At 70.2% G+C, this 56719-nt stretch carries 53 protein-coding genes and 3 pseudogenes; 32 read left to right on the top strand and 24 right to left on the bottom strand.

The window, feature by feature from the left end:
- Positions 1-13: 13 nt before the first annotated feature.
- The 3 genes from Pph01_RS36860 to Pph01_RS36850 all read left to right on the top strand — a co-directional run bounded on the left by Pph01_RS36860 (position 14) and on the right by Pph01_RS36850 (position 1769).
- A complete protein-coding gene (locus Pph01_RS36860; protein ID WP_204077864.1) occupies positions 14-538 on the top strand; it encodes a P-loop nucleotide/nucleoside kinase family protein in 525 nt (174 codons plus the stop codon).
- 110 nt (positions 539-648) lie between these two features.
- Positions 649-789, top strand: coding sequence for a hypothetical protein (locus Pph01_RS36855; protein WP_204077863.1), 141 nt, complete (start codon positions 649-651; stop codon positions 787-789).
- 44 nt (positions 790-833) lie between these two features.
- On the top strand, positions 834-1769 hold the full coding sequence (locus Pph01_RS36850) for a hypothetical protein (RefSeq protein ID WP_204077862.1): 936 nt from the start codon (positions 834-836) through the stop codon (positions 1767-1769).
- Between the two features lie 157 nt (positions 1770-1926).
- On the opposite strand, the gene Pph01_RS36845 is transcribed toward Pph01_RS36850, so the two are convergent.
- Positions 1927-2475 carry a dihydrofolate reductase family protein gene (locus Pph01_RS36845; protein WP_204077861.1) on the bottom strand — a complete coding sequence of 183 codons (549 nt, stop codon included), beginning with the start codon at positions 2473-2475 and terminating at the stop codon, positions 1927-1929.
- Positions 2476-2714: 239 nt separating this feature from the next.
- Between Pph01_RS36845 and Pph01_RS36840 the strand changes: the two genes are divergently transcribed.
- Together Pph01_RS36840 and Pph01_RS36835 are read left to right on the top strand one after the other, a co-directional pair.
- A complete protein-coding gene (locus Pph01_RS36840) occupies positions 2715-3353 on the top strand; it encodes a TetR/AcrR family transcriptional regulator (RefSeq protein ID WP_204077912.1) in 639 nt (212 codons plus the stop codon).
- A gap of 86 nt (positions 3354-3439) precedes the next feature.
- Positions 3440-4951, top strand: coding sequence for an MFS transporter (locus Pph01_RS36835; protein WP_204077860.1), 1512 nt, complete (start codon positions 3440-3442; stop codon positions 4949-4951).
- A gap of 156 nt (positions 4952-5107) precedes the next feature.
- On the opposite strand, the gene valS is transcribed toward Pph01_RS36835, so the two are convergent.
- Positions 5108-7621: a valine--tRNA ligase gene (valS, locus tag Pph01_RS36830; RefSeq protein ID WP_204077859.1), complete on the bottom strand. Its 2514-nt coding sequence runs from the start codon at positions 7619-7621 to the stop codon at positions 5108-5110.
- Between the two features lie 309 nt (positions 7622-7930).
- Between valS and Pph01_RS36825 the strand changes: the two genes are divergently transcribed.
- The 3 genes from Pph01_RS36825 to Pph01_RS36815 all read left to right on the top strand — a co-directional run bounded on the left by Pph01_RS36825 (position 7931) and on the right by Pph01_RS36815 (position 11576).
- Positions 7931-9208 carry an NBR1-Ig-like domain-containing protein gene (locus tag Pph01_RS36825; RefSeq protein WP_204077858.1) on the top strand — a complete coding sequence of 426 codons (1278 nt, stop codon included), beginning with the start codon at positions 7931-7933 and terminating at the stop codon, positions 9206-9208.
- Between the two features lie 127 nt (positions 9209-9335).
- Positions 9336-9755 carry a hypothetical protein gene (locus Pph01_RS36820; protein WP_204077857.1) on the top strand — a complete coding sequence of 140 codons (420 nt, stop codon included), beginning with the start codon at positions 9336-9338 and terminating at the stop codon, positions 9753-9755.
- Positions 9756-9875: 120 nt separating this feature from the next.
- Positions 9876-11576, top strand: a complete 1701-nt coding sequence (locus Pph01_RS36815) for an NlpC/P60 family protein (RefSeq protein ID WP_204077856.1) — start codon at positions 9876-9878, stop codon at positions 11574-11576.
- 53 nt (positions 11577-11629) lie between these two features.
- On the opposite strand, the gene Pph01_RS36810 is transcribed toward Pph01_RS36815, so the two are convergent.
- Together Pph01_RS36810 and Pph01_RS36805 are read right to left on the bottom strand one after the other, a co-directional pair.
- On the bottom strand, positions 11630-12496 hold the full coding sequence (locus tag Pph01_RS36810; protein ID WP_204077855.1) for an ABC transporter permease: 867 nt from the start codon (positions 12494-12496) through the stop codon (positions 11630-11632).
- Complete coding sequence (locus tag Pph01_RS36805; RefSeq protein WP_204077854.1) at positions 12493-13479, bottom strand: ATP-binding cassette domain-containing protein; 987 nt, start codon at positions 13477-13479, stop codon at positions 12493-12495. The genes Pph01_RS36810 and Pph01_RS36805 overlap by 4 nt, the downstream gene beginning before the upstream one ends.
- A 67-nt stretch (positions 13480-13546) precedes the next feature.
- Here Pph01_RS36805 and Pph01_RS36800 point away from each other — a divergent pair, with 67 nt between their 5' ends.
- Positions 13547-14203 (top strand): TetR/AcrR family transcriptional regulator, encoded by a 657-nt coding sequence (locus tag Pph01_RS36800; protein ID WP_204077853.1) that lies wholly within the window; start codon positions 13547-13549, stop codon positions 14201-14203.
- A gap of 61 nt (positions 14204-14264) precedes the next feature.
- On the opposite strand, the gene Pph01_RS36795 is transcribed toward Pph01_RS36800, so the two are convergent.
- Positions 14265-15698: a sensor histidine kinase gene (locus tag Pph01_RS36795; protein ID WP_239117293.1), complete on the bottom strand. Its 1434-nt coding sequence runs from the start codon at positions 15696-15698 to the stop codon at positions 14265-14267.
- 223 nt (positions 15699-15921) lie between these two features.
- On the opposite strand from Pph01_RS36795, the gene Pph01_RS36790 reads away from it, so the two are divergent.
- Complete coding sequence (locus Pph01_RS36790) at positions 15922-16458, top strand: NUDIX hydrolase family protein (RefSeq protein WP_204077852.1); 537 nt, start codon at positions 15922-15924, stop codon at positions 16456-16458.
- A gap of 23 nt (positions 16459-16481) precedes the next feature.
- Here the strand turns inward: Pph01_RS36790 and Pph01_RS36785 are convergent, their stop codons facing one another.
- Entirely contained in the window at positions 16482-17033 is a 552-nt protein-coding gene (locus Pph01_RS36785; protein WP_204077851.1) for a carboxymuconolactone decarboxylase family protein, read from the bottom strand.
- Between the two features lie 126 nt (positions 17034-17159).
- On the opposite strand from Pph01_RS36785, the gene Pph01_RS36780 reads away from it, so the two are divergent.
- Positions 17160-18869 (top strand): sensor histidine kinase, encoded by a 1710-nt coding sequence (locus Pph01_RS36780; RefSeq protein WP_204077850.1) that lies wholly within the window; start codon positions 17160-17162, stop codon positions 18867-18869.
- Positions 18870-18934: 65 nt separating this feature from the next.
- Here the strand turns inward: Pph01_RS36780 and Pph01_RS36775 are convergent, their stop codons facing one another.
- On the bottom strand, positions 18935-19420 hold the full coding sequence (locus tag Pph01_RS36775) for a MarR family winged helix-turn-helix transcriptional regulator (protein ID WP_204077849.1): 486 nt from the start codon (positions 19418-19420) through the stop codon (positions 18935-18937).
- 72 nt (positions 19421-19492) lie between these two features.
- On the opposite strand from Pph01_RS36775, the gene Pph01_RS36770 reads away from it, so the two are divergent.
- Complete coding sequence (locus Pph01_RS36770; protein ID WP_204077848.1) at positions 19493-20938, top strand: MFS transporter; 1446 nt, start codon at positions 19493-19495, stop codon at positions 20936-20938.
- 76 nt (positions 20939-21014) lie between these two features.
- A complete protein-coding gene (locus Pph01_RS36765) occupies positions 21015-21365 on the top strand; it encodes a DUF1801 domain-containing protein (RefSeq protein WP_204077847.1) in 351 nt (116 codons plus the stop codon).
- Between the two features lie 63 nt (positions 21366-21428).
- On the opposite strand, the gene Pph01_RS36760 is transcribed toward Pph01_RS36765, so the two are convergent.
- Positions 21429-22772, bottom strand: a complete 1344-nt coding sequence (locus Pph01_RS36760; RefSeq protein WP_204077846.1) for a serine/threonine-protein kinase — start codon at positions 22770-22772, stop codon at positions 21429-21431.
- A gap of 52 nt (positions 22773-22824) precedes the next feature.
- Positions 22825-23049 (bottom strand): annotated as a pseudogene (locus tag Pph01_RS36755) (WhiB family transcriptional regulator); the annotation flags it as partial.
- A gap of 323 nt (positions 23050-23372) precedes the next feature.
- Here Pph01_RS36755 and Pph01_RS36750 point away from each other — a divergent pair.
- Positions 23373-25415: a catalase gene (locus tag Pph01_RS36750; RefSeq protein ID WP_239117292.1), complete on the top strand. Its 2043-nt coding sequence runs from the start codon at positions 23373-23375 to the stop codon at positions 25413-25415.
- 20 nt (positions 25416-25435) lie between these two features.
- Here Pph01_RS36750 and Pph01_RS36745 read toward each other — a convergent pair whose 3' ends face one another.
- Positions 25436-26323, bottom strand: coding sequence for a DMT family transporter (locus Pph01_RS36745; RefSeq protein WP_204077844.1), 888 nt, complete (start codon positions 26321-26323; stop codon positions 25436-25438).
- A 258-nt stretch (positions 26324-26581) separates the two neighbouring features.
- On the opposite strand from Pph01_RS36745, the gene Pph01_RS36740 reads away from it, so the two are divergent.
- The 4 genes from Pph01_RS36740 to Pph01_RS36725 all read left to right on the top strand — a co-directional run bounded on the left by Pph01_RS36740 (position 26582) and on the right by Pph01_RS36725 (position 30056).
- On the top strand, positions 26582-27829 hold the full coding sequence (locus Pph01_RS36740; protein ID WP_204077843.1) for an extracellular catalytic domain type 1 short-chain-length polyhydroxyalkanoate depolymerase: 1248 nt from the start codon (positions 26582-26584) through the stop codon (positions 27827-27829).
- Positions 27830-28142: 313 nt separating this feature from the next.
- Positions 28143-28580 carry a DUF4190 domain-containing protein gene (locus Pph01_RS36735; protein ID WP_204077842.1) on the top strand — a complete coding sequence of 146 codons (438 nt, stop codon included), beginning with the start codon at positions 28143-28145 and terminating at the stop codon, positions 28578-28580.
- Entirely contained in the window at positions 28577-28861 is a 285-nt protein-coding gene (locus tag Pph01_RS36730; protein ID WP_204077841.1) for a hypothetical protein, read from the top strand. The genes Pph01_RS36735 and Pph01_RS36730 overlap by 4 nt, the downstream gene beginning before the upstream one ends.
- Before the next feature lie 259 nt (positions 28862-29120).
- Positions 29121-30056 carry a sulfite exporter TauE/SafE family protein gene (locus Pph01_RS36725; protein WP_204077840.1) on the top strand — a complete coding sequence of 312 codons (936 nt, stop codon included), beginning with the start codon at positions 29121-29123 and terminating at the stop codon, positions 30054-30056.
- A gap of 34 nt (positions 30057-30090) precedes the next feature.
- On the opposite strand, the gene Pph01_RS36720 is transcribed toward Pph01_RS36725, so the two are convergent.
- Positions 30091-31332, bottom strand: coding sequence for an MFS transporter (locus Pph01_RS36720; protein ID WP_204077839.1), 1242 nt, complete (start codon positions 31330-31332; stop codon positions 30091-30093).
- Positions 31333-31451: 119 nt separating this feature from the next.
- Here Pph01_RS36720 and Pph01_RS36715 point away from each other — a divergent pair, with 119 nt between their 5' ends.
- The gene (locus Pph01_RS36715; RefSeq protein ID WP_204077838.1) at positions 31452-32552 is read left to right on the top strand and encodes an ROK family transcriptional regulator; all 1101 of its coding nucleotides are present in this window, start codon (positions 31452-31454) and stop codon (positions 32550-32552) included.
- Between the two features lie 29 nt (positions 32553-32581).
- Here the strand turns inward: Pph01_RS36715 and Pph01_RS36710 are convergent, their stop codons facing one another.
- Positions 32582-33955 (bottom strand): phytase, encoded by a 1374-nt coding sequence (locus tag Pph01_RS36710; RefSeq protein ID WP_204077837.1) that lies wholly within the window; start codon positions 33953-33955, stop codon positions 32582-32584.
- A 128-nt stretch (positions 33956-34083) separates the two neighbouring features.
- On the bottom strand, positions 34084-34665 hold the full coding sequence (locus Pph01_RS36705) for a TetR/AcrR family transcriptional regulator (protein ID WP_204077836.1): 582 nt from the start codon (positions 34663-34665) through the stop codon (positions 34084-34086).
- An 83-nt stretch (positions 34666-34748) separates the two neighbouring features.
- Here Pph01_RS36705 and Pph01_RS36700 point away from each other — a divergent pair, with 83 nt between their 5' ends.
- Together Pph01_RS36700 and Pph01_RS36695 are read left to right on the top strand one after the other, a co-directional pair.
- Complete coding sequence (locus tag Pph01_RS36700; protein ID WP_204077835.1) at positions 34749-35942, top strand: FAD-dependent monooxygenase; 1194 nt, start codon at positions 34749-34751, stop codon at positions 35940-35942.
- A 65-nt stretch (positions 35943-36007) separates the two neighbouring features.
- Entirely contained in the window at positions 36008-37054 is a 1047-nt protein-coding gene (locus Pph01_RS36695; protein WP_204077834.1) for a suppressor of fused domain protein, read from the top strand.
- 66 nt (positions 37055-37120) lie between these two features.
- Here the strand turns inward: Pph01_RS36695 and Pph01_RS36690 are convergent, their stop codons facing one another.
- A complete protein-coding gene (locus Pph01_RS36690) occupies positions 37121-37771 on the bottom strand; it encodes a DsbA family oxidoreductase (protein WP_204077833.1) in 651 nt (216 codons plus the stop codon).
- 14 nt (positions 37772-37785) lie between these two features.
- On the bottom strand, positions 37786-37941 hold the full coding sequence (locus tag Pph01_RS36685; RefSeq protein WP_204077832.1) for a hypothetical protein: 156 nt from the start codon (positions 37939-37941) through the stop codon (positions 37786-37788).
- A 75-nt stretch (positions 37942-38016) separates the two neighbouring features.
- On the opposite strand from Pph01_RS36685, the gene Pph01_RS36680 reads away from it, so the two are divergent.
- Together Pph01_RS36680 and Pph01_RS36675 are read left to right on the top strand one after the other, a co-directional pair.
- Complete coding sequence (locus Pph01_RS36680) at positions 38017-38412, top strand: winged helix-turn-helix transcriptional regulator (protein ID WP_204077831.1); 396 nt, start codon at positions 38017-38019, stop codon at positions 38410-38412.
- Between the two features lie 27 nt (positions 38413-38439).
- Positions 38440-39468, top strand: coding sequence for an endonuclease/exonuclease/phosphatase family protein (locus Pph01_RS36675; RefSeq protein ID WP_204077830.1), 1029 nt, complete (start codon positions 38440-38442; stop codon positions 39466-39468).
- Between the two features lie 26 nt (positions 39469-39494).
- Here Pph01_RS36675 and Pph01_RS36670 read toward each other — a convergent pair whose 3' ends face one another.
- The 4 genes from Pph01_RS36670 to Pph01_RS36655 form a co-directional block, all read right to left on the bottom strand.
- A complete protein-coding gene (locus Pph01_RS36670; protein ID WP_204077829.1) occupies positions 39495-39920 on the bottom strand; it encodes a nucleoside deaminase in 426 nt (141 codons plus the stop codon).
- Positions 39921-40025: 105 nt separating this feature from the next.
- Positions 40026-40613, bottom strand: coding sequence for a peroxiredoxin-like family protein (locus Pph01_RS36665; protein ID WP_204077828.1), 588 nt, complete (start codon positions 40611-40613; stop codon positions 40026-40028).
- A complete protein-coding gene (locus Pph01_RS36660) occupies positions 40610-41515 on the bottom strand; it encodes an SDR family oxidoreductase (protein ID WP_204077827.1) in 906 nt (301 codons plus the stop codon). Before Pph01_RS36660 ends, Pph01_RS36665 begins: the two co-directional genes overlap by 4 nt.
- Before the next feature lie 28 nt (positions 41516-41543).
- On the bottom strand, positions 41544-42536 hold the full coding sequence (locus tag Pph01_RS36655; RefSeq protein WP_239117291.1) for a haloalkane dehalogenase: 993 nt from the start codon (positions 42534-42536) through the stop codon (positions 41544-41546).
- Between the two features lie 194 nt (positions 42537-42730).
- Between Pph01_RS36655 and sigJ the strand changes: the two genes are divergently transcribed.
- Positions 42731-43612: an RNA polymerase sigma factor SigJ gene (sigJ, locus tag Pph01_RS36650; protein WP_204077826.1), complete on the top strand. Its 882-nt coding sequence runs from the start codon at positions 42731-42733 to the stop codon at positions 43610-43612.
- 60 nt (positions 43613-43672) lie between these two features.
- Here the strand turns inward: sigJ and Pph01_RS36645 are convergent, their stop codons facing one another.
- On the bottom strand, positions 43673-44056 hold the full coding sequence (locus tag Pph01_RS36645) for a DUF427 domain-containing protein (RefSeq protein WP_204077825.1): 384 nt from the start codon (positions 44054-44056) through the stop codon (positions 43673-43675).
- Positions 44057-44392: 336 nt separating this feature from the next.
- Here Pph01_RS36645 and Pph01_RS36640 point away from each other — a divergent pair, with 336 nt between their 5' ends.
- Positions 44393-45907, top strand: a complete 1515-nt coding sequence (locus Pph01_RS36640; protein ID WP_204077824.1) for a glycosyltransferase family 39 protein — start codon at positions 44393-44395, stop codon at positions 45905-45907.
- A gap of 4 nt (positions 45908-45911) precedes the next feature.
- Here Pph01_RS36640 and Pph01_RS36635 read toward each other — a convergent pair whose 3' ends face one another.
- Positions 45912-46904 (bottom strand): GlxA family transcriptional regulator, encoded by a 993-nt coding sequence (locus tag Pph01_RS36635; RefSeq protein WP_204077823.1) that lies wholly within the window; start codon positions 46902-46904, stop codon positions 45912-45914.
- 162 nt (positions 46905-47066) lie between these two features.
- Here Pph01_RS36635 and Pph01_RS36630 point away from each other — a divergent pair, with 162 nt between their 5' ends.
- Positions 47067-47714, top strand: coding sequence for an HD domain-containing protein (locus tag Pph01_RS36630; RefSeq protein WP_239117290.1), 648 nt, complete (start codon positions 47067-47069; stop codon positions 47712-47714).
- Positions 47715-47732: 18 nt separating this feature from the next.
- Here the strand turns inward: Pph01_RS36630 and Pph01_RS36625 are convergent, their stop codons facing one another.
- Positions 47733-47984, bottom strand: coding sequence for an SHOCT domain-containing protein (locus tag Pph01_RS36625; protein WP_204077822.1), 252 nt, complete (start codon positions 47982-47984; stop codon positions 47733-47735).
- A 387-nt stretch (positions 47985-48371) separates the two neighbouring features.
- On the opposite strand from Pph01_RS36625, the gene Pph01_RS36620 reads away from it, so the two are divergent.
- Positions 48372-49967, top strand: coding sequence for a phytoene desaturase family protein (locus tag Pph01_RS36620; RefSeq protein WP_204077821.1), 1596 nt, complete (start codon positions 48372-48374; stop codon positions 49965-49967).
- A 92-nt stretch (positions 49968-50059) separates the two neighbouring features.
- A complete protein-coding gene (locus Pph01_RS36615) occupies positions 50060-51505 on the top strand; it encodes an FAD/NAD(P)-binding protein (RefSeq protein WP_204077820.1) in 1446 nt (481 codons plus the stop codon).
- Positions 51506-51776: 271 nt separating this feature from the next.
- Here Pph01_RS36615 and Pph01_RS36610 read toward each other — a convergent pair.
- Together Pph01_RS36610 and Pph01_RS36605 are read right to left on the bottom strand one after the other, a co-directional pair.
- Positions 51777-51977: pseudogene (locus Pph01_RS36610) on the bottom strand (transposase); the annotation flags it as partial.
- 46 nt (positions 51978-52023) lie between these two features.
- Positions 52024-53082, bottom strand: a complete 1059-nt coding sequence (locus tag Pph01_RS36605; RefSeq protein WP_204077819.1) for an AraC family transcriptional regulator — start codon at positions 53080-53082, stop codon at positions 52024-52026.
- 123 nt (positions 53083-53205) lie between these two features.
- On the opposite strand from Pph01_RS36605, the gene Pph01_RS36600 reads away from it, so the two are divergent.
- The 4 genes and pseudogenes from Pph01_RS36600 to Pph01_RS36585 all read left to right on the top strand — a co-directional run.
- The gene (locus Pph01_RS36600) at positions 53206-53952 is read left to right on the top strand and encodes an SDR family oxidoreductase (protein ID WP_204077818.1); all 747 of its coding nucleotides are present in this window, start codon (positions 53206-53208) and stop codon (positions 53950-53952) included.
- Between the two features lie 181 nt (positions 53953-54133).
- Complete coding sequence (locus Pph01_RS36595; protein WP_239117289.1) at positions 54134-55102, top strand: aldo/keto reductase; 969 nt, start codon at positions 54134-54136, stop codon at positions 55100-55102.
- Positions 55103-55435: 333 nt separating this feature from the next.
- A complete protein-coding gene (locus Pph01_RS36590) occupies positions 55436-55843 on the top strand; it encodes a transposase (RefSeq protein WP_204077817.1) in 408 nt (135 codons plus the stop codon).
- A 282-nt stretch (positions 55844-56125) separates the two neighbouring features.
- Positions 56126-56719 (top strand): annotated as a pseudogene (locus tag Pph01_RS36585) (hypothetical protein); the annotation flags it as partial.

The raw sequence follows: 56719 nt of genomic DNA, 5'->3' as shown, positions 1-56719 counted from the left end.
GCAGGATGTACTGATGATGATCCTGCTGTCCGGGTTGCCGGGAACCGGGAAGAGCACACTGGCGCAAGCCCTCGGCCGCGCGCTTCCGGCTGCGGTCTTCTCCGTCGACCCGATCGAGTCCACCATGGTGACCGCCGGGTTGCCCCGGGGATTCACCACAGGCCTGGCGGCGTACGGCGTGGCCCAGCGGCTGACCGGCGACCACCTCGCGCTCGGCCAGTCGGTGGTGGCGGACGCCGTCAACGACGTCGAGGAGGCGCGGGACGCCTGGCGCGAGATCGCCGCCCGCAACGGCGTACGGCTCCGCGTAGTCGAGTGCGTGTGCTCCGACCCGGCGCTGCACAGGGAACGCCTGGAAGCACGTGATCGCGGCCTGGCCATACCCGAGCCGACCTGGGACTCCGTACAGCGCCGGCGAGACGAGTGGACGCCTTGGCCGGAGCAGACCATCGTGGTGGACTCCGCGAGATCCTTGTCGGAGAACCTCTCCAGGGTCCTCGCGGCCCATCGTCCGCCACGACATAGGGGTGGCATCTGACGTTCCACCTGTCCGGCGAAGATCGCCCCATCCGCCTCGCAACGCGCCTCGACACCCGAGCATCGTCAACGGGTCCATCGCTGCGGCGTTACGCGGTCGCCTATTTCGTGGTGGACGCCGACGGCCTGGCGCGACGTTCCCTCTATCTGGACCGCTTGGAGAACACCGTGCTGATGCGGCAGATCAGCACGATCATCGATGAGTTCCGCGAGGGGCTCACGCGCCGTCCACCCAGGGCGTTTCCGCACTGATCCGCGGCCGGCGTTTTGTCGGAGGCGTCTGGCAGGTTCTGCGCATGATCTTCTTCGTCTACCGCACGCACTACGAGGGCCCGCTCAGCAAGAGGGTCCGCCGGCTGCCCGACGCCACTGTGCTCGGCTGGTTCCGCCGGGGGTGGGCCGAGGTGGTGGCCGACCAGACCGGGGACGTGGACGCCTGGCTTGAGGCGGAGCTCGGCGGCGACGTGTACGGCCTGCACACGATCTTCGACCGGGCCCGCGAGCAGGGGCTGGCGGCGCCGGAGTCCTGGCAGGAGTTGCGCGGCCTTCTCCAGGAGCACCTCTACTTCGAGGGCGAGCTGCGGGTCGACGCGCACAGCGTGCGGGTGCTCACCGACGACGACGAGGTCATGCTGCCGTACTTCTTCTTCGACGACACCCTCACCGGCGAGGTGGCGTACCTGCTCCACGACTGGCCGCTGCCCTCCGACGCCGCCGAGGTGGAAGGTGACGGCGCCACGCATGCGGTTCTGCTGACCTTCCACGACGGCGACAGCATCTGTCAGCAGCCGCCCTTCACCTTCCCCGGCGTCCGCCTGCCGGATCTGGCGGCCCACCTTCGCTCCACGGCCGACGACCTGAAGACCTGGCCAGTCGAGCTGCTCGAACTGCGGGCTCTGGTCGCCCCTGAGGACGACGACCTCGGCTCCGCGCTCGAACGGCGCAACCTGTTGCCCGACTTCGACGAGAGGCCGGCCGAGCTGTACGGCGAGCACGGCGAGGCGCACCGCTTCGCGCTGGCGCAGCTGGCGGACCCCGGTGCGTTCTCCGGCCGGGATCCGGGCCGCACACTCCTGCGAAGCGACGAGCACCTGGCGCAGATGTCGATCCATCTGAGCGGCTTCTTCGGCCACCAGCAGTGGTTCGTCTTCGACGACATGTGGATCGCCAGGCACGAGGACCTCGCGCGGTCGCTTCTGCGCTACGCCACGGTGTGGGACCCGTTCGAGTAGTGAACCGGAGAAGGGCCGAAGGGCACCACGGCTTCGGCGACCGCAGGCTCCTCGCCCTTCTTCAGCGCGCGAGTGCAGGGCTGATCACCCCTCACCGGCGGCCACCCGTCCGTCGGGACGAAGGACCGCTCGGGGATGGTCCGGCCGGCTACGCCGGTCACTTCTCGGCGGGCTCGTAGATCAGGGAGAGCACGCCGGTCTTGAAGGTCGTCGAGGAGGTGAGCTTCAGCGGGACCCGCTGACCATCCTCGAACAGCCGCTGCCCCTGGCCGACGGCGATCGGGTGGACCAGAAGACGCAGTTCGTCGAGCAGCCCGTGCCGCAACAGCGAGCGGACGAGCGTGGTGCTGCCGCTCATGCTGATGTGCTTGCCCGGCCGGTTCTTCAGCTCGGTGATCTGCTCGACCAGGTCGCCGCGGAGCAGAGTGGTGTTCTCCCAGTCGGCGGAGTCGAGCGTCGACGAGATGACGTACTTGCTGATGTTGTTGATGTAACCGGCGAACGGGTCGTCCTCGGCGGTCTTGCCGGGCCAGTAGGCGGCCCACTCCTGGTACATGACCCGCCCCATGAGGAGCGCGTCCGACTCCTCCATCTGGGCGCCGACGGCCGCGCCCATCTCGTCGTCGAAGTAGGGGAAGTGCCACTGGTCCGGCGCCTCGACGACGCCGTCCAGCGAAATGAAGAACCCCGCGATGATCTTGCGCATTTCCGTTTCCCGTCTCTCGTGGTGTGTCATCACCCTCCCACCGACAACTTGATTCGTCAAGACAGTTTTTATATTCGGTGCTCTGTGACACAGCTCATAGTCGGCTCGCGAAATAACCGGGGACAGTTCCCCTGTTTGCACGTACGTCACAGAAACGGGGAGAAGTTCCCCACTTATGTACGGCAAGTAACGAAAGTTCTTACGGCAGACGACTGGAGGGCACCGTGGGCGCGGTGAGCATGACCGCCGACCGGAGCGGCGGTCCGAGGATGCGGGCGGACGCGTCACGCAACCGGGAGCGGATCGTGGCCGCCGCGCGCGAGGCGTTCGTGGAGTACGGCGCCGAGGTGACCCTCGACGAGATCGCGCGACGGGCCGGAGTGGGGAACGCCACCATCTACCGGCACTTCGCCGACCGGTCGGAGCTGATCCGCCAGGTGACCCTGGAGGTCATGAACCGGATAGTGGAGCTCGCGGAGTCCTCGCTGACCAGCGAGGGGGACGCGTTCGAGGCGCTGCGGCGCTTCGTCCACGGCGCCGCAGACGAGCGGATCGGAGCCCTGTGCCCCATCCTGTCGGACGGCTGCCGGCCGATGGCGGACGAGCTCGCGGACAAGCGTGAACGTCTCGAACGGGCCGTGCAGGGCATCATGGACCGGGCCCGCGACGCGGGCTCACTCCGCCCCGACGTCGGCCCCGGAGACGTGCTGATCGCGCTGCCGCAGCTCACCCGCCCGCTGCCCGGCACCGGCTGCCTGAAGCTCGGCCGGTTCATCGATCGTCATCTCGAGCTTTTCCTCGACGGGCTCCGCGCTCCGGCGCGCACCCCCCTGCCCGGCGCGGCCGCGACATTCGAGGACCTTCGCGGCCAGAACTGACCACGCCGACCACCCCACAGCCCTTTTTCCCTCACCCGCCGTTCACCTGCAATTTCGCTTTTCCTACATCGTTAGTGAGTTTCTCCATGCCTGAAACGGCCCAGGTCCAGCCGGACCCGCGGCGCTGGAAAGCCCTTGCGTTCATCGCCATCGCCCAGTTGATGGTCGTGCTCGACGGAACCATCGTGAACATCGCGTTGCCCTCCGCCCAGGCCGACCTCGGAATCTCCGACACCAACCGCCAGTGGGTCATCACGGCCTACGCGCTGGCGTTCGGCGGGCTGCTGCTCTTCGGCGGCCGCATCGCCGACCTGTGGGGGCGCAAGCGCGCCTTCACCACCGGCCTGATCGGTTTCGCCACGGCGTCGGCCATCGGGGGCGCCGCCGCCAACGAGGCGATGCTGCTCGGCGCCCGCGCGCTGCAAGGTGCGTTCGGCGCGCTGCTCGCACCGGCCGCGCTTTCGCTGCTCGCGGTGACGTTCACCGAGGTCAGGGAGCGCGCGAAGGCGTTCGGGATCTACGGCGCCATCGCCGGCGGCGGCGGCGCCCTCGGCCTGATCCTCGGCGGCTTCCTCACCGAGTACCTCGACTGGCGCTGGACGTTCTTCGTCAACATCCCCTTCGCCGTCATCGCCGCGACCGGCGCGTTCCTCGTCATCCGCGAGCCGGCCGGCAGCCGCAACGGCAACGGCCTCGACATCCCCGGCGTCGTCCTGGCGACCCTCGGCCTCGTCTCCCTGGTCTACGGCTTCACCCGCGCCGAGACCGACGGCTGGACCTCGGGCGCGACCATCGGCCTGTTCGTCGGTGCGGTCGTGCTGCTCGGCGCGTTCGCGCTGCTCGAGAGCAGGGTGCGGTCTCCGCTCCTGCCCCTGCGTGTGGTGACCGACCGCAACCGCGGCGGCGTGTACCTGTCGCTTGGCCTGGCCATCATCGCGATGTTCGGCCTGTTCCTCTTCCTGACCTACTACCTGCAGGTCATCAAGGGATACTCGCCGGTGCAGACGGGCTTCGCCTTCCTTCCGATGATCGCCGGAATGATCATCGGCTCGACGCAGATCGGCGCGCGCCTCATGACCCGGGTGCCGCCGCGGCTGCTGATGGCGCCGGGCTTCCTGACCGCCGCGATCGGCATGCTGATCCTGACCCAGATGCAGACCGACAGCTCTTACGCAGGCCTGGTCCTGCCCGCGCAGATCCTGCTCGGCCTCGGCATGGGCACGGCGTTCATGCCGGCGATGAGCCTCGCGACGTACGGCGTCCAGCCGCGCGACGCGGGCGTCGCCTCCGCGATGGTCAACACCTCGCAGCAGGTCGGCGGCGCCATCGGCACCGCTCTGCTCAACACGATCGCAGCGAGCGCCGTGACCAGCTGGGTCGCCTCGCATGGCGCCCAGGCGGCCACCCTCGGCAAGGTCGGCTTCGCCAACGAGGCCGCGGTGCACGGCTACGCCACCGCGATCTGGTGGGCGGTCGGCATCCTGCTGGTGTCGGCGATCATCGCGGTCACCTTCATCAACACCGGGCGCCAGGGCTCCACCGTGGTCTCGTCCTCGGACGAGCAGGACCAGGCGACGGTCCCGGTGCTCTCGCACTGACCGGGCGCCGCCGGCGGTAAGGAAAGTCGAGTGAGGGGCCCGGCCTGAGCCGGGCCCCTCAGTCGTCCGAACGGAATCCGGGCGAGATCCGGCGCAAGCTTGAGCAGGGTCCGACCGCGTGAAGGGCCGCCGGGACCGGCGGCCCTTCACGCACGTTCAGCCCAGGACGACCTCGACCGCGAGGTCTCCCCCGGTCTCGGCCAGGACGAGATCCCCGACGGCGCCGGCGGCCCGCACGTCGTGCTCGCCCAGCCGGACGAGGTCCGCCCCGCGCCCGCCGACGGTCACGGCCGCGACCTGCGCCCGCATCGACAGCTTGGCCTCGGACTTCGCCTTGCGCACGTGCCTGAGCACCTCTCCCACTGCCGACAACACGGCGGGGTCGCCCGCGCCGCGGTCCGGCGTCGGCCAGGGCGCGAGGTGGATCGAGCCCTCACGCCACCACGACCACACTTCCTCGGTGACGAACGGCATGAACGGGGCGAACAGCCGCAACAACGTGTCGAGCGCCCGCCGCAGGGCCGCACGGGCGGACGCCGCCGGGGCGTCGGCTCCGCCGTACGCACGCCCCTTCACCAGTTCCAGGTAGTCGTCGCAGAACATCCAGAAGAAGCGCTCGACCACCTCGATCGCCCGGGTGTGGTCGTAGGCCTCGAAGGCGTCCGTCGCCTCGCGCACGACGTCGGCCAGCTGGGCCAGCATGGACAGGTCGACCGGCTCGGTGACCTCCCCGTCGCCCGAGCCCAGCCCGAGGACGAACCTCGACGCGTTAAGGATCTTGATCGCCAGCCGCCGGCCGATTTTGAGCTGCCCGGCGTCGAAGGCCGTGTCCACGCCGTACCGGCCGTTGGCCGCCCAGTAGCGCACCGCGTCCGAACCGTGCTGCTGCAGGAGGTCCATCGGGGTGACGACGTTGCCCTTGGACTTCGACATCTTCTTGCGGTCGGGGTCGAGGATCCATCCGGAGATCGCCACGTCGCTCCACGGCGGGCAGCCGAACTCCAGGTCCGACCTGACCACCGTCGCGAACAGCCACGTCCGGATGATCTCGTGCGACTGCGGCCGCAGGTCGGCGGGGAAGACCCGCCGGAAGAGGTCGTCGTCGGTCTCCCAGCGGCCCGCGATCTGCGGGGTCAGCGACGAGGTGGCCCAGGTGTCCATCACGTCGGGGTCCGCCATGAAACCACCGGGCACGCCGCGCTGGTCCTCGGTGTGTCCGGGCGGCACGTCGGAGCTGGGATCCACCGGCAGCGCGTCCTCCGGGGGCGTGATCGGCTCGTCGTGCACCGGCTCACCGGCGGCGTCGAGCCGGTACCACACCGGGAACGGCACGCCGAAGAACCGCTGCCGGGAGATGAGCCAGTCTCCTGCGAGCCCCTCGACCCAATTCTCGTAGCGCACGCGCATGTGCGCCGGATGCCAGGAGAGTCGGCGTCCCCGGTCCAGCATCCGCTCCCGCAGGCCCGCGTCGCGCCCGCCGTTGCGGATGTACCACTGCCGGGTGGTCACGATCTCCAGCGGCTTGTCGCCGCGCTCGTAGAACTTGACCGCGCGTGACACCGGCCGCGGCTCGCCGTCGAGGTCGCCGGATCCGCGCAGCAGTTCCACGATCCGCTCCCGCGCGCCGTGCACGGTCTTGCCCGCCAACTCCTTGTACGGCTCGGCCGGCACACCCGCGGGCGCGTCCGCGAGCAGCCTGCCGTCCCAGCCGATGACCGGGCGGGTCGGCAGCCCGAGCTCCCGCCACCAGGTGACGTCGGTGACGTCGCCGAACGTGCAGATCATCGCGATCCCGGAGCCTTTGTCCCGCTCGGCGAGGCGATGGGCGAGGACCGGCACCTCCACGTCGAACAGCGGGGTGCGCACACTCGTGCCGAACAGCGGCTGGTAGCGCTCGTCGTCGGGATGCGCGACGAGCGCGACACAGGCGGGGATCAGCTCGGGTCGCGTCGTCTCGATCCAGACGGGCCCCCGCTCTCCGTGAAAGGAGATCCGGTGGAATGCGCCCGGCCATTCCCTGTCCTCCAGCTCGGCCTGGGCGACGGCCGTACGGAACGTCACGTCCCACAACGTGGGAGCCTCGGCCAGGTAGGCCTCGCCTCGGGCCAGGTTCCGCAGGAAGGCCCGCTGCGAGACGGCTTGCGCCTCGTCGCTGATCGTCGTGTAGAGCAGCGACCAGTCGACCGACAGGCCGACCCGCCGCCAGACCTCCTCGAACGCCTTCTCGTCGATCGCGGTCAGCTTGTGGCACAGCTCCACGAAGTTGCGCCGCGAGATCAGCACGTCCCGCTTGCCCGGCTTGTCCGGCGGCACGAAGTCCGGGTCGTAGGGCAGTGACGGGTCGCAGCGCACGCCGTAGACGTTCTGCACGCGCCGCTCGGTGGGCAGGCCGTTGTCGTCCCACCCGATCGGATAGAAGACCGACTTGCCGTTCATCCGCTGATAACGCGCCATGAGGTCGGCATGGGTGAAGGAGAACACGTGCCCCACATGCAGCGAGCCGGACACGGTCGGCGGCGGGGTGTCGATCGAGTAGACCTGCTCGCGCGGCTTCGACCGGTCGAAGCGGTAGGTCCCCTCGGCCTCCCAGCGGGCTACCCATACCGACTCCAGGCCGTCGAGAGTGGGCTTCTCGGGCATGGAGGCGTGGAGCCGTCGCTGTTCGGTCATGCGTCAACGATAGGGCCTGGCCCACCGCCGGCCGGCCTGACAGACGTGTCAGGAGGGGGCTGTCCAAACGGGGCGCGACCCGTTGGGAGAACCTGCGCCGGCGACGGCGGAGCGGAGGGGCCGCCCGGCCGCGCACACCCTGCGCGGTCGGGGAATCCGCCCCGGCGCACACCACCGCAGCTCGGTCCGGCATGATCGACACGACCTCTGACACAGCCCTTTCACGCCGGTTTGATCGCTTAAATGGCACGGGCTAGATTTCGGCGGTCGCGGAACACTTGTGATCGGACAGCCAGGACGGAGGCTGCTGTGCGTGATGCGGTGTCAGGCAAGCGGGAACGTCAAGAGCGATTCGCCAAGGAGTTGCGGGGGCTTCGAGCGGAGGCGGGCAATCCGTCGTTCCGGGTGATGGCGGCCAGGTCGCGCAGCGTCAGCCACGCGACGCTGCACGAGGCGGCCAAGGGCACACGATTCCCCAGTTGGCTGACGACGGAGGCGTTCGTCGAGGCGTGCGGAGGAGACGTCGACGACTGGCGGGCGCGGTGGCGCGAGGCGCTGGGCGAGCCCGCGGCCACGCTCGAAGCGCGGACTGCCGTGACCGAGTCGGAGCCGTCCGCGCCCGAACCGGACGGCGACGTCGAACCGGCGAACGACTCGGCGCCCGAACCGGACGGAGACGTCGGCACGGCGAACGGCTCCGCGCCCGAGACAGGTGACGCCGTCAGCGTGGTGGACGGCACGGCGAACGAGCACGAGAACCTCCCTGACGAGCCGATCGGCACCGCCGGCGTTCCGGAACCTGCGAGGGTTCCGCGACTTCCCGTCCCCCCAGGTGACGGCACCGGAGACGCCCCGGCGGACGGCGCTTCAGCGGACGGCGCCGAGCTGGACGGGGTCCCCGCAAACACTGTCTCCGCGAACACCGTCTTCACGAACACCGTCTCCGCGGACCGCCCCGACCACGTGGCGGAGACTCCGGACGTCCCCTCGAGATCCGCACCGGCAACCGGCGATCCCGAGCCCCCGGTGGAACCGGTCCCCGTCCGGCGTCCGCCGGGGCGGCACCGCCGTACGGCGCTGATCGTCGCGGGCTGCGCCGCCGCGCTGGCCGCCGCCGGCGCGTCCGTCTATCTGCAGTCGCACGACCAGAGGACGCCGGCGCGCGCGAAGCCGGGCCCGGAGCCGACGGCGATGCCGGCGGCCACCTCGTCGGAGGGCATGGTCCCGCGGATCGCGGGTGACAAGAGCGTGTTCGTGGGCGACGTCACGATTCCCGACGGCACGGTCATGGAGCCCGGGCAGCAGTTCACGAAGACCTGGGAGATCGCCAACATCGGGACGGTCCCGTGGCACGGCCGTTTCCTGGAGCGCGCCCAGTTGCCCGCGGACAACGGGACGTGCTCCACGCCGAGCAAGGTTCCGATCCCGGACACCGAGCCGGGTGCACACGTGCGCATCAGCGTGACGGTCATGGCCCCGGACTCCCCCGGCTCCTGCTGGGTCGGCTGGAAGATGGTCGACGGCGAGGACCACCCGTTCCTGCCCGGCTCGCGCCCGATCTACTTCGTGGTCAACGTCGCAGGCTGACCGGCTGTCAGAGCATGTCAGAACCTGTAAGACGCGCTACCTGACAACGCACGCCGCCGCCCATGATGGCTCCGATCTTCAACCGGCCGAAACGGCCGGGGAGTCCATGGCCAGAAAGGCGGCACTTTTGAAGGCAGGACGTTTCGCGAAGGGCGCGATCGTCGCGCTGCTGTGCGCTCCGGCGGTCGCCGGGATCTCGGGGACCGCCCACGCGGAATCGGCTCCGGGATGCGCCGGCACGACCCAGATCGGCTCGACCGCCTACATCACCTCGGGCGGCACGACGTTCGCGTCCGTGAAGCAGTTCGTGGGGTGCGGCAAGAACTGGGCCTACCTCTACGTCTGGGAGGGCTACCGCAGCACGCACAGCACGTGGGACGCGTGCGTCGCGGTCGGCACGACCGGCGACCACGCCCTCAACGGCACCCAGTGCAGGACCCACACGACCGAGATCTGGTCGCTGCCCACCAACACGGTGTCGGTGTGCACGCAGGCCGTCGGCTGGATCCCCGACGGGGCGAGCGCGAAGACCAGCGAGCGCTGCTGACGAGGCTCTCCGGCGCCCGGCGGTCCCCTGTGGGGGCCGCCGGGCGTCCGCGGCGAGCACGCCCGTTCCCGCGGGCGAGGTTCCCCCGCGGCTGACGCCGCTCTTGTGAAAGGACCCCCTTTGAAGTCTGGACCTTCGCGGCTGCGCAAGATATGCGCGCCGCTGATCGGCGCGGCGGCGATGTTCGCCGCGCTGTTCGTCGCGCCGGGCGCGGCCGAGGCCGCCGTCGGCCCGCATTCCTACACGGTCACCGCGACCCTCGACGGGCGCACGGCCAAGGACCTGAACAACCACGCGTACCCCAACAAGTACCCCAACGGCAGCACCATCACGGTCACCTGCCAGGACAGCGGGCCCGACGCCTACGGCAGCACGGTCTGGGACCGCACCTCGGACAGCCTCTGGGTCCCCGACTTCTACGTGAAGACCGGGCACTCGGGCTTCACCGACGAGGTGCCCCGCTGCGTCAACGGCAGCACGCCGGGCAGCGGCACCGGCCGGCCGTACACCGTCTCGGCCACCCTCGACGGGCGCACCGAGCGTGACGTCAACAACCACGCGTTCGTCGACAAGTACCCGAGCGGCAGCGTCGTCTGGATCCTGTGCCAGACGACGGGTCCCGACGCGTACGGCAGCAACCTGTGGGACCTCACCGACGACAACCTGTGGGTCCCGGACTTCTACGTGAAGACCGGCTACAGCGGCCCCACCCCGCAGCTTCCGCGTTGTGGCGGCGACGAGGTCGACCCGCCCTCGACCGGCCCGCACTCGTTCCCGGTGACGGCCACGCTCGACGGCCGCAGCGTCAAGGACGTCAACAACCACGCCTCCGTCGACCGGTACTTCGAGGGCCAGTACGTCGAGATCACCTGCCAGGACAGCGGCCCCGACGCCTACGGCAGCACGATCTGGGACCTCACCGCCGAGGGCTGGTGGATCCCCGACTTCTACGTCAAGACCGGCTACAGCGGCTTCTCCCCCGCTCTGCCCCGCTGCACCTCGGGCGGCGGCTCCACCGGCGGTCACACCTACGTCGTGACGGCCACCCTCGACGGCCGCACGGCCAAGAGCCTGAGCAACCACGCCTACCCGGACAGGTACCCGTCGGGCAGTTCGGTGACGATCACCTGCCAGGCGTACGGTGAGTTCACCTACGGCGGCTCGGCCATCTGGGACAAGACCACCGACGGCCTCTGGGTCGTCGACTACTACGTCAAGACGGGCACGGACGGCTTCGTCGCCGGCCTGCCGCGCTGCGACAACACGCCGCCGCCCGCCGGTGGCGACCCGTCCGGCTGGGACCCCGGTTCGCCGGCCCCGCCGTCCTCCAGCCACCAGGAGAAGGTCAACGCGGCGATCGCGGCCGCCCGCGCCGAGATCACCAACCACCCGCTGTACGCGTGGGGCGGCGGCCACGGCGCCAACCCCGGCCCGACCCGCGGCTTCTGTGACGGCGTCAACGGTTACGACACTCCCGGGCACTGCGCCGCGTCCCAGCGGATCGGATTCGACTGCTCGGGACTCATGCGCTGGGCCTTCTACATGGGAACCGGCGTCGACATGGGCAACCAGACCACGTACACCATGTACAACAGGCGCCCGTCCATCTTCGCCTACACCATTCACCGGGTCTCCGACCTGCAGCCGGGCGACCTGATCCTCAGCCGTCCCGACTCGAGCGGCCGTCCCGCGCACACGGTGATCGTCTCGAAGGTCAGCGGCTCCTCGATCACCATCATCGAGGCCCCGCGCACCACCATCCCCCTCCGTGAGACGGCGTTCCCGACCGACACCTTCGTCGTCGCCTACCGCCTCGCATAACCTCCGCGCACCACAGGGCCCCCGCACTCCCGCGAGTGCGGGGGCCTCGCCGTTCAGTCCGTCTTGCTGAACTCCGCGATCGCGACGGCGAGCAGGACGGCCCCGATGGCCGCCACGACGCCGACCTCCAGCAGAGTCGGCACCCGCCAGCTCCCCCACGTCATGCCCGCGTCGAGCCGCTGCCGTACGGCGGGGGCCAGCGTCAGGTGGGAGAACACGATGCGCCTGATGGGGTCGACCGCGTAGGCGAGCGGGTCGATGCGGTTGAGCACGGCCAGCCAGGTGGGCAGGTTCGACGCCGGGAAGACGGCGCCGGACAGGAAGTACAAGGGCAGGATCAGCATCTGGGTGAGCGCCATGAACGACTGCATCTGCTTGATCCGGGCGGACATCATGACGCCGAAGGCCGTGATGGTGAACGCCAGCAGCAACTGGATGCCGAACACGCCGAGCACGAGATCCGGCGCGTACGGCACGCCGACCAGGCCCGCGATGGCGATGACGATCACGCCCTGGAAGGCGGCCACGGTGGCCCCGCCCGCGCACTTGCCGATGACGATCGAGCTGCGGCGGACCGGCGCGACGAGCATCTCGCGCAGGAAGCCGAACTCGCGGTCCCAGACGATGGAGGCGGCTGAGGCCATCGCGGTGAACAGCACGGCCATGGCGAGGATGCCCGGGTAGAGGAAGGTGCGCAGGCTCAGGCCGCCCGTGCCGCCGGAGGTCAGCTGCGACAGCCCGGTGCCCAGGACGAACAGGAACAGGAACGGCTGCACGAGCGAGGTGAGGATCCGCAGCCGGTCGCTGAAGAACCGGATGAGCTCCCGCTGCCAGACGATCTTGATGGCGCGCAGCTCACCGGCCACGCTGCGGCGGGGAACCCGGATCCGCGGCACCGGCGCGGTCTGGACGGCGGTCATCGGCGCACTCCTCTGAACTTCGCCATGGTGTCCCGGCCGCGCTGGCCGGCGGTCGCCTCCGCGTCACGCATGGTCTTGCCGGTGTAGGACATGAAGACGTCGTCGAGGCTCGGGCGGGCGACGTTGACGGCCCGGATCGGCAGCGGGAACTCCCCGAAGAGCGTGGGGACGAACTTCTCGCCCTGCTCGACGAAGAACGTGACGGCGCCCTCGGACGCGGTCGCCTCCAGCCCGAACCGCTCGGCGAGCAGGGCGATCGCCTTCTCGTTGTCGTCGGTGTCGATCCGGACGCGGTCCTTGCCCACGCTCGCCTTCAGCGCCTCGGGGGTGTCGAGGGCGATGATCCGGCCGTGATCCATGATCGCGATCCGGTCGCAGTTCTCGGCCTCGTCCATGTAGTGGGTGGTGAGGAAGATCGTGATGTCCTCGGCCTGCTTGAGCTCGCGGATGTAGGCCCAGATGGAGCTGCGCGTCTGGGGGTCGAGGCCGACGGTCGGCTCGTCGAGGAACAACACGCGGGGCGAGTGGAGCAGGCCGCGCCCGATCTCCAGCCGCCGTTTCATCCCGCCGGAGAACGTGTTCACCTTGCTCCCGCGCCGGTCCCACAGGCCGACCATGTCGAGCACCTGCCGCAACCGGTCGCCGAGCTCGCTCTTCGGCACGCCGTACAGACCCGCGTGCAGGCGGAGGTTCTGCTCGGCGGTGAGGTAGCCGTCCAGGGTGGTGTCCTGGAAGACCAGCCCGATGTTGCGCCGCACCTCGTCGCGCTCCCGCACGATGTCGTGCCCGGCGACGCTCGCGGTGCCTCCCGTCGGGGTCACCAGGGTGCACAACATGCTGATGGTCGTGGACTTCCCCGCACCGTTGGGGCCGAGGAAGCCGAACGTCTCACCGCCCTCCACCGTCAGGTCGAGGCCCCGCACCGCTTCGAATTCGCCATAGCTCTTGGTCAGGCGGGTCGTGGCGACCGCCGTCCGTGTCATGAGATCTCCTGATTTAAGTACTCTAAGTGTAAGAATGCTCTTAGTGTAAGCAAATCGGGAGCAAGGTATGAACCGCTACGCTGTGCCCATGCGACCGGGCGGGCTGCGTGAGATGAAGAAGAGCCAGACACGTCAACTCATCGCCGACACCGCCGCCTCTCTCTTTCGCGCCCGCGGCTTCGACGACGTCACGGTCGACGAGATCGCCGCGGTCGCCCAGGTGTCGAAGAAGACGGTGTTCAACCACTTCCCCACCAAGGAGGACCTCGTCTTCTACAAGGCCGAGGAGCGGGAGGCCATGTCGCTGGCCGCCGTCAGGGAGCGGGAGCCCGGGGTCTCCATCCTCGACTCGTTCCGGCAGCTGTGCCGGTCGCAGACGCGGCTCGTGGCGGGCATCAGGCGCGATCAGGCGCAGCCCCGCGGGTTCTTCGACCTGGTGAACGCCAACCCCTCGTTGCAGCGGAAGATGTACGAGGTCAACGCCCATCTCGTCGACACGCTCGCCGAGGCCGTGGCCGCCGAGACCGAGGCGGAGCCCGACGACCCGATACCGTCCATCGTCGCCTCCACCCTGATCGGCGCGCAGCGTGCGCTGTACCGCCGGCTGCGTGAGCGGGTGGCGTCGGGCGACGACGACGAGACGATCGAGCGCGCCCACCACGACGACGTCCGCCGGGTCTTCGACCGGCTGCGTGACGGCTTCGGGGACTATCCGTCCCGCTGATCCGTCCCTCTGATCCGTCCGGGCCCGGGGCCCCGGCCCCCGTCACCGGAGGTGCCCGGGGTCACCCAGGGGTCGCCGTCGCACCGGGCGAGCCGTCAAGAGTGAGCCGGAGCAGGAGGCGTGCGCCGCCGCTGGGCGACTCCCCCGCCTCCAGGGTGCCCCCATGGGCATGGGCGATCTCGCGGGCGATCGCCAGCCCCAGGCCGGTTCCGCCGTGGCCGCGGCTGCGGGCCGTGTCCAGCCGGGTGAACCGCTCGAAGACACGCTCCCTGTCGGGCACGGGGATGCCGCACCCGTCGTCGTCCACGGTCAGTTCGGCGAACGGCCCGTCGGTCCGCACGCTGACCTCGACGAGGCTCCTGGAGTGCCGCTGAGCGTTGTCGAGCAGGTTCTTCAGGAGCCGGGCGATCTGGACGCGCACACAGGTGACGCGCACGGGCATGGCCATCCCCACCCTGATCGGCAGTCGGTCGCACCTCTGTGACACCTCTTCCTGGACCAACTCGGTCAGGTTCAGCGACGTCCTGTCGGCGGGTCCGGCGGTTCCCACGCGGGCCAGGAGCAGCAGATCGGTGATGATCGCCTCCAGCCGGTCCACGTCCACCAGGGCGCTGGCGAGCAGCTCGTTCAGGTCGGTGTCCTCCGGATGGAGCTGTCCCATCTCCAACTCCGCGCGCAGGCCCGCGAGGGGCGTGCGCAGCTCGTGTGAGGCGTCGGAGACGAACTGCCGCTGCTGCGCGAGAACGGCGTCCCTGTTCAGCTTGGCCTCCTCGATCCTGCCCAGGGTGGCGTTGACGGTCCTGGCGAGGCGGGCGACCTCGTCCCCGCCCTGCGGCTCGGGCACGCGGGAACTCAGGTCGTCGCCGTTGATGACGGCGAGGTCGTCGCGGATGGCGTTGACCGGCTTCAGCGTCCGGCCGGTGATCTTCCAGGTCGCCAGGGCGGCCAGGAGGACCAGCAGCCCGTCCTGCAGGCCGAAGAGCCGCGCGAAGATCCCCGTCGAGGTCACGCCGGCCGCGAGCCGCCCCGCGTAGACCACCGGCGAGTTCGCCGCGGCCTTGATCCGGAGCGCGGCGAGCCGGACGCATCCCAGGTGCGGCAGACAGGTCTGCACGTCCTCCTCCGGGTCACCCGGTGCGGGCCACGCGGAGGTCAGGGGCGGCATCCCCAGCGCGTCCTTCGACGCGTCGACGACGCGGTGGCCCGGGGCGACGACCTGGACGAGGTCGACGCCCGCGACGCGCGGCACGAGCGGGCCGCGCAGTTCGTTGAGCCGGTCGGCGGCGGCCGTGAGGTTCGCCTGTTCCCTGGCCTCAAGCCAGAGGGCGTTCCCGAGCGCCTGGCGGCCCACAGCGCCCTCCGCGGCACTCGTGGGAAGGAGGAGAAGGATCGCCAGGAGCGTGACCAGGACGGTGAGACGGCCGCGGATCGACTGCGGGCGCAGGTGCCGCGACAGCCTCCGTAACCGGCCGTTCGTGCTGGACGTGCAGGCCACGATGGCCTCCCCGCATACTCCTAGTGGATGTTGTATACAAGAACACGATTTCCGTATCCGAGTTCCACGATCCCCTCCGTACGGGTCCGCTGTCGTTACCGCCAGCCACCATCCCCGGCCGCCGCCTTCAAAGGCTTCGCCACGCGAGCACGGGAAATGCCACTCGTGCCGCACGATCCGGCAATGCTCGAGTCAAGGACGGGCGGCCGGGTACCATCGATCAATGACCGAAATGACCGAAACCACGCCGGGCTGGCTCAGCCCAGATGAGCTCGAGTCGACCCGTGCGCGGATGCCGATCCTCTACGTCGACGCGGTGCCCGTGCGGGTCGACGACACGGGAGTGGTCACCCATGTCGGCCTGCTGCTCCGCATCGGCTCGGACGGCACGGTCAGCCGCGCGCTCGTGTCCGGCCGGGTCCTCCACCACGAGCGTGTGCGCGACGCGCTCATGCGCCACCTCGAGAAGGATCTCGGCCCCACGGCGCTCCCCCGCGTCCCCGCCTCGCCTCAGCCGTTCACCATCGCGGAGTACTTCCCGACGCAGGGCGTCACGCCATACCACGACCCCCGGCAGCACGCCGTGTCGCTCGCGTACGTCGTGCCGGTCGCGGGCGACTGCCGTCCCCGGCAGGACGCGCTGGACCTGGTGTGGTTCACCCCGGAGGAGGCCTCGTCGCCGATCGCCCAGCAGGAGATGACCGGCGGGCAGGGCGTTCTTCTGAAGCAGGCACTGGCCCACGTCGGCCGCCTGTCCTGACGCCCCGCGGGCCGGATCAGTGTCTATCGGGGGCCGGTCAGCGAGCTCGCATATCCGAACCTGACGACACGGTCGGCCATGGCCTCGTAGGCCGCCGGGTCGTCCGGAGTGAACGCGCCGAGGCCGTCCACGTAGCGGTTGAACATGCAGAACGCGGCCGCGATGAGCACCACGTCATGGATCTCCACGTCGGTGGCCCCTTCCGCGCGGGCGGCGGCCACGTGCTCGTCCGAGACGGACTTGCCGCCCTCCCGCACGGCGGCGGCGATCTCGAGCAGCGCCTTCATCTTGGCCGAGATCGACGCGGACGACGGGTCTGCACAGACGTCCCCGACGGGCTCCGTCCCCTCCGGCAACTGGGCGGCGGCGAACGCGGCGTGCGAGGAGTAGCAGTACCGGCAGTCGTTCTGCGCCGACACGTATGCCGCGATCAGCTCCCGCTCCCCGCGCGACAACGGGCTCTCGCCGCGCAACAACACCTCGGCCAACTCGCTCAGCGGGCGCGCGGTCTCCGGGCGGTAGCGGAACAGGCTGGTGATTCCCGGGAGGTCGTCGCCCAGCGGGATGTGCGCCATGAGAACTCCTTCAAAGTGGCCGGAGCGGGTGGTCCAGGGGGCAGCCTGCGCGATCATCGCGGCGCGGTCAACCCCCGGCGGGCGGACCGGGTCGGGGCACCTCGGCGGGCGGCTATGTTTGCCCCCATGCACGGGAGCCCCGACATCGGACCGCCGGAGAGCACGGACGCCGAGCGGCCGGCTCCCGGCGGCCCCGGGCGCGGCCGGCACCGGCTCACCACGCAGGCGCAGGTCTACGTGCTGCTGAGCGTCATGACCGTCCTCGTGCTGATCTGCGCGGGAATCGGCGCCTGGTTGCTCAATCGGACCGCAGGCGTGTCGGACCAGCTGGTGGACCGGATCGCTCCCGCCCGCACCTCGGCGGCGCGCCTGCAGAGCGCGCTGATCGACCAGGAGACCGGCGTGCGCGGCTACCTGCTGACCGGCGCCCCCGACTTCCTCGAGCCCTACACCACGGGAGTGGCCACTGAGCAGAACGAGGCCCGGCAGACCACCGCCCTGGTCGGCGATCTGCCGGACCTGGCCGCGGACGTCGCCGCCATCCGCGAGGCGGGCGCGCAATGGCGCCGCACGTACGCGACACCCGTCATCGCGGCGGTGCGGTCCGGCGCCAGGCCGGACGACGCGCAACTGGACGCCGGCAAACTCGCCTTCGACCGCATCCGGGCCCTGTTCCAGGCCCAGAACGATCACTTGGACCGGGCTCGGGCGCACGCCAGGGACGACCTCGTGCGGATGCGCACCCTGCGCGACTGGGCGTTCACCGCGATGCTGGGCCTGTTCGTCCTGACCGGCCTGGGATTCGCCGTCCTGTTCCACCTCTCCGTCGGACGGCCCCTGCGCGCTCTGCGCGCCGCGTCCCGACGAGTGGCCTGGGGCGACTTCGGCCACCACATCCCGGCCCAGGGCCCCGCCGACCTCCGCGACGTGGCCCACGACGTCGAGGCGATGCGCGGGCGGATCGTCGAGGCGCTGCACGATTCGCAGGAGCAACGGGCCGCCCTCAGCGAGCAGGCGGCGCACCTGGACGCCCAGGCCGTCGAGCTGCGCCGCTCCAACGCCGAACTGGAGCAGTTCGCCTACGTGGCCTCCCACGATCTTCAGGAACCGCTGCGCAAGGTCGCCTCGTTCTGCCAGATGCTGGAGAGGCGCTACTCGGACAAGCTCGACGAGCGCGGACTGACCTACATCTCCTTCGCCGTCGACGGTGCCAAGCGCATGCAGGTCCTGATCAACGACCTGCTCACCTTCTCCCGTGTCGGCCGGGTCAACGACGCCCGCGTGCGCGTCGCCCTCGACGACGCCCTGGACTCGGCGCTGGCGAACCTGGCCGGCCGGATCGAGGAGTCGGACGGCCGGATCGAACGCCCACGGCGCCTGCCCGAGGTCGTCGGCGATCCGAACCTGATGACCATGTTGTGGCAGAACCTCCTCGGCAACTCGGTGAAGTTCCGCCACGCCGACCGCCCACCGGTCGTCCGCGTCGACTGCGCCCAGGAGCCGGAGTCGGGGATGTGGCGGCTGAGCGTCGCCGACAACGGCATCGGCATCGGTGCCGAGTTCACCGAGAAGGTCTTCGTCATCTTCCAGCGCCTGCATACCAGGGAGGCCTACGGGGGCACCGGGATCGGCCTCGCGCTCTGCAAGAAGATCGTCGAGTTCCACGGCGGCGAGATCTGGATCGACACCGATCACACGGACGGCACGCGCATCCGCTTCACCCTCCCCGCCGCCGCCGCCCCTGCCCTGCCCGAAGGCGAAGGCGAGGGCGAGGGCGAAGGCGAGGGCGAAGGCGACGACGGGGCGGTGCCCGCTCGGGAAGGAGACCCCGCGTGAGCGGCGCCCATCGAAGCGGCCCTCGTCGAGACCCACGCTGACGCGGGCTCAGGGCGCGTCAGCCTTTACGTTGTAGATTTCTCGGTTGCCTCACGCAGCCGGGCGATCTCCTCCGCGGTCCCCGCCCCCGACCGCTTGAGGAAATCGGCGATGGCGGCCAGCTCCCTGTCGTCATAGCGGGCGAGGATCTCGTCCACCCGGCCGGTCATGGACGCGAGCTCCGCGAAGGCCGCGTTCTCGCGCTCCGGCACGAGCCGGATGATCACGCGGCGCCGGTCGGCGGGGTCCTTGTCCCGCCGCACGAAGCGAGCGCGCTCCAGCCGGTCGACGATCCCCGTCACCGCGCCGGTGGTCAGGCCGGTCAGCTCGGCCAGCCGGCCCGCGGTGATCGGGCCGTGCCTGTTCAGGAGGTCGACGCATCGCGAGTCGGTGGCACTCAGGCCGAGCCGTTCGGCCACCACGTGACTGAGGAGCACCGCGTAGGCCGTGAACGACCGCAGGCCCTCGTGGACGTCGCTCAGCACAGCGTCACGTCCCGGCGTTGACACCATCACCAATTCCCCTTAGCTTACTAAGAGATTTAGCTCACTAAGCTAAATCTCTTCGAGCAGTGAGGATATGGTATGGACTCCAGGCGCTGGCCGGCGTTGGCGGTCATGCTGATCGCCGCGTACATGGACCTGCTGGACACCACGATCGTCACCGTCGCGCTCCCCTCGATCCAGCGGGATCTCGGCACGAGCGACACGGCCCTGCAGTGGGTCGCCGCCGGATACACCCTGGCGTTCGCCCTCGCCCTGATCACCGGCGGCAGGCTCGGCGACGTCCACGGCCGCAAGACCATGTTCCTGATCGGCGTCGCGGGCTTCACCGCCGCCTCCGCCCTGTCCGGCCTGGCGACGGGGCCGGGCGTGCTGGTGGCCGCCCGCGCCGTCCAGGGCGCGGCCGCGGCGATCATGATTCCGCAGCTCCTCACGGTCATCCAGGTCGGTTTCCGCCGGGACGAGCGCCCCCGGGCCTTCGGCCTGTACGGCATGGTGCTTGCGCTCGGCGGGGTTAGCGGTCCGCTGCTGGGAGGGCTGCTCACCGAGGCCGACCTCTTCGGGTGGGGGTGGCGGACCATCTTCCTGATCAACGTTCCCGTCGGCGTGCTCGCGTTCGCCGGGTCCGCCGTCCTCATGACCGAGTCGCGGGCGGACCGGCGGCCGCGCCTCGACCCGCTCGGCACGGTGCTCGTCACCCTGGGGCTGCTCGCCCTCGTTCACCCCCTCGTCCAGGGACGTGAGCTCGGCTGGCCGATCTGGACCTTCCTCGCCATGGCGGCGTCCGTCCCCCTGCTGGCCGTGTTCTGGGTGCACGAGGGACGCAGAGCCCGCGCCGGCGCCTCCCCGCTGGTCGACCCACGGCTGTTGCGGGCCCGCCCGGTCGTCGCCGGACTCCTGGTCGCGCTGGTCTTCTTCGCGTCCACCGGCTACTTCTTCGTCCTGACCCTCCATCTGCAGGCGGGTCTGGGATTCGGCGCGCTGCGAACGGGGCTGGCCTTCCTGCCGTTCGCCCTCGGGGTCATCGCCGGTTCCGGCGCCGCGGCGCGCCTGGTTCCCCGGCTCGGCCGTACGGTGGTCACCGCCGGCACGGTGGTGGAGGCCGCGAGCATCCTCGGGATGATCCTCACCGTCGGCGGGGCGGGCGACGCCCTGCAGGCCTGGCACCTCGCCCCCAGCCTGGTCCTCGCCGGCCTGGGGCTGGCCCTCGTGTCGGCCACTCTCGTGACCATCACTCTGTCCGGCGTCCCCGCCGACCACGCAGGGTCGGCGTCCGGGCTGGTCAACACCACCCTTCAGCTCGGCTCCGCCGTCGGCGTCGCGACACTCGGCGCCCTGTTCTTCGGTCTGCTGACCTCGGAACACGGGGTCCAGTCCGCGGCCTACGCCGACGCGAGCGCCCGGAGCCTGCTGCTCGCCGCGGGGCTGGCGGCGCTGTCCTGCCCCCTGAGCCTCCTCCTCCCCCGGCATGCCCTGGCCGAGGCCGACCCCGGCACGCCCTCTCCCGTCGGCAGTTCGGCTCCGTAATCCGGCGAACGCGTTGCGCGTCCTTCCCTCATCGTGATCAAGTGACCATGGTCGCCAAGCAAAGGAGGTCCCGCCCATGCCCAACGAAGCCGTCGACGAGTTCGTCAGGACCAAGGTCCTTCCGGAACACCAGAGCATCGTCGGCACGCTCCGCGAGCTCATGAAGGAGAACGCTCCGGGCGCGGAGGAGGTGATCAGCCGGGGGTCCCCCGCGTGGCAGGGGAAGAAGCTTCTGGCGATCATCAGTCCGAGCAAGACGCACATCACCTTCGCCTTCGCCAGGGGCGCGGAGTTCAAGGACGAGTTCGGCCTGCTGGAGGGCGTGGGGAAGACCACCCGCCACGTCAAGATCAAGAAAGCGGACGCCCTCAACGAGGACGCCCTGCGCGACTACATCGGGCAGGCCGTCCGGCTCGACCAGGAGTGAGCCGGAGCCTCGCACCGGCTCGTTCCCCGGGGCCGCGCCGTCCCTCGGCGGCGCGGCCCTGACTCACTCTCCGGCCCCTAGACCCTTGCCGGAGTTCCCCCTCTCCGCCTTGTCCTTCTTCTCGTGCGGACGCGTCGGCCTCTGGCGGCCGGGCTCATCGGCCGGATCCCCCGGCGGCCGAACGGCCGGTCGCGACTCGTCCTCGGGCGCCGGTGGCGTCGAGCGGATCCTGAAGACGGTGACCGTGGGCGTGCTCACGCCGGGGACCGTCCCGCCCGGCGGCCGACCGGCGGTGAGATAGGCCATACCGCCCGCCGCCAGCCCGACGAGGACGACCAGAGCTCCCGTCGCGGCCGCGAGGTTCCATCGCCTGCTCCGCCGTACCGGGAGCGCCGGTCCGGGAACGGTCGCGCCGGGAGTTCCCGGCCTCGCCTGGGGAGACACGGACGGAGACACGAATGGGGGTGCGGAAGGGGGCGCGGACGGCCTCTGCGCGGGAACGGACACGACGGGCAGCGTCTGAGCGGAAGGGGGCGCAGCGGGCCTGGGCACGGTGGGCACGGACGCGTGCTCGGGCAGCGCGCCCTCCACGATCGCCCGCAGGCACGACTCCGCCTCGGCTCCGCCCAGCCGGCGTGCCGGGTCCTTGGCGAGCAGCCCGTCGATGACGGGGGCCAGCGCCCCGGCCCGGAGCAGGGGTCCGTGGTGGTCGTACACCACGGCGGCGAGCGTCGCGAGCGCGTTGCCGCGCTGGAAGGGAGATCGCCCCTCCACCGCGAGGAACATCGTCACGCCGAGCGACCACAGATCCGACGCCCGCTGGGCGCTTCCACCGGAGGCCCGTTCGGGGGCGATGAACGCGGGAGTTCCGACCAGCGTGCCCGTGCGGGTCACGGGCGAGTCGTCTTCCAGCGTCGCGATGCCGAAGTCCGTCAGCACGGCACGGCCCTCGTCGGTGATCAGCACGTTGTCCGGCTTCACGTCACGGTGGAGCACTCCCGCCGCGTGCGCGGCCTGGAGGCCGGCGAGGAGCTGCACGCCGATCTCGGCCACCCGGCGGGGCGGCAGCGGTCCCTCGTCGTGGACGAGGGACCCGAGAGTGCACGACCGCACCAGCTGCATGACGATCCAGGGATGGCCGCAGTCCTCGAAGATGTCGTAGACGGCGACGACGCCCGGGTGGTTCAGCCGGCCCGCGGCTCTGGCCTCGCGGACGGTCCGCAGGGTGAACGCCTCCCGCTCGGGCCCCGCGAGCTCGGCGGGGCCGCGCAGCTCCTTGACCGCGACCTCCCGCCCGAGGACGCGGTCGGCGGCCCGCCACACCGTCCCCATGCCGCCGCTTCCCAGCGGTTCGATCAGCCGGTACCGCCCCGCCACCAGTCGTCCACCGGTCTGTGATTCGGCCATGAAGGGCCAGCTACCCCCGCTTCGCCGGGGCATTCCCCGCCCGTGACCCCGCTCATGGCGTGGACCTCGCGAAACGTCGGCGACGAAGATCACCACGGGCCCGGGTGTCCCGGTCGTCCTCGGTCATCCCGCCCCAGATCCCATGCCTCTGCCTGGTCGTGAGGGCGAAGTCGAGGCAGTCCCGCCGGACGGGGCACCGGGCGCATATGGCCTTGGCAGTCGCGACGTCCCCCGCGGGCGTGGAGCCGCCGATCGGGAAGAAGAGGTCCGGCGTCTGTTCAGCGGCCGTGGTGGACCGCTCCTACAGCCTCGGCCTTTTCGTTTCTCACGGAAATCGTGGATTCCATGAGAAACGAAATGGCGGCCCCTTCCCCCCTTGCCCCGGAACTCGCCACCGGCCTCGCAGGAAGTTGAAGCCCGCGGATGATGCTCCGGAGATCCCGACCCCTTTCCGGACAGCGAGAACACCTCATCCGGAAATGCCGGACCGGGGACGTGATCGAGGACCCAAATTACCCCGCCATGGAGCGCACCCCGCCGTGTGCCGAGGCCGCGCGGGGTACGGGTGCCTTCGTACGCACGATTCCTGAGGGGGATCCCGTGGCCGACGGAAACGACGACAAGCAGCGGCAACTCGACGGCTACCGGGTCGGTTCCGAGGGCAGCCGTCTCACCACCGACCAGGGTGTGCGGGTCGACGACACCGACAACTCGCTGTCGGCGGGCGAACGCGGCCCGACGCTGCTGGAGGACTTCCACTTCCGCGAGAAGATCACCCGGTTCGACCACGAGCGCATCCCGGAACGCGTCGTCCACGCGCGGGGCGCTGGAGCGTACGGGTACTTCCACCTCTACGAGTCGCTGGCCGAGTACACCGTCGCCGACTTCCTGTGCGACACGTCGGCGCGCACGCCGGTCTTCGTGCGCTTCTCCACGGTGGCCGGGTCGCGCGGCTCGGCCGACACCGTCCGCGACGTACGCGGGTTCGCCACGAAGTTCTACACCCGCCAGGGGAACTACGACCTGGTCGGCAACAACATGCCGGTCTTCTTCATCCAGGACGGCGTCAAGTTCCCCGACTTCGTCCACGCGGTCAAGCCCGAGCCGCACAACGAGATCCCACAGGCCCAGTCGGCCCACGACACGTTCTGGGACTTCGTGCAACTCCAACCGGAGATCATGCACATGGTCATGTGGCTGATGTCCGACCGGGCGATCCCGCGCAGCTTCCGCATGATGCAGGGGTTCGGCGTGCACACGTTCCGCCTGGTCAACGCGGAAGGGCGGGGCACGTTCGTCAAGTTCCACTGGCGTCCCGTCCTCGGCACCCACTCCCTCGTCTGGGACGAGGTGCTGCGCATCCAGGGCAACGACCCCGACTTCAACCGGCGGGACCTCTGGGAGGCCATCGAGCGCGGCGCGTTCCCCGAATGGGAGCTCGGCCTGCAGCTCGTGCCCGAGGAGGACGAGCACAGCTTCGACTTCGACCTGCTCGACGCCACGAAGATCATTCCTGAGGAGATCGTCCCGGTCCGCGTGATCGGCCGGATGGTCCTCGACCGGAATCCGGACAACTTCTTCGCCGAGACCGAGCAGGTGGCCTTCCACACCGCCAACGTCGTGCCGGGGATCGACTTCACCAACGACCCGCTGCTGCAGGCCAGGAACTTCTCCTATCTGGACACCCAGCTCATCCGCCTGGGCGGGCCGAACTTCGCGCAGATCCCGGTCAACCGGCCGATCGCCCCCGTGAACAACGATCAGCGCGACGGCTACAACCAGCAGATCATCCACCGGAGCAGGACCAGCTACGCGCCCAACTCCATCAGCGGCGGCTGCCCGATGTCCGGAGTGCTGAGCGGCGACATGGAGGGCGTCTACCGGCACTACCAGGAACGCGTCGACGGCAACAAGATCCGCAAGCGAAGCCCCAGCTTCGAGGATCACTACAGCCAGGCGACCCTCTTCTGGAACAGCATGTCGAGCTGGGAGAAACGGCACATCGTCGAGGCGTTCCTGTTCGAACTCGGGCACGTGGAGCGCCGGTACATCAAGGAGCAGGTCGTCCAGCGGCTGGCCAACGTCGACGCCGGCCTGGCCGGGCAGGTCGCCGCGGGGCTGGGCGTGCCGGCCCCCGCCGCCACCACGCCCAACCACGGCAGGACCTCCCCGGCGCTCAGCCAGGCCAACTCCCCCCGGGACTCGATCGCGACCAGGAAGATCGCCTTCCTGGTGGCCGACGCCGCCGACCTGGACCGGGCCGGGGAGCTCAGGGCGGCGCTGGAGGAGAAGGGGGCCGTCTGCGAGATCGTCGCGTCCCATGAGGGACGGGTCGGCCCCCTCCCCGTGGACAGGCAGCTCAGCGCGGTGTCCTCCGTGCTGTACGACGCCGTCCTGCTCGCCGACGGCGGGGAACTGGCGGAGAACGGCCACGCGGTGCACTTCGTCCGCGAGGCGTTCAAGCACGGCAAGGCGATCGCCGCGCTGCCCGACGGCCAGGCCCTGCTGGAGGCCGCCGCCCTGCCCGGGCGCCAGGGCGTCGTCGGGCCGGAGACGTCGGGCGACGAGTTCGCGGCGGCGTTCGCAGGCGTGATCGCCGATCATCGCGTCTTCGACAGGGACGTGGACGCGGTCGCCGCCTGACCCCGGACCGGCGACCGGGCTCACCGGCGCTCGGGATCGGGACTCTGCTCCCGGTTGCGGTCCGACTTGGCGAGGAACGGCGATCGGCCGAGGATGACGATGCCCACGACGAGGGCGATCAGACCGAGGACCTCCCCCGCCAGCGCCCCCGCATCGACGCGGAGGTGCTCACTGAAGATCGCGACTCCGAGCACGATCCCGATGATCGGTTCGGCGGCGGTCGTCGCCGGCAGGGAGATCCGCAGCGGCGCGGCGTCGAACGCGCTCTGGTTGAGCAGGATGCCGATCACGGCGACCACCGCGACCATGTACGGCTGCCACGTCGCCGCCAGCGCGTGCGACCCCTGCGCGAGCGTGAGCAGCGAATCCCGGGTGAGGGCGTCCTGGAGGCCGTACAACATCCCGGCCGACGCGGCCAGCAACATCGCCTTGGTCTGCAGGTCGAGCCGGAGCGCGATCATGACCAGCGCCGCCGCCGCCATCAGGACGCCGAGGACGGACAGCCAGACCGGGGATCCGGGCCCGGGGGCTTCGCCGCCGTGCGGTTGCCCGAAGACCAGGAAGACGGCGACCCCGCCGCTGACCAGCACCGCACCCAGCCACTCCACCCAGCCCAGGCGCTCCTTGTAGACGACGGCCGCGGCGCCGAGCGCGAAGATGAGGTTGGTCGCCAGGAGCGGCTCCACCCGCGCGATGTCGGCCCGCTGCAGGACCAGCGCGCCGAGGATCTGGCCGCCCACCATCGCGGCGACCCCGCACAACCACAGCGGCTTGCGGACGAGGTCCAGGAGCAGGTGCAGCCGCAACATCTCACCGAGCGGCTCGGTGTAGGCGGCGTGCTGCTGCGCCACGAAGCCCAGCCCGAGCAGACAGGCCGCCGCGAGACCGATGAGCACTGTACTGATCATGGAAACCTTCGTCGTCGCCGGTCCCGGACGATGGACGCGACCGGCTCGCAGTGTTGGAGCGCGTACCCGCCCTCTTCCGTGGCCACCCCCATGCGGAGTTCACGAAAGCGTCATGTTGGGCCATTAACGGCGAGTCGGACACATCACCAGAACCATGACATCGAAGCGAAAAGTGTGTTTCACGAACATGTCGGAACCGTGTCCAGAGCTCTACCGTGCGCGGAAAGGACCAGTGATCCAGGTCACAAGGAGCCCCCCATGGTCACACCCCTCCCAGCCCGACCGTCACGAGCGGTCCTCACCCTCCTCGCCGTCCTCCTCGCACTGTCCGGCCTGCTCGTCACGGCCCTGAACGCGAGCCCCGCACGGGCGGCGTCGCTGGTTCAGGTCACCTCCTTCGGCAGCAACCCGGGCAACCTCACAATGTACGGCTACCGCCCCGACGGCCTGGCCAACGGCCGCCCGCTCGTGGTGCTCCTGCACGGGTGCACCCAGAACGCCGCCGGCTACTTCGCCAACTCGGGCTGGCGCAAGTACGCTGACCAGTGGGGCTTCGCCCTCGTGGTGCCGCAGACGAGCAGCGCCAACAACTCGTCGAGCTGCTTCAACTGGTTCGAGACCGGCGACACCGCCCGCGGCCAGGGCGAGGCCGCCTCCATCCGTTCCATGGTCGCCCACGCGGTCGCCGAGTACGGAAGCGACCCCTCGCGGATCTTCGTCAGCGGCCTGTCGGCGGGAGGGGCGATGACCGCGGTCATGCTGGCCACCTATCCGGACGTCTTCGCCGGCGGCTCGATCGGTGCCGGGCTCGCCTACCGCTGCGCCGCCAGTCTGCTCCAGGCGTCCGGATGCCAGTACAACGCCACCGCCAAGACCCCGCAGCAGTGGGGCGACCTGGTCCGGGGGGCGTACTCCGGCTACTCCGGGCCGTACCCGCGCGTGGCCGTCTGGCAGGGACAGGCCGACTACACGGTCACCCCGGCCAACGGCACGCAGTTGCGCGACCAGTGGACGAACGTGCGCGGCGTGTCCCAGACCGCCACCTCGACGCAGTCACTGCCCGGCGGCACCTCGCTGAAGGTGTACGGGAACGACGACGTCCGCCTGTACGAGATCGCCGGGATGGGCCACGGCCTCCCGGTCGACCCGGGCGGCGCCCCCGACCAGTGCGGCACCGCAGCGGCGTACTTCCTCGACACCATCTGCTCGGCCTACTACGACGCCCGTTTCTTCGGCCTCGACGGCGGGACCCCGCCCACCCCCACGCCGACCCCGACGGTCACCCCCACCCCCACGCCCACGCCGACTCCGACGCCGACCGGGCCCGTCGTCTGCGTCCGGGCCAGCAACTACGCCCACACCACCGCCGGCCGCGCCCACCAGTCCGGCGGCTACACCTTCGCCAACGGCTCCAACGACGCCATGGGCCTGTGGAACACCTTCACGACCCACGCCCTCAAGCAGACCAGCCCCAACTACTGGGTCCTCGCCGACGGCGAGTGCTAGGTGCGCTGAACCGACGCCCTCGGGCACCCAGCGAGAGGTGCCCGGGGCGTGTGCCGCCGATCAGGCGAGCCGGGACGGGCGGTCCCGGCCAGGTACTCCTCGTCATGCGGACATGGGCGAATGTGACGCGCGTCTCGAAACCGCCCTGGGGCCGGTTCGAAACGATGTTGCTCGAACTACGGGTGAACTCTGGGCGTCCTTACCGGCGGGATGATCCATTGGCATGGACTGTTCGTCCATGATGAGGCCGTGCTCAACCTTCCCGGGTAGAGATGCGCCTCCCTCGATACGCCTGCTTCACAGCAATCCGTGAATGGAACGTTCCGTCGTGACCGAGCGGCCCGACCAGCCCGAAGTACAGCCAGACGCGCCGGGGTACGTGTATCTGTACTGGCCCGGACAGCACATGTACACCCCGTACGGCCAGCCCTACGTCCACCACCCGGCGATTCCTCACCGCCGGACCAACGGGCTGGCGATCACCACCCTCATCCTCGGACTGACCGGGTTCATCACCTGCGGGGTCACCAGCATCCTTGCGGCGGTGCTCGGCCTCGTCGCCCTTGGGCAGATCCGCCGCGATCACACCGGCGGGCGTGGAATGGCCCTGGCCGGGACCGTTCTCGGCTGGGTCTTCACCGTGTTGTGGATCATCTACTGGGTGTGGGTCTCCGTTGTCCTGGCCCAGGCACCGGTAAGTCCTTCTACCGGGCCGACCCGGCCAAGGCCGTGGCCGGCGCTCACACTGTGACGTTCGAGGTGGAGGGTGAGCACGGCGCGTCCCGGGCGGGGGTCATCGTGCAGTCCGTGGGCTTGGACATGAAGGAGAAGGCCAGCGTGCCGCTTCCCTATCGCAGGACCGTCCAGGTGTCCGGTCACATCTCTGCTCTGTCGCTGTGGGCGCTGCGGGACCCGAACGCCGCTGACAGCTTGACGTGCCGTATCAAGGTGGACGGCCGGGCGGCCCGCGAGGCGACTTCCGATGGGCCCCTTGGAATGTGTCGCATCGAGATCGATTTACAGGCCGGGTGACGAACGAGCGCAGCGACCGGCTCCGCTCAGGTCCCACCATGGACATGCTCGGCGGAACGGGCGCCGGAAAGAACCGTGTGAGCGCCGGCGAACCCGCCCGTGTGTGAGGCCGCCTCCACGGGGAACGGTGAGCCCTCAACGGCGCATACGGCCCGACCAGGCCTTTTCCGAAAAATCCGAACCGTGACTTGACGGATACGAAGTGTGCAATTCACGATAATTCCTACTTCAACGATTGAAATAGTAGGAAGGGGGCGGGGTGCGTTCGCTCATTCTGCTCGGACTGGTGGGTTTCGCCGCCCAACTCGTCGACGGCGCCCTGGGCATGGCGTACGGAGTCACCTCGACCACGCTCCTGCTCGCGATCGGGACCAACGCGGCCGCGGCCTCGGCCACCGTCCACCTGGCGGAGATCGGCACCACCCTCGCCTCAGGCGTCTCACACTGGCGTTTCGGCAACATCGACTGGAAGGTCGTCGCCAGGATCGGCGTGCCGGGAGCCGCCGGCGCGTTCGCCGGCGCGACGTTCCTGTCCAGCCTGTCCACCGAGGTGGCGGCGCCGATCATGTCGATCATCCTGCTCGCACTCGGCCTGTACGTCCTCATCCGGTTCACCACCTTCGGCCTGCCGCGCGGCAACCTGGGCAAGCCGCTGCGCAGGCGTTTCCTCGCCCCCCTCGGCCTCGTCGCCGGGTTCATCGACGCCACCGGCGGCGGCGGATGGGGCCCGGTCGGCACGCCGGCCATCCTGGCCAGCGGGCGGCTCGCCCCGCGCAAGGTGATCGGGTCGATCGACGCCAGCGAGTTCCTCGTCGCCATCGCCGCCAGCGTCGGGTTCCTCGTCGGCATCGGCTCGGAGAACATCGACTTCGCCTGGGTCGCGGTGCTGCTGCTCGGCGGCGTGATCGCCGCGCCCATCGCGGCCTGGCTGGTCCGCCACATCCCTCCGCGCATCCTCGGATCCGCGGTGGGCGGCGTCATCATCCTGACCAACGTCCGCACGCTGCTGCGCAGCGACCTGGTCGACGCCCCCGGGTCCGTACAGGCCACCGCCTACATCGGCATCGCGGTCGTCTGGGCCGCCGCTATCGCCTACTCCTGGCGGGAGTACCACCGCGACAAGGCCACGGAGTCGGTCGAGGCGGTGGAGGCGGAAATGGGTCGCCGTGCGGCCGGAGAGGCCTCGACCGCCTGATCGGGTCCGCCGCTCCCCCGCAGCGGCCCGCGGATCACCGTGCCTCTGCAGGCTCCGGGAGCGGCGTGTCCGCCGTACGCCTCCGGGGCGACTCCAGCGCGTAGCTGACGCCCGCGAGCACGAACCCCAAGAGGCCGAGACCGACTCCGACCCAGGTGGGGGCGACGTAGCCGAGCCCTCCCGCGATCACCACACCGCCCAGCAGCGCGCCGAGGCTGTTCGCGATGTTCATCGCGGACTGGTTGACGGCCGCGCCCATCATCTGCGCGCCGGGGGCCACCTGGATCAGGCGGGACTGCAACGCCGGGCCGAGGAACAGGCTCGCGGCTCCCACCAGGAAGGCTCCGAGGTACAGCCCGGCCGTCCAGCGGGAGACGAGCGCGAAGACGACCATCGAGGCGATGAAGACGGGGAACCCGCTGAGCATGGCCCGGCGCAGGTCGCGGTCCGACGCCCACCCGCCCGCGGCGTTGCCGATGGTCATTCCGAGGCCGACCGCGACGAGGACCCAGGGGACCGTCGAGGCCGGCAGTCCCGCGACATGGGTGGTCACCGGGGCGATGTAGCTGTCGATCGCGAAGAAGCCGCCGAAGCCGATCGACGCGATGCCCGCGACGAGCCACACCTGCGGCGCGCGGAAGGCGCGCAGTTCGCTGCGGGCCGATCCGTTCGGGTGGGCGGCGATCGCCGGCACGGTCGCCAGCACGGCGAACAGCGTCAGGGCGAAGATGACCGCGATGATGAGGTAGGCGATCCGCCACCCGGCCGACTGACCGATATGCGTGATCACCGGCACGCCGATGACGTTGGCAACGGTCAGGCCGCCCAGCGAGACGGCGAAGCCCTTGCCGTGGCTGCCCGGGCCCATGATCGAGGCGGCGACCAGCCCCGCGGCGCCGAAGTAGGCGCCGTGCGGCAGCGCGGCCACGAACCGGGCGACCAGGACGAGCCCGAATGTGGGGGCGGCCGCCGAGGCCGCGGTGCCCACGATGAAGACGACCAGGAGCCCGAGCAGGATCTTCTTGCGCGGGAGCCGGGCGGTGAAGGCCGCGAACAGCGGGGCGCCGACGACGACGCCGAGCGCGTACACGCTGATCATCCAGCCGGCCTGTGCCACGGCCTCGGACGTGGACCGCGCGTAAACCGTGGGCAGCAGGCTCCCCGCGATGTCCGGCAGCAGGCCCATGGCGACGAACTCCGTCAGGCCGATGGCGAAGCCGCCGAGGGCGAGCGCGAGGAGCGCAGACCAGCGCTGCGCCGGGGTGAGGGGGCTCATGCGAAACCTTCGTGATCGAGGAAAGCACTGCCGGCCTTGTGTCGGAGAAAGGCGGCCGAGAAGCTCGAGGTCAGTGCGGTACCTAGAATAGCAACGCTGTTGCGTAATACGCTGGCAGGGTGGACAAAGCAGCCGATCTGGACTACCTGCGCGACTACAACGACGCGCTGGTGGTCGCGATCGCCCGCCGCACGGACGTGTTCGACCGTGCGACCATCGCCGCCGGCACGGGCCTCACGCCGCAGGCGGTCTCCAAGGTGATCGCGCGCCTCCTGGCGGCCGGTCTCGTGGAGCCGGACGGCGTGCGGCGGCAGGGCGTCGGCAAGCCGACGAGCGTCTACCACCTGGTCCCGGACAGCCGCTACGCCATCGGGGCGCACGTCGCCCGCCGCACGCTTCGGCTCGTCCTGACCGACCTGGCCGGCGAGGTGCTGCAGACGATCCTCACCCCGCTGCCCGAGGACTTCACCCCGCAGCGCCTGCTCGACGACCTCGCGGACGGCGTCGCGGCCCTCTCCGGCGGGTGCAGGGCCGGGCGGCTGGTCGGGGTCGGAATCGGCATGGTCGGCCCGCTCGACCACGCGGAGGGCGTCGTCCGCGACGCGCACCGACTGCGCCACTGGCACGACGTGCCGCTCCGCGACCTGGCCGCCGAACGTCTCGGAATCCCCGTCCTGATGGACAAGGACGTCACCGCGGGCGTCACCGCCGAGGCGTGGCGCCGGGGCACGGAGTTCCGCGACGCCGTACTGATCATGGTCGAGTCCGGCATCGGCGCCGGCCTGTGGCTCGGGGGCGGCGCCTATCGCGGGGCGCACACGAACGCCGGTGAGTTCGGCCACATGGTGGTCCAGCTCGACGGCCCGCGATGCGTGTGCGGCCGGCGCGGCTGCCTGGAGATCGTGCACGACCAGGCCCGCGCGCGCGGCGACGTCGACGCCGCCGCACGCGTCCTGGCCGTCGGCGTCGTGAACCTGCTGCAGGCGATCGACGTCGACCATGTGGTGCTCGCCGGCGCGGACCTGCTCCCCCACGCCGACGCTTATCTGGACGCGGTGCGGTCGGCCGTCCGTGACGAGGTGCCCCGGGTCGACTGGCTCACCGCCGAGGTCACGACGTCCGCCCTGGGCACCGACGTGATCGCCGCCGGCGCCGCGATGCAGGTGCTCAACGAGAAGTACGGCCCGCTCACCTCACCCCGGCAGGCCGCACACGTGTGAAGGACCGCGGCCGGCCGGGGTGAGCGACGTCAGCGGCGCGGGTTCCAGCTCCTGGTGTCCACGTCCAGTCCGAGCCGGCCGGCGATGTCGTCCCACTTGACGTACTTGAAGTCGGTGTTCTCGCGCTCCTCACCCTCCGGGTCGAGCGCCTCGGGGGTGTTGGCACCGTCGTGGGTCACGAACAGGCCCTTGGGGAAGCTCCGGCCGAGGGGCACGTTGACCACCATCGCGCCGTCACTCGCCTGCACCCCGTCGACGGCGCCGTGGTCGCCGACCTGGAACGAGCCGATGTAGGCGTTCGCGCCGCTCCTGCCGTAGACGGAGAACGTGTCGTCGCCCTGGCTGGACGCGATCAGGTAGCCCTTGCCGTTCTTGCCGTAGTAGATGGTCAGGCCCTCCGCGTCCGCGGCCAGGTGGTGTCCGCCGAAACCGGGGTCGGCGCCGGGGACGCACTCCTCGGTGGCCGCGTCAAAGGTGGCCGGCACGCCGAACTCGCGGACGCGGTCGATCAGCGCCGGCCGGCCGGTGAGGTCCGCGGGCATGCGCCAGACGCCGACGTCCTCCTGGGCCGCGTACAAGGTGCCGGTCTCGGCATCGACGACCATGCCCTCCACCTGCGGGCCGACGCCCGGCTCGTCGCATGGGCTCCAACGACCCCCGTCGGGGAGCGTGAAGCTCGACGGCAGGTCGATGGTGCGGAGCAGCTTGTACCCGACCTTCCCATGAGGCGCGTCGACCAGCTTGAGCAACGCGAGCCGCGTCGTGTGACGCCGGCTGACCACGACATACGTGCCCGAGGCCCGCTTCCAGGTGGCGAGACCGTAGACCGTCTCGGCGTCGTTCACCTCCGTCTGCGTCGCGTTGAAGATGAACGGCGCGGAGGGGTCGGTGACATCGGTGAGCGGCTCCCGGCCACGGGCCGCCTCTCCCGGATCGACGCGGTAGACGCGCAGCTTGTCGGAGCCGCGGTCGGAGGCGACGAGCAGATCCGGCCGCCCGGCGGCGGACGGGCTCCCGTAGACCACGTCCACGTTGTTCAGTCGACCAGGCTCGTCGTCCTCACCCGGCGCGGGCGGCGCGGGGATGTGCTGGAGCTGCCTGCCGTCCAGGTCGTAGACGTACAGACCACCTTCCTTGGCGGTGGTGGCGACCACGCTCCTCGCCGGTGTCGTGGGGTGCACCCAGATCGCCGGGTCGTCGCCGTTGGCGTTGCCGCCCGCCTCGTCGTCGAACAACGCGGGAGTCTCCACCCGGGGCGCGACGGCGGGGAGGTCCTTCGAGGCGGCCTTCGCGGGAGCTTTCGCGGCGGGCGAGGATGTGGCCGTGGCGGTCGCGGGGACGGCGGCGACGCCGAGCACACCGATCATCAGGGCTGCGGGTGCCAGTGCGGTCAGGGGGCGCATCGCACTCCTCCAGTCAGGGGATGTCGCCCGATCTTCCGCGCCGGAACGGAATGCAGGATGAACCGCGCCGGAAATTCCGTACAAGCTTGGCGTTCCGGATCTTGTGCCCCTCGCCGTGATCCTGGGGCTCAGGAGTCCGAGAGGCCGGCTGTGATCGTGCGCAGCGCCTCGGCGAGGTCCTGGGCCGAGGGCGCGCCCTCCGGGTCGACGAGCCACTGGGCCGCCATCCCGCCGAGCAGCGCCTGGTGGAACGCGCCGACGACCAGCGCCTTCTTCTCGTCCGCGACCGGGTCAAGGCCGTCGAACAGCGCCGCCAGACCAAGCCGGGCCTGGCGGTTGGCGGCCGCGAAGGACTCCCGCAACTCGGGCATGCGGTCCATCTGGGCGATGAGCTCGAACTGGATGGCCCACAGGGGTCTGAGCCTGGCGAAGGACTCGATGATCCGCGCCCACGTCTCCTCGAACCTCTGCGTCGGCGTCGCCCCGGGCGACGCTCCCCCGGCGAGGGCGCGCTCGAGTTCGCTCCCCCACTCCTCCATCGCCTCATAAAGGGCCGCGTTCAGCAGCGCCTTCGTCGACCCGAAGTGATAGCCGATCGACGCGAGGCTCGTGCCGGAGGCCGCCGAGATGTCACGGGCGGTGGTGCCCGCGTATCCCTTCTCCATCAGGCACCGGCGGGCTCCCGCGAGCAGATCTTCCCGATTTCCCATGGCCACAGCCTAGCGCCTGCTTGAACAAATGTCTTGCACATCTGTACTAGACAAGCTTCTGAGACGTTTGTACAGTCAGCGACATGACAAACGTTCTGATCTCCGGCGCGAGCGTCGCCGGCCCCGCCCTCGCCTTCTGGCTCCGCGAGCACGGCTTCCGCCCCACCGTGGTGGAGCGCGCACCCTCCCTCAGGGAGGGCGGCTACAAGATCGACATTCGGGGCGCCGCCCTCGAGGTGGTCGAGCGCATGGGCTTACTCGAAGAGGTGCGGCGGCACAGCACGGACATGCAGATCGCGCGGTTCGTCGACGCGAAGGGCAAGCAGATGGCGACGATGAGCGCCCAGTTGTTCGGCGGCCGCGAGGGCGACGACGTCGAGATCATGCGCGGCGACCTGGGCGCGATCCTGTACGAGGCCACCAAGGACGACGTGGAGTACATCTTCGGCGACTCCATCGCCGCGCTCGAGGAGACGCCGGACGGCATCCACGTCACGTTCGAGAACGGCCCGGCGCGGACCTTCGACCTCGTCGTGGGCGCCGACGGCCTGCACTCCAACGTGCGGGCGCTGACCTTCGGCGAGGAGTCCGAATTCGTCCACGACCTCGGTCACCACATCTCGATCTTCACGGTCCCGAACCACCTCGGCCTCGACCGCACCGAGATGATGCACCCGGCGCCGGGCCGGAGCGCGGGCATGTACAGCACCCGGCAGAGCGCCGACGCCAAGGCGATGTTCCTGTTCGTCTCGCCGGCCGGCCCCTACGACCGCAAGGACGTGAACGCGCAGAAGAAGCTCCTGGCCGAGACCTTCGCGGCCCAGGGCTGGGACGTCCCCCGCCTGCTCGACTCCATGTGGGACGCGCCGGACTTCTACTTCGACTCGATCAGCCAGGTGCGCATGGACCGCTGGTCGTCGGGCCGCGTGGTCCTCGTCGGCGACGCCGCCTACGGGCCCTCCCCCGCGTCCGGCCAGGGCACGAGCCTGAGCCTGGTCGGCGCCTACGTCCTGGCCGGCTCTCTCGCGGCCGCGGCCGGCGACCACACGGCGGGGTTCGCCACCTACGAGGAGGACATGCGGCACTTCGTCGAGGAGAACCAGAAGCTCGCCGAGGGCAACCTCAAGGGAATGGTGTTGAAGTCGGCGGGCCAGATCCGGTTCCAGATGGGGATGTTGCGGCTCATGCCACACCTGCCCGGCAAGGACCGCATGATCAGGCGGGTCACCGAGCCGATCCGCAAGGCCGCGACCGCCATCACCATCAGGGACTACTGAGCGACCAAGCCCGGTCATATGACATCGGATCCACCGCCCCTTCAGCTCGAATAGAGTCGCGCCTCATGGTCGACAACACGATCGCCGCCGGCTGGGACGCCATCGACGCCGCAGCGGCGCGGCTCTATCCCGGGGTGACCCCCAAACACTACGGAACGCTTCACAGATGGAGCCTCGGCGGGCCCGACCCGCTGGACGGGGTCAGCGTCTACCCCCGTGAGGACCACTGGCATTTCATCAGCTACGGCATGTCCGAGCTGTACGACAAGGAGTCGGAGGTCGCCGAGGAGTCCGGATGGGGGTTCGAGTTCACCTTCCGCGTCGCCCGCGGCCACGATGAGACCGACCCGCCGATGTGGGCGGCGAACTTCCTGCAGAACCTCGGCCGCTACGTCTTCTCCTCCGCCAACCCGTTCGCGCCGGGCCACCATATCGATCTGAACGGTCCGATCTCGCAGGAGAACCCCGAGACGGCGATCCGGGCCGCCGCCTTCGCCGAGGATCCCGAGCTCGGCACGATCGACACACCTCACGGGCGGCTGTGCTTCCTGCAGGTCGTCGGGCTCACCCTCGGCGAATACGAGGCGATCGGACGCTGGGACGCCCTCGGCCTGCTCGGCGTCCTGCGAACCCGGCTGCCGCTGCTGGTCACGGACCTGACACGGGGCAGCGTGATCGACGATCCGGAGCTCGCGGCCGCGATCGAAGACGGCGCGCGGCGCGACGCTTCGTCGACGGGCGGCCTGTACGTCCAGGAGGCGCGCTGGAAGACCGACGGCCGACCGGAGAAGACGGTGCTGACCTTCGGCGCGAACGCGGCCGAGCGCATCGCACGAACGCTGGCCGGCCGCCTGCCGTACGGGCGTGATCTGTCGATCGCCGGGCCCGACGGCGGTGTGCGGCTGCGACCCGGCGACAACGTCACCGTCACGGAATCCGGTGACGGGTACGTCGAGGTCGAGATCCCCGCGGACGTCCTCACCGAGCTGACGACGGTGCTGCGCCCCACGGCCGGGGTCCATGAACTCCGCACCGCGCCCGGCCTCGTCGTGGAGATCGTCAGGTCGCAGATCCGCGACCAGGAAGGAAACGTGGTCGAGGTGATCGGCTGAGAGTCCTCGTCGCCGGCGCGGCGGCCGCATGAGGCCGCCGCGCCGGCTCACTCAGCCCTGACGTCGTCAGCGGGCCGGGGCGTCCTCGTTCTCGTAGGCCGTGCGGAGCGCGGACAGGAACAGCTCGACCGGCTGCGCGCCCGAGACGCCGTACATGCGGTTGAGCACGAAGAACGGTACTCCGGTCGCGCCGAGCATCTGGGCCTCGCGGATGTCCTCCTCGACCTCACGGGTGTAGTCGTCCCCTTCGAGCACCCGTCGCGCCTCGTCGGCGGGGACGCCGACCTCGGCGCCCAGCCGGACGAGCGTGTCGACGTCGTCGAGCGTCTCGCCCTCGATGAGCTGGGCCCGCATGAGCCGCTCGTGCGTCTCCCCGCCCAGGCCGTGCGCCTTGGCGAGGTGGGTCAGGCGGTGAGCGTCGAACGTGTTGACCGAGATGGAGTGCTCGAAGTCGTACTCGAGCCCCTCCTCCGCCGCCAGCGCCTTCACCCGGTCGGTCATCGCGCGGATCTGCGCCGTCGAGCCGCCCATCTTCTGGGCCAGGGCCTCGTAGACCGGCTGCCTGACGCCCTTGGGATGCGTCGGATCAAGCTGGAAACTGCGCCACTCCACCTCGACCTCGCCGGCGTGCTCGAACCCCTCGAGCGCCCGCTCCAGCCGCCGCTTGCCGATGTAGCACCACGGGCACACGACATCGGACCACACTTCGACCCGCACAGACTTCTCCTCGCTCACCAGCAGGTCCCGTCCGAGCACGCCTCGGCGCCCTCGGCGCCGAGCACCACCAGCCCCTGCGCGACCGGCCGCCTGATCGACGGCGCCTCAGGGGTGGTCTCCGCGGTCACGGCGTCCGGCGCCGGAGCCTCGGGTGACGCGGATGCGCTCATCGAGCCCTCCTGGTTACTTATTGTGTGTAACACCATCATGAGTCACAATAGCGGCGACCATAAGGAGGCACTTCCATGTCGGTCACGCACACGGATGTGCCTGTGCCCGCCACCATCCAGCTGACGGACGACTGCCCCATCCGTGACGTCCTTGACCGGGTCGGCGACAAGTGGAGCGTGCTCATCGTGGTGCTGCTCGGGCGGCGCACGCACCGCTTCAGCGAGCTGAACCGCGCCATCGAGGGCATCAGCCAGCGCATGCTGACGCACACCCTGCGCGCGCTCGCCCGCGACGGGCTGGTCAGCCGGACGGTGCACGCGAGCGTGCCGCCGCGCGTCGACTACGAGCTCACCGAGCTCGGCCGGACGCTGCTGGGCCCGCTCACCGCGCTGGACGAATGGGCCAACGCCCACCGCGACGACATCCGGGCCGCTCGTGAGCGCCACGACCGCGAGGCCGCCGCGACCTGAACCGCCCTAGGATTGCCCCCGCCGAGCATGATCGAGCCGACGGAGGCCCACGTGACGACGGTCGCACAGGAAGAGGGGCCGCCGGCCGCCCTCGAGACGCGTCCGAGACGGTGGGTGAGCGTCCTCGCCTGGCTGACGGTGACGCCGTTCGCGATCTGGGCGGTGCTCCGGCTGATCCCGGCGGACGTGCACTTCCGCTGGGTGCAACTGGTGGGGTTCACGCCCTACGTCGCGCTGCTCTCCGTCGTCGCCCCGATCGTCGCCCTGGTCTCGCGCCGGTGGAAGGCCCTCGCGGCGAGTCTTCTGGTCACCGCCGTGCTCGCGGCCTGCACGCTGCCGCGGACGACCGTGACGGACGTGGACGACGGCGGGCCGTCGTTGCGGATCCTGTCCTCGAACCTGATGATCGGAGCGGCGCCTCCGCCCGCACTGGTCGATCTCGTACGGAGACTCCGTCCCGATGTGCTGACCCTGCAGGAGCTCACCCCCGAGGCCGCCGAGGGACTGGACGAAGCGGGGCTGGGACAGCTTCTGCCGTACAAGGTGGTCCGGTCGAAGCCCGGCACCGGCGGTTCCGGAATCTACGCCCGATACCCCCTGACGCCTGGGCAGGCCATCGACATCGGCGGCTTCGGTCAGGCACGGGCCACCCTGGCGGCTCCGGACGGCAGGCCGGTCGAGATCGTGTCCGTCCACCCCTGCGCGCCGCGCTACCAGGACAGGTACCAGTGCTGGGCGGACGGTCTGGCGGCGCTGCCGTCACCCTCCGGATCGAGACATGTGCTGGCCGGGGACTTCAACGCCACCCTCGACCACGCTCGGGTCCGTCGTCTGCTGGACGAGGGGTACTCGGACGCCGCCGATGTCACGGGGGACGGCCTCTCGACCACCTGGCCGTACCAGCCGTGGCACTTCAACGGCTTCGGCATCCCACCCGTGACGCTCGACCACGTCCTGGTGAGCTCCGGCGTGACCGTCCGGGCGTTCAGCGTCCAGGTCGTCCCCGCCACCGACCATCGGGCCGTCTTCGCGGAGCTGGGCCTCACCGCCAGGTGACCGCTCCGCGAAGGGCCGCCCGTGGGTCAGATGTAGTAGCCCTCGACGGGGACCCGCGCCTCGTCGTACAGCGCGGGACCGTCCTGGCGCACGCCGGCGCCGGCCGCAGGCGGCTTGAGGCCGGTGAGCTGTTCACTGGACAACGCGTACACGACGCGGCCGAGACCGGACCGCTCGATGGCGCCCGCGCACATGCCGCACGGCTGGCAGCTCGTGTACATGGTGGTGGCGGCCGCGGTGTCGGGGTCCAGCTCCCTGGCCGCCCACCTGGCCAGCTTGAGCTCGGGATGAGCGGAGATGTCGCGGTCGGTGAGGACCGTGTTGTGGTCTTCGGCGAGGACGGCGCCGTCCGGGCCGACCAGCAGCGACCCGAACGGCGCGTCTCCCGACGCCCGTGACATGGCGGCGAGCTCGATGGCCCGGCGGAGGAAGAGTTCGTCGTCGTGTGTCACGGTCGCTCCGTTCGCGTGGCAGGTCCCGGCGCGGGCACGCCCGGGTCCCTGTGCCGGGCAACGCCCGGCCACTCGGCGATCATCCCAGCCGCACGCGGTCAGCGCTCACCGCCCGGACAGGCGCAGCAGTTCGTCGACCGACCACTGGTCACCCGCGTGCCTGCCGTACTTGGCGGCCAGCACCCTTCCGTCAGGGGCGATGAGGAAGTCCGCCGGCAGGCCGAGGACGGTCTGGCCCCCGGTCGAGAACGGCGTCCCCCCGGCGCGTATGCCCCGGATGACGACGGAGTAGGTCCCCGGCCTCAGCGGGGCCGTCCAGGCCCGCGGATGCAGCACGGCCCGGGGGGACGCCTCCACGCCGAACTCGGCGTAGAGCTTCCTGTCCGGGTCCGCGACGGCGGCGAAGGGGAGCTCGCCCTGGTGGGACAGCATGTCCTCCGCGGGAGAGTGGAACACCGCGATCTCCCGGATCCCCGCGGCGGCGATCTCGTCGTGGCGCCGGGCCACGGACCGCAGGTGGACGTTGCAGATGGGGCATCCGGCGTAGCGCCGGAACTGCAGGTGGACGAGGGACCCGGGGTCGGGCAGGAGGACCCGCTCCGCCCGGATCGACGTCAGCTCGCGGGGGGCGACCAGGTCACCCGGCGCGTAGCGGTGCGCCCTTCCGGGGACGGGCTTCGATGAGGTGCTCATGAGACCTTCCGATCTGCTTCCGGTCGTTCCGCGGATCCGGGCCGGAACGCGCCCGCGTGCTCGGCCGCCCACTCGGCGAACGTGCGCGCCGGCCGGCCGGTGACCTTCTCCACGGCGTCGGTGACGGTGGTGCCGAGTTCGTTGGGCGTGCCGTACAGCCGCAGGAGCATCTCCACGAGCTCCGCGTCACCCAGTCCGGGAGGGAACGCCCGGAAGAGGAGCCGTTCCGGCCGGCCGCCCTCGGTGACCCACTCCTGCCGCGTCCGGCCGGGCGTGAGCTCCTCGAATCGCAGGTCACGGCCGGTCGCCTCGGCGAGCATGCGGACCTTGTCGCGGGGAGTCACCACCTCCGGCCCGGTGAGGTGGTAGGCCTGCCCCGCGTGGCCGTCCTGGGTGAGCACGGCCGCCGCTACCGCACCGATGTCGGACTCGTGGATCGGGGGGCTCTTCCTGTCGCCGTACGGCTCGCGGACGACGCCGGTGGTCCGCAGCGACTCGCCCCAGTCGGCCAGCGTGTTGGCCATGAACTCCACCGGCCGCAGGAGGGTCCATCTCAGGTCGCCGGCCTGTACGGCAGGCTCCAGGCTGCCCGTCTCCCAGCCGCCGAGGACGGTGACGGCGCGCACTCCGGCCCGCAGCGCGAGGTCGACGATCTCCTGCCCGTTTCTCAGGGGCCGGTATCCCCTGCCGAAATTGATCAGATGGGCGGCGGTGACGCCGTCGAAGGCCGGCGCCAGCGTGGTTGCGTCGGTGAGGTCGCCGGCGATCACCTCCACGCCCTCCGGCAGGTGGGCGGAGGCGGGGTCGCGGGTCAGCGCCCGTACCTTTCTGCCCGCCCGCAGCAGATGACGGACGACGTGGGCGCCCACGGTCCCGGTGGCTCCGGTGACGAGAACGGTCATGTCGATGCTCCCTTCGCTCGGTGCCGGCTCAACGGGCGGTGCGGACGAAGTCGTCGATGACCGCCGCGAGCCGGGGGCCCTGGTCTTCCTGCAAGAAGTGGCCGGCGTTCGTGATGGTCGTGTGCGGCTGCCCCTGGGCGCCGGGGATGCGCTCGCGCATCGGCGTGTGCGCGTCGCCGAGCACGTGGTCCCGGTCGCTGAACGCGCACAGGAACGGGATCCGCAGGGTCTCCAGCACCTCCCACGCCTTACGGTTCGCCGGGGCGGCCTCGTCGTCGGCCGAGATGGGGATGAGCAGGGGGAACCGGCGTACGCCCTGGAGATGGGCCTCGTCGGGGAACGGCGCGTCGTAGGCGGCGCGCACCGCCGGGTCGAGATCGGTGACCGTGCCCCTTTCGACGACCGCTCCGGGCTCGAACGGGTGGGCGCGCTGGCTGAACTGCAGCCACTGCGTGTAGAAGGGGCCCATGTCCCCCTGGTCGCCCGTGTGCAGGACGGTGTTGGTCGCCACCACGCGGCGGAACCGGTCCGGGTGCTCGGCCAGCAGCCGCAGCCCGAGCAGGCCGCCCCAGTCGTGGCACACCATGGTCACGTCCCGCAGGTCGAGCCGGCCGAAGACGGTCTCCCGCAGCCAGTCGACGTGGCTCTGGTAGGTGTACGCGAAGGGGGACGCCGGCTTGTCGGAACGGCCGAACCCCACGAGGTCGGGGGCGACGCAGCGGTGTCCCGCCGCCACGAGCGGCGGTATGACGTTCCGGTAGAGGTAACTCCAGGTCGGCTCTCCGTGCAACAACAGGATCGTCTCTCCCGAGGCCTCCGCCGTGTCGTCCGGACGTTCGTCCAGATAGTGCACGCGCAGCCGGGTTCCGGCGCCGTCGCCCGCGTCGATCTCGACGTAGTGCGGCTCGAACGCGTAGCCGGGCAGCCCCTCGAACCGCGCGTCCGGCGTCCGCAGCACCTCCATGCTCCGCGGCGGCGCCGAGGAAGCGGCGGCACGGCCCTCCGGAGTGTTCACAGTCACGATGCGTCTCGCTCTCCTGGTCGGCCCGCCGCATCGTCCGCGGCGGGCGGGTCGCATCCTGAGAGAGCCGTGGGCCGCCGGAGTGTGACATCGGCGCCGAGGGTGAGATCCGGGTCACAATCGGCGGGCGGATGTCACACCGGACGGGCGCGGACCACTCTTAGGAGGCATCCGGACAAGAGAGGAGGCCCGCGATGCCCGGGATCTCGGCCGACGGTGTGACACGCGTGTTCGCCGACCATCGTGAGCTGCTGTTCTCCATCGTCTACAACATGCTCGGCAGCGTCGCCGACACCGAGGACGTGCTCCAGGAGACCTGGTTGTCGTGGGCGTCGCGGAACCAGGAGGACATCGGGCACCCGCGCGCCTATCTCGTGCGGATCGCGGTCAACCAGGCCCTGGCCCGGCAGACCGCGCTCAGCCGCAGCCGTGAGACGTACGTCGGCCCGTGGTTGCCGGAACCCCTCCTGACCTCCGGCGACACCGCCGACGAGGCGCTGCGGTCGGAGTCGGTGTCGATGGCGCTCCTGGTGGTGCTGGAGACGCTCACGCCGCTGGAACGCGCGGTCTTCGTCCTGCACGAGGTGTTCGGCTACGCGCACACGGAGATCGCGGAGACGCTCGGCCGCAGCCCCTCGGCGATCCGCCAGCTCGCCCACCGGGCCCGGGAACACGTGCGGGCGCGGCGGCCCCGTTACCAGGTCGACCGGCGGACGCAACGCCAGGTGACCGAGCGGTTCGTGGCCGCGGCGTTCGGCGGCGACCTCGACTCCCTGCTGGAGATCCTCGCCCCCGAGGTGACCCTGTGGACCGACGGGGGCGGCAAGGCGACGGCGGCGGGGCCGCGTCCGATCCACGGCCGCGACAAGGTCGCCCGGCTGCTCGTCGCCCGGACCGCCAGGCCGCTGGAGGGGCTGGACATCCGCTTCCAGCCGGTCAACGGCGACCTCTCGGCGGTGGTGTTCGTGGAGGGATCGCCCTTCGCCGTCATCGTCGTCGACCTGGCGCCGGAAGGCGACCGGATCCGCGGCATCTACACCATCACCAATCCCGACAAGCTCACCGGAGTCCACTGAACGGCCCCGGGCTCACGGAAAGGGACGCGGCGTTCGCCGCGCCCCTTCCGGCGAGCCGGCTCAGGCCGTGGGCCGGACCGTGATCGAGTCGACCCGGTCCGGATAGAACGCGACGTGGTCCTTGATCTCGGCCACCCCGTCGTACGGCTCGTCGTAACGCCACACGGCGTCGACCGACCTGTCGCCGCCGGCGGGGATGCTGTAGTAGCCGCACCACCCCTTGTACGGGCAGTAGGTCGCGTGGTCGGTCCGCTCCAGCAGGTCGACGTCGACGTCCTTGACCGGGATGTAGTTCACCGGCGGAAGGTTCGCCTCCCGTAGGACCAGCGCGTCACGCGTGGAGGCGACGACCTTTCCCGCGACGGTGACGACGATCTCGTCGGTGCTCGGCTCGATCGTGATCGGATGATCGGCGCCGGGAATCTTGACTTCTCTGGCGGTCATGGCTGGTGCTCCTCGTGCAGGCGTCGTCTCCTGAGTCTCAGCACCCCGCGTTCGCGGGGTGTTCCCACCGGACGCCGAGATCACCGCGGCCGATCCGGCCGGATATGTGAGACGAAACGCTTGATTTCCCCTTCCCCGAACCGGCGACGGCCTCACCGCTCCGAACAGAAAGACCTGTTCACGGGGCCGATACGACGACTATCGGGAAAGCTGAGACGGGAGAGCTGAGGACAGCGCCACAGGAGAGGGCATCCGCCGGAGGCGAGCCGGACGGGCCGCGGCAGCAAGCCGTCGCCGTGGTCCGCACCGGGGGCCGGGCTCCGAACGGGGGGATTCATGAGCATCGGCATGTCGCGCGGCCGCCCCGCCGTCGTCATACCGGCGGTCGCCGCGCTGGTCGCGGGCGTCTGGGGAGTCGACCGCGGGTCGATGTGGCATGACGAGGCGACGTCGTTCACCGTCGCGCGCCGCTCGCTGCCGGCTCTGTGGGACACGCTCGGCCAGATCGACGCGGTCCACGGCCTCTACTACCTGATGCTCCATCCGCTCCTCGCCCTGGTGAGCGGCCCCGATCTCGGCGAGGTCGTGCTGCGGCTGCCGTCGGTGCTCGCCACGTGCGTCGCGGCGGCCGGGGTGGCCGCCGTCGCGGAGCACACGGCGTCGTCCTGGACGGGCCTGTTCGCCGGCCTGGCCTACGCGACCACCCCGGTGGTGAGCTACTACGCCCAGGAGGGGAGGTCATACGCGCTGGTCACCGCGGCCGTCGTGCTCGCCACCCTGTTCCTGGCGCGCGCGGTGTCCGAGCCGCGTCCTCGCTGGTGGGTGCTGTACGGCACGGCCGTCGCCGTGGGGTGCCTGCTCAACGTCTTCGCCGTCTTCGCTCTGCTCGCCCATGCCGTGACGCTTCTCGTGAGCCGGGCCGGCAGGGCGGCGCTGCTCCGGTGGGTCGCGGCCTGCGCCGCCGGCCTGGTTCCCGTCGCCCCCCTCGTCTGGGTGAGCAGCGCGCAGCAGGGACAGGTCGGCTGGCTCACGAGACCCGGCTGGGAGGCCGTGGGAGAGCTGGTGACCCGTCTGGCCGGCACGGGTGCGCTGCTCGTGGTCACCGCCGGGCTGGTCGTGCTCGCCTTCCTGCCGGGCCGCTGCGCCGAGGACGCCGCGCAGGCTGCTCCGCGCCTTCCGCTGCTCGCCGTGGCGGCTCCCCTGGCGGTCCTGCCGCCCGCGGCGCTGCTGGCGGTCTCCCAGATCAAGCCCTTCTACCAGGACCGTTACGTCCTCTACGCCGTCGTCGGGCTGGCATGGCTGGTCGGCGCGGGACTCGCAGCCGCCGGACGGCTGAGCGGGCGGCTGGGCGGGCGGCGCGTTCCCGGCGTCGTCGTCGCGTGCGCGCTGCTCGGCGTCACCGCCGTCCTGGCCCTGCCGTCCCAGGCCGACGTCCGCCGGATCACCAGCCGCAACGACGACCCGGCAGGAGCGGCGCGCGTGATTCGGGAGGACGCCCGGCCGGGCGACGCCGTCCTGTTCCTGCCGGTGGGACGCCGCATCGTCGCCGATGCCTACCCGGAGGACTTCGTCGCGGTCCGCGAGGTCGCCCTGACCCGAACCGCCGCCCAGACGGGCGCTCTGATCTCCCAGGAGATCCCGGCGAAAAGGATCGCGGCGGCGCTGCACGACGTGTCCCGTGTGTGGACGATCCAGCGCTCCCGCATCAAGGACTCCCGCCTGAGCACACCGCAGGACGTGGCCAAGCTGCGGTCGCTGCACGACGACTACCGCCAGGCGTCCCGGACACGCGTCCACGGGTACCTCATCCGCCTGTTCGTCAGCCAATCCACGGATCCGTCCGGGCGGTGACCGGTCAGACGCCGGCGGCCGCCGCGCCGGTGGTGCGGAAACGGGCCGCGTACGCCGACGGGGTGGTCCTCAGGTGGCGGGCGAAGACCCGCCGCAGGGTCTCGTCGCTGCCCAGCCCGCTGCGCCGCGCCGCCGCGGTCACGCTGACGCCGCGCTCCAGCATGATCCGGGCGGCCTCCAGGCGCATGGTCTCCACGTAGGCCGCGGGGGTCGTGTCCGCCTGCTCCCGGAAGAGCCGGGACAGATGCCGGGGGCTCACGCCGGCGTTCCTCGCCAGGGCCCGCGGACTGTGGTCGGCTGCGGGGTCGGCCGCGATTGCGTCGAGCAACGGGCGCAGGACCGGGTGGCCCGTCGCGGACGTGCGGGAGGCCACGGAGAACTGTGACTGGCCGCCTGGCCGCTGCAGGAAGACGACCAGGTCACGGGCGACCTTGCGGGCCGCCTCCGGTCCCTGGTCCTGCTCCACCAGGGCCAGGCACACATCGATGCCGGCGGTGACTCCCGCCGAGGTGAGGATGGGCCCGTCCTGCACGTAGATGGCGTCCGCGGTGACGGTGACGTCCGGATGGCGCCGGGCGAGGTCCGCGGCGTACTCCCAGTGCGTCGTGGCGCGGCGTCCATTGAGGAGCCCCGCCGCCGCGAGGGCGAACGCCCCCGTGCAGACCGCCGCCACCCGCCGAGCCTTCCCCGCCAGCAGCCTCACCTGCTCGACGAGGACGGGGCTCGTCTCGAGCGTGCCGAGATCGGCGGGGCCCGGCACCACGAGCGTGTCCACGTGATCCACGCGTGCGTACGGCAGGTCGGCCGAGATGCGCAGGCCGGTGGAGGTGGTGACGTCCCGACCGTCGGGGGTGCAGACCTCGACGGTGTAGGTGTGGGAGCCGCCGGAGGCGGTGCTGAAGACCTCGAGCGGGGCGGCCACGTCCATCAGCCGCACCCCGTCGAAGGCGAAGACGATCACCCGGTGCGGCCTGCGTTCGCCGTGTCGGTAGTGCATTTTCCCAGCGTACGGCGGAGGCTCCGCGCCTGCCTGAGGCCGTGTCCTCATGTGTGGGGTTTAGGTCCCGGAAGACATGGCCGGGCGCTTCCGCGGGTCGGCAGGGTGGAAGCACGGGCCGAGGCCGGACCGGCCTCCCCCTCCAGAGAGGAGTCTCGACCAATGCAGCTCATGGAGCACATCGCCGCGGGTGTGGCCGTACCGGACACCAGGCTCGCCGCCGAGGCGACCGAGTTCGTCCGCGACACCACCGACGAACTGATCTACCATCACTCGCGCCGCGTCTACTGGTTCGGCAGCCTGCAGGGGCGCAACCGGGGGCTGAGCTTCGACCCGGAACTCCTCTACATCGGGGCGATGTTCCACGACCTGGGTCTCGGCGTGGAGTTCCGCGACAGCGGCCGCCGTTTCGAGATCGACAGCGCCGACGAGGCCCGCCGCTTCCTCCAGAGCCGGGGTGTTCCGGAGGACAGCGTCCGGCGGGTGTGGACGGCGATCGCGCTGCACACGACGCCCGGCATCCCGGAGTTCATGGAGCCGGAGGTCGCCCTGGTCACCGCCGGCGTGGAGTACGACGTGCTGGGGATCGGCTACGCCGACATCCCCGAGCGCAGCCGGTCCGAGATCGTCGCGCTGCACCCGCGGCCGCGGTTCAAGCAGCGCATCCTCAAGGCGTTCACCGAGGGCATCGCGCCGCGGCCGGAGACCACCTTCGGGAACGTGAAGGCGGACGTCCTCCAGCATTTCGTTCCCGGGTTCACGCGCGGCGACTTCGTCGAGGTCATCCAGAACTCGCCCTGGCCCGAGTGACGGCGGCGGCGGAATGGGTCACGAGCCGTCGCGCCCGCACAGGTGGGGCACGGCGCGCAGGACCTCACGATCGTGGCGGTACTCGTCGTCGTCGATCTCTCCGGCTACGAACTTCTGGAAGAGGACGTCCTCGGGCGTCCTCGACCGGCGATCCCTGGCCTTGGAATGGAGCGCGGCGCCGACGCCACCGAAGACGGCCACCCAGAACAGAACAGTGAGGAGGAGGAAGAGGGCTTCCTCCTGGCTCGTCGCGATTCCGTACACATACATCTGGCTGTCTCCCCGATCGACGCCCGGCGCCTTACGCCGATGCCCGTGTCTTCATGTTCGGCGGTGCGGCCCGGCGCCACCAGGGTGCGTTTTGCCTGGGTGTGGCATTGCCTGGGTGTCCCGTTGCCACCCTTGGGCGGCCGGCCCGGCCAGATCGCGGGGAGCGTGAGGCGGGCATCACCCCAAGCGATCATCGAGGCGCACCGGCGGGGGCGGCGGTTCCCGGACCGAATCGGACGAGCCACGACGATTCAGCGTGACGATTCGGCGCTCGAATGCGGCGACCGACCGCGCGCCACCGTCAAGGATTCACGACCACATTTTCCGCAAAGATTCACTTAACTCATTTTCCTCACATTCGTCGCAAACCATACCTAAGGTGACGCCATGTCTGGGTTTTCGCTGAAAGTCGCGTCCTCACCGCGGCGCGCCTGCGACGTGGTCTTCGTCGGAGCCGGGCACAACGCCCTCGTCGCGGCGGCCTATCTCGCCAGGGCGGGCCGCAGCGTCGCCCTGCTGGAGCGCGGCGCCGTGCCCGGCGGTTATGTGCGCACTGAGGAACTGACCCTGCCGGGTTTCCTGCACGACACCTTCTCCGCGGTGCATCCCTTCCTGGCCAACGGGCCTGTCTTCGCCGAACTCGGCGACGAGCTCTCCGAATTCGGCCTGCGCTACGTACAGGGCGAGGTGTCCACCGGGGCGTCGCTGCCTGACGGCCGCGGCGCGGTCGTGCCCACCGATCCCCAGGACCTGGCCGTGGAACTGGCCCGCCTGGGCGAGGACGAGGCGTGGACCGAGCTGCTCGCCGATCTCGCGCCTCATCTCGAAACGCTCCTGCCCCTGTTCGGCATGGACCCGGCCACGCCGGAGGCGACCGCGTTGCTGGACAAGCTGTACGACCAGGGAGCCCCGAGCGCGCTGCCCTTCCACAAGCTGGTCGCGGGCACCGCGTTCGGCCTGATCGCCGGCAGGTTCCGTTCCGAGGAGATGCGCTCGACATTCGTTCCGTGGCCTTTGCACCTGGGCGTCGGGCCGCAGGACGCCGGAGGCGCGGTGTGGATGTCGGCGATGATCGCCGTGCTGACCGCGGGGAATCCGGCGCCCGAAGGCGGCAGCGGCCGCCTGGTCTCCGCACTCACCGCACTCGTCGAACGGCATGGCGGGACCGTGGTGACCGGAACCGAGGTGGACGAGATCCTGGTCGGCGAGGGACGCGCCATCGGGGTACGCACCACCGACGGCGCGGTGTACACCGCCCGCCAGGCCGTCGTCGCCACGACCTCCGCCGACCGGCTCTACGGCCGGCTTCTGCGTGACACGCCCGGCATTCCGGCAGGCCTGCGCGGCCAGGCGGCGCGTACGCCCGATCGGCGCGGCTGCTTCCAGATCAATCTGGCCCTGTCCGGCAAGCCCCGCTTCTGCGACCCCCGCCTCGACCTGGGAGGCGCCGTCAATCTCGGCCGCGGCGTCGCGGAACTGGTCACGTCCGTGCGCCAGGCCGAGGACGGGCTGCTGCCCGCCTACCCCTCCATCTCCTGGCACGAGCCCAGCGCGGTTGATCCCGGACGGGCGCCCGCGGGCTCGGCCGTCGTCCGTCTTCAGATCCTCGACGCGCCGTCGCGCCCGATGGGCGACGCCGCTCATGACGTCGCCGCCGAGGGAGGGTGGACGCACGAGGTGGCCGAGCGGTTCGCCGACCGGGTGATCGCGGAAGCGGCCCTGCATGTGGCCGGGCTGGAGGACATGATCCTGGCCCGCCACGTGCTCACCCCCGCGGACATCGCGGCGGCGAACCCCGACGCCGGGCACAAGGCCCTGTCCCAGGGCTTCTTCCGGCGCCACGAGGCGGCTCACCGCGGCGGCTACGGCACCGCCGTACCGGGTCTGTATCTGATCGGCTCGGCCACGTGGCCGGGGCCGGGCGTGAACGGCGCGTCGGGGCGCGCCGTCGCCCGCGCCCTCCTCTCCGGGCCACGGCTCTGACGCGGCGCCCGCCGAGCCCGGGTTCCCAAAGCTTTCTCCGTGTCGTGCAATTACCTATTCAACCCATAGGGATTACGGGTTACTGTGAGGGGGTGGTCGATTCCTCAGCTCCGCAAGGCCGTCTCCCCGTAGTGGCGATCGTGGGCGGCGGTGCGAGCGGCACCCTCACGGCAGTGCACCTCCTCCGGCATGCGGCGACCTCACGTGCGCCGCTGCGGGTCGTCCTGGTCGACCGGGACGGACGTCACGGCACGGGGCAGGCCTACGCGACCTCTGATCCGGATCACCTCCTCAACGCCTGCGTCGACAAGATGAGTGCGATCGCCGACGATCCCGGCCACCTCCTGAGGTGGGCGCGGGCGAACGGCCTCGACGTCGCGGGGTCCGACTTCCTGCCGCGCGCCGTATACGGGCGCTACCTGCGCGACGTCCTGACCGCCGCCGAGAGCCACGCCTCCCCCGCGTCCCCGATGACGCGCGTGACCGCGGAGGTCTCCGCCGTCTCCCGGTCGTTCAGGGGGAGGCCTGCGGTCCACCTGTCCGGTGGCGGCCGGATCGACGCCGACGCCGTCGTCCTCGCCCTCGGCAACACCAGGCCCTCGCCCCTGCCGCAGGTGGCCGAGGTCGCCGGGGGCCGTTACGTCGGCGACCCCTGGGCGCCGGGCGCGCTCGCCCGGATCGGGGACGGGACCCCCGTACTGGTCGTGGGGACCGGGCTGACCATGATCGATGTGGCGATCTCCGCGACCCGGGCCCATCCGGGCGCGACGGTGTACGCGCTGTCCAGGCACGGCCTGCTCCCCCGGGCGCACCGATGTCCCGCCGGACCACCGGCCCCGATGCCGATCCCCGACGACGCGACGCGACTGGCCGACCTGCTGCGCGCCGTACGGGCCGCCGTCACCGCAGGCGACGGAGACTGGCATTCGGTGGTCGACGGCCTGCGCCCGCACGTCCCCGCACTGTGGGGACGGCTCTCCCTCGACGACCGCCGCCGCTTCCTCGCCCTCGTGGCCCGCTACTGGGAGGTGCACCGGCACCGGATCCCTCCCTCGACGGCCTCTCGCGTCTCCCGGTTGCGGGCGGCGGGCCGGCTTCACATCGTCCGCGGCCGGCTCGCCGGGACCACGGCCGTCCGGGACGGCCTGGTCGCCCACGTGGACGAGGAGGGGACGCCTCGCGACCTCCGCGTCGGCTGGGTGGTCAACGGCACCGGCCCCTCGGCCGACGTGTCCCGTGATCCCTTCCTGTCCGGACTGTTCGCCGCCGGTCTCTGCCGTCCCGACCCGCTGGGCCTCGGCCTGGACGCCGACGACGCCGGCGCCGTCCTCGACGCCCGGGGACGGCCGAGCGAGAAGATCTTCACTCTGGGGCCGACGCTGCGGGGCACGCGGTACGAGACCACGGCCATCCCGGAGATCCGCACGCAGGCCGCCGGGCTGGCTCCGCGCCTCGTCGCGGCGGCGGGGAGCGGGATCCGCCCGTACCCGCCGGTCCACGGAACAGGCCGTCCGAGGCGGGTCCCCTCCCAGGCGTGACGCCTAGGACCTGTATCAAAGTCGGTCAAAGCCATTCGTTGATCGCGGCGATGAGGATGGTTGCCTCGTAGCGCACGGCCAGCCTGTCGAATCGGGTGGCCACAGCGCCGTGACGTTTGGGCGCCGGGTTCCACTGCCGGGGCCGTGATGCTGGTGCTCGCAGGGGCGGGGAAGCTGCTGGTCAGCCTTGGTTGGGGAAGAGGGCGAGCCAGGCCAGGGCTGCGGTGATCTCGTCTCTCCAAGGCCAGTGCCGGGCCTGGCGGAGGATCCGTCGGCGGCCGGTCTTCGGTAGCTGAGCCAGGCGGGTGGCAGTGATGTGATCGGCAGCGGTGTTCGAGCCCGCGTTGCCCGATCTGAGCAGGGCCGCGACGGGTTCCCCGGTGCCGCCCGGGCCGTGGTCGACGAATCCCATCAACGGATGGTGGCCGTACGTCCGCTTCCATGTCGGGGCAGCGTCCTCCTTGTCCGAGTGTCGACCAGGCGGGAGGCCGTCGCGCCCACCTTGTGAAAGCGCGAGGTCAAGCATCGGCGGATGCGCCCTGGCTGTCGGGAATCGTCAGCGCTTTCGATTGCTGTCGTGCGTGGATCTTCGCGCGGTAGTTGCGCGGCGAATATCCATGAGTGCGTTTGAAGGCGTTGCTGAAGGCACTCTCGGAGGCGTAACCGAGGCTCGAAGCCAGGGAGGCAAGCAGCACCTCATCGTCCAAAAGAGCGCGTTCGGCGATGTGCATGCGCCAGCGGTGGAGGTAGGTGAGAGGTGGTACGCCTGCCGCCGCGCGAAAGCGCATGCTGAAGTTGGTGCGCGACATCGCGGCCGCCTGGGCGAGTTCTTCGAGATGCCAGCGGCGGCCAGGATCGGCATGCATTCGGCGAAGGGCCGGCGCGAGGTGTGGGTCGGCCAGTGCGCGCAGCCAGCCGGTGGGGAAGGACTCGGGCGAGGCCGCCAGCGTGGAGCGGAGCACTTCGACGAGCAGAAGTTGGGCGTACTGATGGGATGCGTGATGGGTGCCTGGCCGTTCGGCATGCAGTTCGTGCAATAGACGATCGAGGATCCATTGGACGACCGGGGCCTCGGCGCTTTCCGCGCCGATTCGCGTGAGCGGCGGGAGCGCTGCCAGTAGCAGTTCCTCGCCGGTGGCGTTCAGGGCGACATGACCTCCGATGATCACGGTGCTCGGGCCAGTTAGGACCTTCGTCTCCTCCGTGGGCGCTGCGCCGTGTTCCTGGTGATGGCTGGTGATCCGCACGATCGTTTCGCGGCCCGGGCCGAACATCGGTGCCGCCTCAGCCGGTGCGAGCCCTGGATCGGAGGCGAGTTGCACGCTCTTCACGTCGTTGAGGACGGCCACATCGCCCGCACCCAGCAGCAGTGGAGCTTGAGAGCCGTCTGCTGTCAGCCAGCAGGAGCCTGAGACAACAGCGGCCAGCTTCAGCCGGGCCTGTGGCCAGAACCGAAGGGCCCACGGCGCCGTCGCCCGGAAACCGCCAGAGATGACTGAGCGCGCCTCGCTGAGGGTGAGCGCTTCGCTGAGCGGGTCGCCGGGGGCGGGGCCGGACAGTTGAACACGCCAGGACACTCCTGAACTGTCGCGCAACTTTTCGGGACTTTCAAGCATTCCGAGTCCCGGCCTGTCAATCCCACACTGAAACCGCACAGCACGCCGCCTGTCGTCGGACGGGCACGAGACCGGAGTTACCGTATGACCACCACCACAGCCCAGCGCGTCGCAATCATCACCGGAGGGTCGCGCGGCATAGGCCGGCGCGTCGCCGAGCGCCTCGCCGCAAGTGGGCTGGCCGTCGTCGTCAACTACGCACAGGCCGCCGCGGCCGCGAATGCCGTGGTCGATGACATCACCGCCGCCGGCGGCACGGCCATGGCCGTGCGCGCAGACGTCGCAAAGGAGGATGAGGTGGCGACGCTCTTCGACACGGCGGAGGAGGCTTTCGGCGGCGTGGACGTGGTCGTGCACGCCGCTAGCGCCCTGTCCAGGGGCTCGGTAGCCGACTTCGATCTTGATCAGCTCGACCATGCCATTCGTGTCAACCTTCGTGGCACCTTCATCGTTGACCAGCAGGCAGCCCGCAGGTTGCGACCGGGCGGTGCGCTCATCAACTTCTCCAGCTCTGTCACCCGGTTCTCGAACCCAGGGAATGCCGCCTACATCATGACCAAGGGCGGAGTGGAGGCGCTGACTCTGCTGCTGGCGCGGGAGTTGCGAGGCCGCGATGTCACGGTCAATGCCGTCGCACCCGGCGCCATCGATACGGATATGCTCCAGGAGTTTCTTTCGGGCCGTGAACATCTCCGCGCGGAGATCGCTGACCGCTCGCCGCTGGAGCGGATCGGCACCCCCGACGACATTGCCGAGGTCGTCCTTTTCCTCGCCGGTCCGGCGCGATGGATCAATGGCCAAGTCCTCTACGCCAATGGCGGAGCCATCTGATCGGTGACATCCTCGCGGCGCTGGGACATGGCTGGGATTTTGGACAACGACGAGACAGCGCATCGGGCAACTACCCAGCCATGGCTCTGCGGTTGTCTGTTCGCGTCCGCCAAAAATAGATAATGCGCGACCGGGATTTGAAATTGATTGTGATTATATATCCATCAGAAAGGCTCCTCTTGTGAAGCATGTATCACTTGCCGAACTGGATGTCTCGCGTATCGGCCTGGGTTGCATGGGCATGTCGTATCTGTACGGCGGCTCCAAGGACGACGCCGAGTCGATTCGCACCATTCACCGTGCACTCGATCTCGGAGTGACCTTCTTCGACACTGCGGAAATTTACGGACCTTACGTCAACGAGGAGCTGGTCGGTCGGGCCATCGCCAAACGGCGTGACCAGGTCGTACTGGCAACGAAATTCGGCCTCATCTCCCATCCCGGTGGTGACGCTTCGCGCTTGGACAGCTCGCCGGACAGCGTGCGGATCGCCGTCGAGGGTTCACTCAAGCGACTCGGCACGGACCACATCGACCTGTACTTCCAGCACCGGGTCGATCCCAAGACATCCATCGAGGACACGGTGGGCGCGCTCGGCGAGTTGGTGCGAGAGGGGAAGATACGGTACATCGGTCTTTCCGAAGCGGGGCCTGAGACGATCCGGCGGGCACAGGCGGTACACCCCATCACCGCACTCCAGAGCGAATACTCGCTGTGGACCCGCGATGTCGAGGCGGAGATCCTCCCCCTGCTGCGCGAGCTGGGCATCGGGCTGGTCCCGTACTCCCCGCTGGGCCGGGGATTCCTGACTGGGAAGCTCCGCAGCCTCGACGGACTCGCTGCCGACGACTTCCGTAGGAGAAACCCCCGTTTCACTGGCGACAACCTCGCGCTGAACCTCCGCATCGTCGATGAGGTGGAGGCCGTGGCCGGAGAAGCCGGTGCTACGTCCGCACAGGTCGCCATCGCCTGGTTGCTCGCTCAGGGCGATGACTTGGCACCGATCCCCGGTACCAAGCAGGTGGCGCGGTTGGAGGAGAACGTCGGCGCCGACACGGTGAGGCTCACCGCCGAACAGGTCGGCCGGCTCAGCGCGCTTGATGCACCAGCGGGTGAGCGCTACGCGAACATGTCCGGCGTCGGCATCTGAGTCTGCGTTCGGGGTCGGCAAGGCCGTCTGCCTTGACGCCGAGCCGGTCAGAGCGGCCATCTGTACTGCATTCCTATCTGCAGTTGCCATAGCCGCGTGGTGGGCGGGCGGCCACGAACAGTATTGAGGCCAGAGAGCTGTCGCCGCGGAGGCGTAAGGGCCCAACATCCCGGAGACCTCACTCTGGGATCTGCAGGCCGAGCCGCCCGGCGGGAAGCGTCTCGAGCCGGCCGATCACGCGTTGGGCCGCTCCCGCGGCGGATGGACCACCAAGTTGCATCTGGCCTGTGAACAAGGCCAGAAGCCGTTGGCGATCGTCCTCACCGAAAGCCCTTGGCGATCGTCCTCACCGCCGGTCAGCGAGGGGACAGCCCCCAGTTCACCACTGTCCTGGGCGGGATCCGGGTGCCACGGCCGGGCGGCGGTCGTCCCCGGACCCGTCCGGATCGGGTGCTGGCCGATAAGGCCCACACCTCCAAGGCCAACCGCGCCCATCTGCGCAGGCGCGGCATCAAGGCCACCATCCCCAGCAAGGCCGACCAGGACGCCGGCCGTCGCAGGAAGGGGTCGAAGGGCGGCCGGCCGCCGGCCTTCGACCCCGAGCTCTACAAACAGCGCCACGCGGTTGAGTGCGGCATCAACCGGCTCAAACGCCACCGCGCTGTGGCCACCCGATTCGACAAGCTGGCCGTGCGCTACGAGGCAACCATCCTCATCGCCGCGATCAACGAATGGCTCTGACCGACTTTGATACAGGTCCGAGCGGAGACCGTCGGAAGGGGGACGCCGCGGTTCACCTGGGGGACCGGCGTCATCGGTGGGCGCAGCACGCACCTCCGCCGATCAATAGATCAAATTTGGGCGATTTCTCATGATTTTCACGATTTAAGTAATGACACGGTCATCCGTTCGTGGTTTTTGTGAATGGTTTTCGGGCTTTGGCATCAAGTTCGCCATGGACCCGGGTGCCTCCGGTTGTTCTCCACAGAGCGACCGGATTCAACGACCACGACAGGAGGCACGGTGTTCGAGAGGCTGCGCCGCCGCTCCATCCAGGCGCGTTTCACACTGGTCTCCGGGGTCGTCTCCCTGCTCGTCTTCCTGGTCATCGGCGGCGGCGTCGACCTGGCCGTCCGGGACCGGATCGAGAACAACATCTTCAAGGAGACCGAGGGGGTCGCCGCCGAGTTGATCGGGTCCCTGGGGCCGGGCGTGCCGCCTCCCGCGACCATCAACCCCGGGAACGGCGCCAAGACGTCCCGGATCGATCTCCTGCAACTCGTCGACGAAAGGGGCGCGGTCGTGTCCGCGAGCCCGGCGGCGGCGGGCCGGCCACGCCTGAGCACCCTGCGCCCCCCGGTAGACGACCGGGTCGCGCACCGGACCGAGTGCCCCTCAAGCGACGAATGCGTGGTGCTGACCGCCATCCGCGTCCCTCCGCTGGAGACGCGTGTGCTCTGGCAGGGGAGGTCGCACTTCGTCTACGCGGGGACGGCCCAGCCGCCGCTTCTGGCCTCCAACACGCTCGAGTTCCTGACCGGCTCGGCGATCCTGGCCGCGGTGGCGCTCGCGGCGTGGGCGACGTGGTGGGTGGTGGGACGCACCCTGCGCCCCGTC

The organism is Planotetraspora phitsanulokensis, from assembly GCF_016863295.1.
GTDB lineage: Bacteria > Actinomycetota > Actinomycetes > Streptosporangiales > Streptosporangiaceae > Planotetraspora > Planotetraspora phitsanulokensis.
Note: the sequence above shows the minus strand (reverse complement) of the source record. Positions and strands in the feature narration are given on the sequence as shown.

Coding starts and splice junctions, on each gene's coding strand:
- Pph01_RS36860 (WP_204077864.1), top strand. CDS start 14: ATGATGATCCTGCTGTCCGGGTTGCCGGGAACCGGGAAGAGCACACTG.
- Pph01_RS36850 (WP_204077862.1), top strand. CDS start 834: ATGATCTTCTTCGTCTACCGCACGCACTACGAGGGCCCGCTCAGCAAG.
- Pph01_RS36845 (WP_204077861.1), bottom strand. CDS start 2,475: ATGCGCAAGATCATCGCGGGGTTCTTCATTTCGCTGGACGGCGTCGTC.
- Pph01_RS36840 (WP_204077912.1), top strand. CDS start 2,715: ATGACCGCCGACCGGAGCGGCGGTCCGAGGATGCGGGCGGACGCGTCA.
- Pph01_RS36835 (WP_204077860.1), top strand. CDS start 3,440: ATGCCTGAAACGGCCCAGGTCCAGCCGGACCCGCGGCGCTGGAAAGCC.
- valS (WP_204077859.1), bottom strand. CDS start 7,621: ATGACCGAACAGCGACGGCTCCACGCCTCCATGCCCGAGAAGCCCACT.
- Pph01_RS36810 (WP_204077855.1), bottom strand. CDS start 12,496: ATGACCGCCGTCCAGACCGCGCCGGTGCCGCGGATCCGGGTTCCCCGC.
- Pph01_RS36805 (WP_204077854.1), bottom strand. CDS start 13,479: ATGACACGGACGGCGGTCGCCACGACCCGCCTGACCAAGAGCTATGGC.
- Pph01_RS36800 (WP_204077853.1), top strand. CDS start 13,547: ATGAACCGCTACGCTGTGCCCATGCGACCGGGCGGGCTGCGTGAGATG.
- Pph01_RS36790 (WP_204077852.1), top strand. CDS start 15,922: ATGACCGAAATGACCGAAACCACGCCGGGCTGGCTCAGCCCAGATGAG.
- Pph01_RS36785 (WP_204077851.1), bottom strand. CDS start 17,033: ATGGCGCACATCCCGCTGGGCGACGACCTCCCGGGAATCACCAGCCTG.
- Pph01_RS36780 (WP_204077850.1), top strand. CDS start 17,160: ATGCACGGGAGCCCCGACATCGGACCGCCGGAGAGCACGGACGCCGAG.
- Pph01_RS36775 (WP_204077849.1), bottom strand. CDS start 19,420: ATGGTGTCAACGCCGGGACGTGACGCTGTGCTGAGCGACGTCCACGAG.
- Pph01_RS36770 (WP_204077848.1), top strand. CDS start 19,493: ATGGACTCCAGGCGCTGGCCGGCGTTGGCGGTCATGCTGATCGCCGCG.
- Pph01_RS36765 (WP_204077847.1), top strand. CDS start 21,015: ATGCCCAACGAAGCCGTCGACGAGTTCGTCAGGACCAAGGTCCTTCCG.
- Pph01_RS36760 (WP_204077846.1), bottom strand. CDS start 22,772: ATGGCCGAATCACAGACCGGTGGACGACTGGTGGCGGGGCGGTACCGG.
- Pph01_RS36745 (WP_204077844.1), bottom strand. CDS start 26,323: ATGATCAGTACAGTGCTCATCGGTCTCGCGGCGGCCTGTCTGCTCGGG.
- Pph01_RS36740 (WP_204077843.1), top strand. CDS start 26,582: ATGGTCACACCCCTCCCAGCCCGACCGTCACGAGCGGTCCTCACCCTC.
- Pph01_RS36735 (WP_204077842.1), top strand. CDS start 28,143: ATGGAACGTTCCGTCGTGACCGAGCGGCCCGACCAGCCCGAAGTACAG.
- Pph01_RS36720 (WP_204077839.1), bottom strand. CDS start 31,332: ATGAGCCCCCTCACCCCGGCGCAGCGCTGGTCTGCGCTCCTCGCGCTC.
- Pph01_RS36710 (WP_204077837.1), bottom strand. CDS start 33,955: ATGCGCCCCCTGACCGCACTGGCACCCGCAGCCCTGATGATCGGTGTG.
- Pph01_RS36705 (WP_204077836.1), bottom strand. CDS start 34,665: ATGGGAAATCGGGAAGATCTGCTCGCGGGAGCCCGCCGGTGCCTGATG.
- Pph01_RS36700 (WP_204077835.1), top strand. CDS start 34,749: ATGACAAACGTTCTGATCTCCGGCGCGAGCGTCGCCGGCCCCGCCCTC.
- Pph01_RS36695 (WP_204077834.1), top strand. CDS start 36,008: ATGGTCGACAACACGATCGCCGCCGGCTGGGACGCCATCGACGCCGCA.
- Pph01_RS36685 (WP_204077832.1), bottom strand. CDS start 37,941: ATGAGCGCATCCGCGTCACCCGAGGCTCCGGCGCCGGACGCCGTGACC.
- Pph01_RS36680 (WP_204077831.1), top strand. CDS start 38,017: ATGTCGGTCACGCACACGGATGTGCCTGTGCCCGCCACCATCCAGCTG.
- Pph01_RS36675 (WP_204077830.1), top strand. CDS start 38,440: ATGATCGAGCCGACGGAGGCCCACGTGACGACGGTCGCACAGGAAGAG.
- Pph01_RS36665 (WP_204077828.1), bottom strand. CDS start 40,613: ATGAGCACCTCATCGAAGCCCGTCCCCGGAAGGGCGCACCGCTACGCG.
- Pph01_RS36660 (WP_204077827.1), bottom strand. CDS start 41,515: ATGACCGTTCTCGTCACCGGAGCCACCGGGACCGTGGGCGCCCACGTC.
- sigJ (WP_204077826.1), top strand. CDS start 42,731: ATGCCCGGGATCTCGGCCGACGGTGTGACACGCGTGTTCGCCGACCAT.
- Pph01_RS36645 (WP_204077825.1), bottom strand. CDS start 44,056: ATGACCGCCAGAGAAGTCAAGATTCCCGGCGCCGATCATCCGATCACG.
- Pph01_RS36640 (WP_204077824.1), top strand. CDS start 44,393: ATGAGCATCGGCATGTCGCGCGGCCGCCCCGCCGTCGTCATACCGGCG.
- Pph01_RS36635 (WP_204077823.1), bottom strand. CDS start 46,904: ATGCACTACCGACACGGCGAACGCAGGCCGCACCGGGTGATCGTCTTC.
- Pph01_RS36630 (WP_239117290.1), top strand. CDS start 47,067: ATGCAGCTCATGGAGCACATCGCCGCGGGTGTGGCCGTACCGGACACC.
- Pph01_RS36625 (WP_204077822.1), bottom strand. CDS start 47,984: ATGTATGTGTACGGAATCGCGACGAGCCAGGAGGAAGCCCTCTTCCTC.
- Pph01_RS36620 (WP_204077821.1), top strand. CDS start 48,372: ATGTCTGGGTTTTCGCTGAAAGTCGCGTCCTCACCGCGGCGCGCCTGC.
- Pph01_RS36600 (WP_204077818.1), top strand. CDS start 53,206: ATGACCACCACCACAGCCCAGCGCGTCGCAATCATCACCGGAGGGTCG.